59 protein-coding genes (2 of these 59 cut by a window edge) are annotated in these 56,034 nt (G+C 55.0%); 37 read left to right on the plus strand and 22 right to left on the minus strand.

Features of this window, described 5'->3' with window-relative positions; all coding sequences use genetic code 11:
* A protein-coding gene (locus HZU72_RS04315; RefSeq protein ID WP_180090696.1) for an ATP phosphoribosyltransferase regulatory subunit crosses the window boundary here: on the plus strand, positions 1-16 show its end. It extends 1,181 nt beyond the left edge of the window; only the last 16 of its 1,197 coding nucleotides appear in the window; the start codon falls outside the window, past its left edge; its stop codon occupies positions 14-16.
* On the plus strand, positions 16-1,311 hold the full coding sequence (locus HZU72_RS04320) for an adenylosuccinate synthase (RefSeq protein WP_133730418.1): 1,296 nt from the start codon (positions 16-18) through the stop codon (positions 1,309-1,311). The genes HZU72_RS04315 and HZU72_RS04320 overlap by 1 nt, the downstream gene beginning before the upstream one ends.
* 88 nt (positions 1,312-1,399) lie before the next feature.
* Here the strand turns inward: HZU72_RS04320 and cobO are convergent, their stop codons facing one another.
* On the minus strand, positions 1,400-1,999 hold the full coding sequence (gene cobO / locus HZU72_RS04325) for a cob(I)yrinic acid a,c-diamide adenosyltransferase (RefSeq protein ID WP_180090697.1): 600 nt from the start codon (positions 1,997-1,999) through the stop codon (positions 1,400-1,402).
* 250 nt (positions 2,000-2,249) lie between these two features.
* Between cobO and HZU72_RS04330 the strand changes: the two genes are divergently transcribed.
* From HZU72_RS04330 to HZU72_RS04345, 4 genes are all read left to right on the plus strand, one after another.
* On the plus strand, positions 2,250-2,735 hold the full coding sequence (locus tag HZU72_RS04330; RefSeq protein ID WP_007114656.1) for a YajQ family cyclic di-GMP-binding protein: 486 nt from the start codon (positions 2,250-2,252) through the stop codon (positions 2,733-2,735).
* Positions 2,736-2,802: 67 nt separating this feature from the next.
* Entirely contained in the window at positions 2,803-5,433 is a 2,631-nt protein-coding gene (gene pepN / locus HZU72_RS04335; protein ID WP_180090698.1) for an aminopeptidase N, read from the plus strand.
* Positions 5,434-5,488: 55 nt separating this feature from the next.
* Positions 5,489-6,448, plus strand: coding sequence for a lipid kinase YegS (gene yegS / locus HZU72_RS04340; RefSeq protein WP_180090699.1), 960 nt, complete (start codon positions 5,489-5,491; stop codon positions 6,446-6,448).
* A 43-nt stretch (positions 6,449-6,491) separates the two neighbouring features.
* Entirely contained in the window at positions 6,492-7,352 is an 861-nt protein-coding gene (locus tag HZU72_RS04345; RefSeq protein ID WP_180090700.1) for a hypothetical protein, read from the plus strand.
* Between the two features lie 58 nt (positions 7,353-7,410).
* Here the strand turns inward: HZU72_RS04345 and HZU72_RS04350 are convergent, their stop codons facing one another.
* Positions 7,411-7,614, minus strand: coding sequence for a cold-shock protein (locus tag HZU72_RS04350; protein ID WP_007114660.1), 204 nt, complete (start codon positions 7,612-7,614; stop codon positions 7,411-7,413).
* Positions 7,615-7,747: 133 nt separating this feature from the next.
* Here HZU72_RS04350 and HZU72_RS04355 point away from each other — a divergent pair, with 133 nt between their 5' ends.
* The gene (locus HZU72_RS04355; protein ID WP_180090701.1) at positions 7,748-8,404 is read left to right on the plus strand and encodes a LysE family translocator; all 657 of its coding nucleotides are present in this window, start codon (positions 7,748-7,750) and stop codon (positions 8,402-8,404) included.
* Positions 8,405-8,442: 38 nt separating this feature from the next.
* Here HZU72_RS04355 and HZU72_RS04360 read toward each other — a convergent pair whose 3' ends face one another.
* Positions 8,443-10,392, minus strand: coding sequence for a transglycosylase SLT domain-containing protein (locus tag HZU72_RS04360; RefSeq protein WP_180090702.1), 1,950 nt, complete (start codon positions 10,390-10,392; stop codon positions 8,443-8,445).
* Positions 10,393-10,529: 137 nt separating this feature from the next.
* Here HZU72_RS04360 and HZU72_RS04365 point away from each other — a divergent pair, with 137 nt between their 5' ends.
* From HZU72_RS04365 to sixA, 4 genes are all read left to right on the plus strand, one after another.
* Positions 10,530-10,862 (plus strand): YkvA family protein, encoded by a 333-nt coding sequence (locus tag HZU72_RS04365; RefSeq protein ID WP_180090703.1) that lies wholly within the window; start codon positions 10,530-10,532, stop codon positions 10,860-10,862.
* 134 nt (positions 10,863-10,996) lie between these two features.
* The gene (gene htpG, locus HZU72_RS04370) at positions 10,997-12,931 is read left to right on the plus strand and encodes a molecular chaperone HtpG (protein ID WP_180090704.1); all 1,935 of its coding nucleotides are present in this window, start codon (positions 10,997-10,999) and stop codon (positions 12,929-12,931) included.
* A gap of 129 nt (positions 12,932-13,060) precedes the next feature.
* Entirely contained in the window at positions 13,061-14,212 is a 1,152-nt protein-coding gene (locus tag HZU72_RS04375) for an NAD(P)H-dependent glycerol-3-phosphate dehydrogenase (RefSeq protein ID WP_180090705.1), read from the plus strand.
* Positions 14,205-14,687 carry a phosphohistidine phosphatase SixA gene (sixA, locus tag HZU72_RS04380; protein WP_180090706.1) on the plus strand — a complete coding sequence of 161 codons (483 nt, stop codon included), beginning with the start codon at positions 14,205-14,207 and terminating at the stop codon, positions 14,685-14,687. Before HZU72_RS04375 ends, sixA begins: the two co-directional genes overlap by 8 nt.
* A 224-nt stretch (positions 14,688-14,911) precedes the next feature.
* Here sixA and gatB read toward each other — a convergent pair whose 3' ends face one another.
* The 3 genes from gatB to gatC all read right to left on the minus strand — a co-directional run bounded on the left by gatB (position 14,912) and on the right by gatC (position 18,198).
* Positions 14,912-16,366 (minus strand): Asp-tRNA(Asn)/Glu-tRNA(Gln) amidotransferase subunit GatB, encoded by a 1,455-nt coding sequence (gene gatB, locus HZU72_RS04385; RefSeq protein WP_180090707.1) that lies wholly within the window; start codon positions 16,364-16,366, stop codon positions 14,912-14,914.
* Positions 16,366-17,826, minus strand: a complete 1,461-nt coding sequence (gatA, locus tag HZU72_RS04390) for an Asp-tRNA(Asn)/Glu-tRNA(Gln) amidotransferase subunit GatA (RefSeq protein ID WP_180090708.1) — start codon at positions 17,824-17,826, stop codon at positions 16,366-16,368. The genes gatB and gatA overlap by 1 nt, the downstream gene beginning before the upstream one ends.
* A gap of 84 nt (positions 17,827-17,910) precedes the next feature.
* Complete coding sequence (gene gatC / locus HZU72_RS04395) at positions 17,911-18,198, minus strand: Asp-tRNA(Asn)/Glu-tRNA(Gln) amidotransferase subunit GatC (protein ID WP_022523948.1); 288 nt, start codon at positions 18,196-18,198, stop codon at positions 17,911-17,913.
* 230 nt (positions 18,199-18,428) lie between these two features.
* On the opposite strand from gatC, the gene HZU72_RS04400 reads away from it, so the two are divergent.
* The 7 genes from HZU72_RS04400 (at position 18,429) to tldD (ending at position 28,355) form a co-directional block, all read left to right on the plus strand.
* Entirely contained in the window at positions 18,429-19,466 is a 1,038-nt protein-coding gene (locus tag HZU72_RS04400) for a rod shape-determining protein (protein ID WP_007114671.1), read from the plus strand.
* Positions 19,467-19,490: 24 nt separating this feature from the next.
* Positions 19,491-20,453 carry a rod shape-determining protein MreC gene (mreC, locus tag HZU72_RS04405; RefSeq protein WP_180090709.1) on the plus strand — a complete coding sequence of 321 codons (963 nt, stop codon included), beginning with the start codon at positions 19,491-19,493 and terminating at the stop codon, positions 20,451-20,453.
* On the plus strand, positions 20,453-20,941 hold the full coding sequence (gene mreD / locus HZU72_RS04410; RefSeq protein WP_180090710.1) for a rod shape-determining protein MreD: 489 nt from the start codon (positions 20,453-20,455) through the stop codon (positions 20,939-20,941). Before mreC ends, mreD begins: the two co-directional genes overlap by 1 nt.
* The gene (locus tag HZU72_RS04415) at positions 20,938-21,519 is read left to right on the plus strand and encodes a Maf family protein (protein ID WP_180090711.1); all 582 of its coding nucleotides are present in this window, start codon (positions 20,938-20,940) and stop codon (positions 21,517-21,519) included. Before mreD ends, HZU72_RS04415 begins: the two co-directional genes overlap by 4 nt.
* Before the next feature lie 70 nt (positions 21,520-21,589).
* The gene (gene rng, locus HZU72_RS04420) at positions 21,590-23,053 is read left to right on the plus strand and encodes a ribonuclease G (RefSeq protein WP_180090712.1); all 1,464 of its coding nucleotides are present in this window, start codon (positions 21,590-21,592) and stop codon (positions 23,051-23,053) included.
* Positions 23,054-23,055: 2 nt separating this feature from the next.
* Complete coding sequence (locus tag HZU72_RS04425; RefSeq protein WP_180090713.1) at positions 23,056-26,907, plus strand: YhdP family phospholipid transporter; 3,852 nt, start codon at positions 23,056-23,058, stop codon at positions 26,905-26,907.
* Positions 26,904-28,355 (plus strand): metalloprotease TldD, encoded by a 1,452-nt coding sequence (tldD, locus tag HZU72_RS04430; RefSeq protein ID WP_180090714.1) that lies wholly within the window; start codon positions 26,904-26,906, stop codon positions 28,353-28,355. The genes HZU72_RS04425 and tldD overlap by 4 nt, the downstream gene beginning before the upstream one ends.
* A gap of 37 nt (positions 28,356-28,392) precedes the next feature.
* On the opposite strand, the gene yjgA is transcribed toward tldD, so the two are convergent.
* A complete protein-coding gene (gene yjgA / locus HZU72_RS04435; RefSeq protein WP_180090715.1) occupies positions 28,393-28,926 on the minus strand; it encodes a ribosome biogenesis factor YjgA in 534 nt (177 codons plus the stop codon).
* A gap of 123 nt (positions 28,927-29,049) precedes the next feature.
* On the opposite strand from yjgA, the gene pmbA reads away from it, so the two are divergent.
* A complete protein-coding gene (pmbA, locus tag HZU72_RS04440; RefSeq protein WP_180090716.1) occupies positions 29,050-30,390 on the plus strand; it encodes a metalloprotease PmbA in 1,341 nt (446 codons plus the stop codon).
* Between the two features lie 17 nt (positions 30,391-30,407).
* Here the strand turns inward: pmbA and HZU72_RS04445 are convergent, their stop codons facing one another.
* The 10 genes from HZU72_RS04445 to HZU72_RS04490 all read right to left on the minus strand — a co-directional run bounded on the left by HZU72_RS04445 (position 30,408) and on the right by HZU72_RS04490 (position 37,608).
* A complete protein-coding gene (locus tag HZU72_RS04445) occupies positions 30,408-30,677 on the minus strand; it encodes an HPr family phosphocarrier protein (RefSeq protein ID WP_180090717.1) in 270 nt (89 codons plus the stop codon).
* Between the two features lie 45 nt (positions 30,678-30,722).
* On the minus strand, positions 30,723-31,655 hold the full coding sequence (gene rapZ, locus HZU72_RS04450) for an RNase adapter RapZ (RefSeq protein WP_180090718.1): 933 nt from the start codon (positions 31,653-31,655) through the stop codon (positions 30,723-30,725).
* Between the two features lie 87 nt (positions 31,656-31,742).
* A complete protein-coding gene (locus HZU72_RS04455) occupies positions 31,743-32,213 on the minus strand; it encodes a PTS sugar transporter subunit IIA (protein ID WP_180090719.1) in 471 nt (156 codons plus the stop codon).
* A gap of 4 nt (positions 32,214-32,217) precedes the next feature.
* On the minus strand, positions 32,218-32,526 hold the full coding sequence (gene hpf / locus HZU72_RS04460) for a ribosome hibernation-promoting factor, HPF/YfiA family (protein ID WP_007114683.1): 309 nt from the start codon (positions 32,524-32,526) through the stop codon (positions 32,218-32,220).
* 97 nt (positions 32,527-32,623) lie between these two features.
* On the minus strand, positions 32,624-34,036 hold the full coding sequence (locus HZU72_RS04465) for an RNA polymerase factor sigma-54 (protein ID WP_180090720.1): 1,413 nt from the start codon (positions 34,034-34,036) through the stop codon (positions 32,624-32,626).
* A gap of 129 nt (positions 34,037-34,165) precedes the next feature.
* Positions 34,166-34,915 carry an LPS export ABC transporter ATP-binding protein gene (gene lptB, locus HZU72_RS04470; RefSeq protein WP_180090721.1) on the minus strand — a complete coding sequence of 250 codons (750 nt, stop codon included), beginning with the start codon at positions 34,913-34,915 and terminating at the stop codon, positions 34,166-34,168.
* A gap of 11 nt (positions 34,916-34,926) precedes the next feature.
* Entirely contained in the window at positions 34,927-35,445 is a 519-nt protein-coding gene (lptA, locus tag HZU72_RS04475; RefSeq protein ID WP_180090722.1) for a lipopolysaccharide transport periplasmic protein LptA, read from the minus strand.
* Positions 35,446-35,456: 11 nt separating this feature from the next.
* Complete coding sequence (gene lptC / locus HZU72_RS04480; protein ID WP_180090723.1) at positions 35,457-36,026, minus strand: LPS export ABC transporter periplasmic protein LptC; 570 nt, start codon at positions 36,024-36,026, stop codon at positions 35,457-35,459.
* Entirely contained in the window at positions 36,027-36,569 is a 543-nt protein-coding gene (locus HZU72_RS04485; protein WP_180090724.1) for a KdsC family phosphatase, read from the minus strand.
* A gap of 52 nt (positions 36,570-36,621) precedes the next feature.
* On the minus strand, positions 36,622-37,608 hold the full coding sequence (locus tag HZU72_RS04490; RefSeq protein ID WP_180090725.1) for a KpsF/GutQ family sugar-phosphate isomerase: 987 nt from the start codon (positions 37,606-37,608) through the stop codon (positions 36,622-36,624).
* Between the two features lie 326 nt (positions 37,609-37,934).
* On the opposite strand from HZU72_RS04490, the gene HZU72_RS04495 reads away from it, so the two are divergent.
* The 9 genes from HZU72_RS04495 to hisD all read left to right on the plus strand — a co-directional run bounded on the left by HZU72_RS04495 (position 37,935) and on the right by hisD (position 44,822).
* Positions 37,935-38,747, plus strand: coding sequence for an ATP-binding cassette domain-containing protein (locus HZU72_RS04495; protein WP_180090726.1), 813 nt, complete (start codon positions 37,935-37,937; stop codon positions 38,745-38,747).
* Positions 38,748-38,814: 67 nt separating this feature from the next.
* Positions 38,815-39,615 (plus strand): lipid asymmetry maintenance ABC transporter permease subunit MlaE, encoded by an 801-nt coding sequence (gene mlaE, locus HZU72_RS04500; RefSeq protein ID WP_035539165.1) that lies wholly within the window; start codon positions 38,815-38,817, stop codon positions 39,613-39,615.
* A gap of 16 nt (positions 39,616-39,631) precedes the next feature.
* Entirely contained in the window at positions 39,632-40,096 is a 465-nt protein-coding gene (gene mlaD, locus HZU72_RS04505; RefSeq protein WP_022523930.1) for an outer membrane lipid asymmetry maintenance protein MlaD, read from the plus strand.
* Between the two features lie 90 nt (positions 40,097-40,186).
* Positions 40,187-40,828 (plus strand): MlaC/ttg2D family ABC transporter substrate-binding protein, encoded by a 642-nt coding sequence (locus HZU72_RS04510; RefSeq protein WP_371829534.1) that lies wholly within the window; start codon positions 40,187-40,189, stop codon positions 40,826-40,828.
* Positions 40,825-41,163 (plus strand): STAS domain-containing protein, encoded by a 339-nt coding sequence (locus HZU72_RS04515; protein ID WP_180090728.1) that lies wholly within the window; start codon positions 40,825-40,827, stop codon positions 41,161-41,163. Before HZU72_RS04510 ends, HZU72_RS04515 begins: the two co-directional genes overlap by 4 nt.
* A 91-nt stretch (positions 41,164-41,254) precedes the next feature.
* Complete coding sequence (locus tag HZU72_RS04520) at positions 41,255-41,506, plus strand: BolA family protein (protein ID WP_007114696.1); 252 nt, start codon at positions 41,255-41,257, stop codon at positions 41,504-41,506.
* A gap of 10 nt (positions 41,507-41,516) precedes the next feature.
* Entirely contained in the window at positions 41,517-42,779 is a 1,263-nt protein-coding gene (gene murA, locus HZU72_RS04525; protein ID WP_027959090.1) for a UDP-N-acetylglucosamine 1-carboxyvinyltransferase, read from the plus strand.
* A 47-nt stretch (positions 42,780-42,826) separates the two neighbouring features.
* Positions 42,827-43,480 (plus strand): ATP phosphoribosyltransferase, encoded by a 654-nt coding sequence (hisG, locus tag HZU72_RS04530; protein WP_180090729.1) that lies wholly within the window; start codon positions 42,827-42,829, stop codon positions 43,478-43,480.
* A 25-nt stretch (positions 43,481-43,505) separates the two neighbouring features.
* A complete protein-coding gene (gene hisD, locus HZU72_RS04535; protein WP_235975982.1) occupies positions 43,506-44,822 on the plus strand; it encodes a histidinol dehydrogenase in 1,317 nt (438 codons plus the stop codon).
* A 46-nt stretch (positions 44,823-44,868) separates the two neighbouring features.
* On the opposite strand, the gene HZU72_RS04540 is transcribed toward hisD, so the two are convergent.
* Positions 44,869-46,134 carry a Do family serine endopeptidase gene (locus tag HZU72_RS04540; RefSeq protein WP_180090731.1) on the minus strand — a complete coding sequence of 422 codons (1,266 nt, stop codon included), beginning with the start codon at positions 46,132-46,134 and terminating at the stop codon, positions 44,869-44,871.
* Positions 46,135-46,262: 128 nt separating this feature from the next.
* Here HZU72_RS04540 and HZU72_RS04545 point away from each other — a divergent pair, with 128 nt between their 5' ends.
* Complete coding sequence (locus tag HZU72_RS04545; protein ID WP_180090732.1) at positions 46,263-47,024, plus strand: Nif3-like dinuclear metal center hexameric protein; 762 nt, start codon at positions 46,263-46,265, stop codon at positions 47,022-47,024.
* A gap of 221 nt (positions 47,025-47,245) precedes the next feature.
* Here the strand turns inward: HZU72_RS04545 and HZU72_RS04550 are convergent, their stop codons facing one another.
* Entirely contained in the window at positions 47,246-47,704 is a 459-nt protein-coding gene (locus HZU72_RS04550) for a Z-ring associated ZapG family protein (protein WP_180090733.1), read from the minus strand.
* A 210-nt stretch (positions 47,705-47,914) separates the two neighbouring features.
* Between HZU72_RS04550 and zapE the strand changes: the two genes are divergently transcribed.
* The 8 genes from zapE (at position 47,915) to HZU72_RS04590 (ending at position 54,310) form a co-directional block, all read left to right on the plus strand.
* Positions 47,915-49,111: a cell division protein ZapE gene (gene zapE / locus HZU72_RS04555; RefSeq protein WP_180090734.1), complete on the plus strand. Its 1,197-nt coding sequence runs from the start codon at positions 47,915-47,917 to the stop codon at positions 49,109-49,111.
* A 184-nt stretch (positions 49,112-49,295) separates the two neighbouring features.
* Positions 49,296-49,724, plus strand: coding sequence for a 50S ribosomal protein L13 (gene rplM, locus HZU72_RS04560; protein ID WP_022523919.1), 429 nt, complete (start codon positions 49,296-49,298; stop codon positions 49,722-49,724).
* A gap of 13 nt (positions 49,725-49,737) precedes the next feature.
* Entirely contained in the window at positions 49,738-50,127 is a 390-nt protein-coding gene (rpsI, locus tag HZU72_RS04565; protein WP_022523918.1) for a 30S ribosomal protein S9, read from the plus strand.
* Positions 50,128-50,335: 208 nt separating this feature from the next.
* Positions 50,336-50,935 carry a ubiquinol-cytochrome c reductase iron-sulfur subunit gene (petA, locus tag HZU72_RS04570; protein WP_022523917.1) on the plus strand — a complete coding sequence of 200 codons (600 nt, stop codon included), beginning with the start codon at positions 50,336-50,338 and terminating at the stop codon, positions 50,933-50,935.
* A complete protein-coding gene (locus HZU72_RS04575) occupies positions 50,935-52,194 on the plus strand; it encodes a cytochrome b (RefSeq protein WP_180090735.1) in 1,260 nt (419 codons plus the stop codon). Before petA ends, HZU72_RS04575 begins: the two co-directional genes overlap by 1 nt.
* Positions 52,194-52,961 (plus strand): cytochrome c1, encoded by a 768-nt coding sequence (locus HZU72_RS04580; protein ID WP_180090736.1) that lies wholly within the window; start codon positions 52,194-52,196, stop codon positions 52,959-52,961. Before HZU72_RS04575 ends, HZU72_RS04580 begins: the two co-directional genes overlap by 1 nt.
* Before the next feature lie 149 nt (positions 52,962-53,110).
* Positions 53,111-53,737 carry a stringent starvation protein SspA gene (gene sspA / locus HZU72_RS04585; RefSeq protein ID WP_007114711.1) on the plus strand — a complete coding sequence of 209 codons (627 nt, stop codon included), beginning with the start codon at positions 53,111-53,113 and terminating at the stop codon, positions 53,735-53,737.
* A 66-nt stretch (positions 53,738-53,803) separates the two neighbouring features.
* Positions 53,804-54,310: a ClpXP protease specificity-enhancing factor gene (locus HZU72_RS04590; RefSeq protein WP_180090737.1), complete on the plus strand. Its 507-nt coding sequence runs from the start codon at positions 53,804-53,806 to the stop codon at positions 54,308-54,310.
* 88 nt (positions 54,311-54,398) lie between these two features.
* Here the strand turns inward: HZU72_RS04590 and HZU72_RS04595 are convergent, their stop codons facing one another.
* From HZU72_RS04595 to HZU72_RS04605, 3 genes are all read right to left on the minus strand, one after another.
* Positions 54,399-54,971: a BON domain-containing protein gene (locus HZU72_RS04595; protein ID WP_180090738.1), complete on the minus strand. Its 573-nt coding sequence runs from the start codon at positions 54,969-54,971 to the stop codon at positions 54,399-54,401.
* Positions 54,972-55,035: 64 nt separating this feature from the next.
* Positions 55,036-55,626, minus strand: a complete 591-nt coding sequence (locus HZU72_RS04600) for a phosphoheptose isomerase (protein ID WP_007114714.1) — start codon at positions 55,624-55,626, stop codon at positions 55,036-55,038.
* 87 nt (positions 55,627-55,713) lie between these two features.
* A protein-coding gene (locus tag HZU72_RS04605) for a YraN family protein (protein WP_180090739.1) crosses the window boundary here: on the minus strand, positions 55,714-56,034 show its 3' portion. Its footprint extends 51 nt past the window's final position; only the last 321 of its 372 coding nucleotides appear in the window; the start codon falls outside the window, past its right edge; its stop codon occupies positions 55,714-55,716.

The following is a 56,034-nucleotide window of genomic DNA, read 5'->3' on the forward strand; positions in this document are numbered from 1 at the left end:
GACGAGTGCATCATAATGGGTAAGAATGTCGTAGTGCTGGGCACCCAATGGGGTGACGAAGGCAAGGGTAAAATCGTTGACCTGCTGACTGAATCCGCATCCGCCGTGGTGCGTTTTCAAGGTGGCCATAACGCGGGTCATACGCTGGTCATCGACGGTGAAAAGACCGTTCTCCACCTGATTCCATCCGGCGTTTTGCGTCCAGGCAAAACCTGTGTGATTGGTAATGGTGTGGTGCTTTCGCCGGAAGCGCTGATCAAAGAGATCCGTGAGCTGGAAGCCAAAGGTGTGCCGGTACGCGAACGCCTGCGTCTGTCACCAGCTTGTCCGCTAATCCTGCCTTACCATGTGCGCCTGGATCAGGCCCGTGAAAAAGCCCGTGGCATTGCCAAAATTGGCACCACTGGCCGGGGCATTGGTCCCGCCTACGAAGACAAAGTCGCCCGTCGCGGCCTGCGCTTAGGCGATATGCTGCATCGCGAACGTTTTGCTTCCAAGTTGGGCGAAGTGCTCGACTACCACAACTTCGTGTTGGTGAATTACCACGGCGAACCAGCGGTCGACTTCCAGGAAGTGCTGGACACGGCGATGCAGATGGCCGAAGAACTACGCCCCATGGTTTGCGATACCGTCAGTATGGTGCATGACCTGCGAAAAGCCGGTGAGAATATCCTGTTCGAAGGGGCTCAGGGCTCTCTGTTGGATATCGACCACGGTACCTACCCCTATGTAACCAGCTCCAACACCACCGCAGGCGGCACGGCCACCGGCTCTGGCGTCGGCCCGCTCTATTTGGACTACGTGCTGGGTATCACCAAGGCGTATACCACCCGTGTTGGTTCAGGCCCGTTCCCCACTGAGCTGTTCGATGTCGATGGCCGCCACCTTGCCGAGCGTGGCCACGAGTTTGGTGCTACTACTGGCCGTGCCCGCCGCTGTGGCTGGTTTGACGCCGTGGCACTGCGTCACGCGGTGCAGATCAACTCGGTCTCGGGGATCTGCCTGACCAAGCTGGACGTACTGGATGGGCTGGAAAATATCCGAGTCTGCGTTGGTTATCGCAGCAAAGATGGTGATGTGCTGGAGACGCCAGTGGATTCAGAAGGCTATGAGGCGGTTGAGCCCCTCTACGAAGACCTGCCAGGCTGGAAAGAGTCGACTCTAGGCGCTAAAAAGGTAGAGGATTTACCTGCCAATGCCCGCGCTTATATCAGCTACCTTGAAGAGCAGGTAGGCACCAGTATCGATATTATCTCCACCGGTCCAGACCGCATGGAAACCATCGTGCTGCGTAACCCGTTCGATAGCTAAGCACGGTTTAAGCGGGTCATTAGTGAGCAGATGAGCAAAAGGGGCAACTTAGTTGCTCCTTTTGCATTGGTGGTATTGATGGTTAGAATTAAAAATCGATCCCCCGACGCGCCTGCAGGCCATTGTTGAAGGCATGACGCACTTCCTGCATTTCAGTCACCGTATCGGCCATGGCGACGAGTTCGCGGTGAGCGTTGCGGCCGGTAATAATGACTGTCTGTTCTGTAGGGCGATTCTCCAGTGCTTGTTTAACGGCTTCGATCTCCAGGTAGCCAAACTTGAGCATATAGGTAATTTCGTCGAGCACCACCAGATAGGTCTCTGGATCCGCGAGCATACGCTCAGCCTCTTTCCACACTGTTTGGCAGGCGTCGGTGTCCGCTTGGCGATTTTGCGTATCCCAGGTGAAACCGGTAGCCATTATCGCCACCTTTAGATTGGCATCCTCCTCCAATCGATTGCGTTCGCCGCACTCCCACAGTCCCTTGATAAACTGCACCACGCCCACTTTATAGCCATAACCCAAAGCGCGGGTAACCGTACCCCAGGCAGCGGTTGTTTTGCCTTTACCGTTACCGGTGTTAACAATGATTAGGCCGCGCTGCTCGTTAGCACTGGCTACTTTCTCCTCTACGCGCGCTTTAAGCTTCTCCATAGAGGCTTTGTGGCGGGTGTCGCGGTCACTCATGGTATCTCCTGGGTAAAAAAGAGTAGGCTGAACAATCGTCAATTTTATAAACCGCTAGCCTAAGCTATCCGCAGTGGGTTGAACATCACTATGGATTTACTTAAAGACAATTTTTGTACAAATATTTCTAAGCTGTTGTGAATATTTGTCTTAATAATGCACCTTAAAATCCAACAATAAAGAAGAGAATTGGCCCCTAGGGGTCTGGCTGCTCTAGAATAGGTGGTCATGTCTTGTCAGGAATTACATCATGCCCTCATTTGATATTGTCTCAGAGTTCGATAAACACGAAGGCGCTAACGCCGTTGACCAAGCCAACCGAGAAGTGCAGTCGCGGTTCGATTTTAAGGGGGTCGATGCCAGCTTCACCCTTGAAGGCGACAAAGTGCAGCTTGAGGCGGAAGTCGATTTCCAGCTCAAGCAGATGCTCGATGTGCTGCGCGCCCGCTTAATCGCCCGGGGTATCGATGCCCGCTGTATGGATGTTCAAGACCCGGTGCTCTCCGGCGTGAAAGCACGCCAGGAAGTCGCTCTCAAGGAGGGGCTCGACGCGGCGGAAGCCAAAGATGTGGTCAAGCGCATCAAGGCCAGCAAGCTTAAAGTGCAGGCGCAAATTCAGGGTGAGAAAGTGCGTGTGACGGGTAAAAAGCGCGACGATTTACAAGCTGTTATGGCGCTGTTGCGCGGTGAAGAGGGGCCGGATTTGCCGCTCCAGTTCGATAACTTCCGCGACTAGGTAGCGGTGTTAAGCTGTCGAACATTTTGAACTATGTAATATTCGTTTTATACAGGAGTCACGCACTATGTCTGATCCGCAGCCGGTTTATTTAAGCGACTACCAGCCACCCGCCTACCGGGTAACTCATACCGAGCTGACGTTTGATCTTGACCCCGCCGCGACCCGTGTGAAAGCGCGACTGTTGATTGAGCGACATCCAGAAGCTGACGCTAATGCACCGCTCGTCTTAAATGGCGAGCACCTAAAGCTTATCTCCCTGGCGATTGATGCAACGCCGCTGGATGCCGCTGCTTATGAACTAGATGATGAAGTCCTGCGCATTGCTCAGGTGCCCGAGCGTTTTGTCTTGGAGAGCGAGGTGGAGATCGCCCCGCGGGAGAATACGGCGTTAGAAGGGCTGTACCAATCCAACGGTATGTACTGCACCCAGTGCGAAGCCGAAGGCTTTCGGCGGATTACCTTTTACCCTGACCGTCCGGACGTCATGGCGACCTTTAAGGTCACCGTGATCGGCGATCAGCAGCAAGAGCCGATCTTGCTGGCTAACGGTAACCCGATTGAGCGTGGCGAGCTGGAGAGCGGTCGTCACTTTGTTACTTGGGAAGACCCGCACCCCAAGCCCTGTTACCTGTTTGCTTTGGTGGCAGGCAACCTGCATAGCGTAGAAGATCACTTCACCACCATGAGCGGGAGGGATGTCACGCTGCAAATTTGGGTAGAAAAAGAGAACCTGGATAAGACCAAGCATGCCATGGCCTCGTTAAAGCGTGCCATGGAGTGGGACGAGAAGGCGTATGGACGCGAATACGACCTGGATCTGTTTATGATCGTGGCCGTCAATGACTTCAATATGGGAGCGATGGAGAACAAAGGCCTCAATATCTTTAATTCCGCCGCAGTCTTGACCCACCCACAGACCGCCACCGATGCAGCGTTCCAAAACGTGGAAGGCATAGTTGCCCACGAATACTTCCACAACTGGTCGGGCAATCGCGTTACCTGCCGCGACTGGTTCCAGCTCTCGCTGAAAGAGGGCTTTACGGTCTTTCGTGACCAGTGCTTTTCGGCGGATACCAACTCTGCGCCGGTTAAGCGCATTCAGGATGTTTCCTTTTTCCGCACGGCCCAGTTTGCCGAAGATGCTGGCCCCACGGCTCATCCGATTCGTCCCGACCACTTTATCGAAATTACCAACTTCTATACCCTGACGATTTATGAGAAAGGGGCCGAAGTCGTACGCATGTTGCGTAATTTAGTGGGGGGGGAGAGCTTTCGTCGCGGTTCAGACCTTTACTTCGAGCGGTTCGACGGTCAAGCGGTGACCATTGAAGACTTTGTCGGCTGTATGGCTGAAGCCTCCGGTGAAGACTTCAGCCAGTTTATGCACTGGTATTCCCAGGCGGGAACGCCGGATATTGATGCCCACGGTGAGTATGATTATGTTCAGGGCGAGTACCACTTAACGCTGCGTCAGCGTACGCCTGCAACTCCCGGCCAGCCAGATAAGCTGCCGTTGCATATCCCGGTGCGTATGGGGCTGGTAGGTACCAAGTCGGGGCAGGATCTCACCCTGACGCTCAATGGCGAAAAGCTCGGCAAAGACGCGGTTATTCATCTACGTGACGATGAGCAGACGTTCATATTCACCGATGTTGCTGAAGCGCCGGTGCCCTCTTTACTACGCGAATTTTCTGCCCCGGTGAAGCTGCATTACCCCTATTCAAGGGAAGATCTCGCCTTCTTGCTGACCCACGACAGCGATGGTTTCAACCGCTGGGATGCGGGTCAGCGCCTGGCACTTTTGGCCTTGGATGACCTGATTGCTGCTCACCGGAATGGCGTCGAAAAGGTTATGGATAGCCGCGTGGTCGATGCCTTTAGAGCGCTGCTCGGTGGGCCAATGAGCGATAAGGCAGTATTGGCTGAGATGCTGACACTACCCTCTGAAGCGTATATCGCCGAGCAGCAACCCATTGTGGATGTTGATGCCATTCACGCGGCGCGTGAATTTGTCCGCCAGTCGTTGGCGGTTGCCCTGCGCGATGAGTTTTTGGCTATCTATGAGGCCAATGTGGCCGAAGAGCCATACGCGCCGACACCCGAGCAAATAGCTCAGCGTAGCCTGAAAAACGTGGCGCTCTCTTATCTCATGTCGATTGAAGATGAGCAGGGCTTGGCGCTGTGTGAAGCCCAATTTGCTGCCGACCACAATATGACCGATGTGCGTCAGGCGCTCACCCTGCTGGTGCACAGCGACCGCGACGACCTGGCCTCGCCAGCACTCAAAGCCTTCGGTGAGAAGTGGGCGCATGACCCGCTGGTGATGGATCAGTGGTTCACCGTCCAGGTATCTCGCCCTCAGCCAGATGTGCTTGAGCGGGTGAAGTACCTGATGCAGCATCCCGCCTTTTCACTCAAGAATCCCAATCGAGTCCGTGCGTTGGTCGGCGCCTTTGCTCAAAACCGGGTCAATTTTCACCGTTTGGATGGTCAAGGCTACCAACTGCTGGCTGATGTAGTCATCGAGCTCAACCGGCTTAACCCGGAAATTGCCGCGCGGCTAATCACCCCATTAACCCGCTGGCAGCGCTTTGATGAAACCCGCCAAGCACTAATGCGGTCTGAGCTTGAACGGATTAAGCAACAGCCGCTATCTTCAAATGTATACGAGGTGGTCGAGAAAGCACTGGCATAAGCTTTTGGCGCAGTAGTGAACAACCGCAGTTAAACCATGGAAAGGAATAACAATAGTGACAGACTCACAGCAACACTATTTACTGATTATCAATGGTAAATCCGCCGGTAATCCGGCATTGCGTGAAGCAGTCAATGAACAACGTCAGGCAGGGATGCTGATTACGGTTCGCGCTACCTGGGAAGGTGGCGACGCTGCGGATATTGCAGAGCAGTCTGATGCCATGGGCATAACCCACGTGATTGCTTGTGGCGGCGATGGCACTGTCAGCGAAGTCATGAACGGGCTGATGCGCTTGCCTCATGATCGGCGTCCTGTATTAGGCATTGTGCCATTAGGTAGTGCCAATGATTTTGCAACCTCCGTTGGTTTACCGCTGGAGCCAGGCGCCGCTTTGTCCACTGCACGGGAGTTAAACGCCTATCCCATTGATGTTGTGCGCGTGACCGCAGGCGCAGGTGGCGAATCGTCCACCAGCTACTATATCAACATGACCACCGGTGGGTTTGGCGCTGAAGTTACCTCGTCGACACCGAAAACGCTTAAGCGGCTGCTCGGGGGTGGGGCTTACTCAGTGATGGGCGCGCTGAAGGCTTGGCGTCACCGCAGCTATCGCGGCACACTCCATTGGGATGAAAAAGAGGAGAGTGCGTCTTTGTTGCTACTGGCGCTAGGTAATGGCCGCCAGTCGGGTGGTGGGCAGGTGCTGGGGCCGCGTGCCAAGCTGGATGATGGCCGACTGGACGTGCTGCTGGTCAAAGACTTTCGGTCGGTAACGGAACTGACCAAGCTCATTAGCGAGCTGCAGAGTTTCCCCTATGACGGTCGATTCGTGCGCTACTTCACCACGACCCAACTGACCGTGACCACCCAGGCAAATGGTTCGCCCTGGCCACTCACGTTAGACGGCGAGGCGCGTTACTATGACCAGTTCTGCGCGGAAGTAGTGCCCCTCGCTCTGCGTGTGTTACTGCCTGAGGAGTGCCCATTGCTCTCCTCGACCAGCCGGCCTTAGTTTTTTGGCTCAGATTGTTAACGTTATGAAGGAGACAAATTAAATGGCAAATCGCGTGTGGATACCCGCGCTCGCCGCCGTGGCACTTCTGCTGAGTGCCTGCGGTGACTCCCAGGAAGATCCCACCGTGACACCCGATGATAATGCTGCGGTGACGGATGAAGAAACGGCTCGCGATGAGGGGGCGGGCGAAGAATCGTCGGCCACGGCTGAAGACGCGACTGAGATGTCCAGTCCCGAAGAAGTAGAGGATGATATTGAGGAGCGCCAAGCCGCTGAGGAGCTTGAACGAGCGGAAGCGCTGCGCGAGGATAGCGACACTCAGGCTAGTGACCCCCAGTCCAGCGGTACTCAGTCCAGTGGCAGTGCGACGGCTGGCGGTGAAGAGGTTGAGGCTGGAGAAGACACCCTGGCGGCGGATCCTGAAGAGGTGCTCAATGAAGAGAGCGCTATGCCGGGTGAAGCTACACGTTCCGATGTAGATGACATCATTGCCGAAACTGAACGCCGTTTTGAAGAGGCCGAGCAGCGTTTGGAGGAGCAGTTTCAAGAGGTAGAGCAGCAGGCGCCGACCTTGGAGCCGATGGAGAACGAGGATGTGCCGCCTAGCTGGGACACCGAAAGCAGTCTGCCCGAGCGCACACCCTTGCAAGATGATAGCGATGTAACCGATGTTGACGCCTTGATTGAAGACACCGAGCGTCGCTTTGAAGAAGCGCAGCAACGGCTTGAGGAGCAATTCCAAGAGCTGGAGAATCGTGAGGCGGAGAGTGGTGCTGTGGTCGAGCCGTCAGGCGAGCTTGATAGCAATGACTTTGACAGCAATGACTCCGATAGCGCTGAAGATAGCCAGGAAACCGGTGCTAATGGGGAGTCGCGGAGTGAGGAAGGATCGCTTGAGTGATTGTCGTTAGGCAATAAAAAAGGCCCGCGTTTGCGGGCCTTTGTCCATCCGTTAGCAATTAAGCTGGGCGGATGTTGGAAGCCTGAAGGCCTTTTTTACCCTGAGTCACTTCAAAGCTGACTTTTTGACCGTCTTGCAGGGTCTTGAAGCCTTCAGCTTGAATTTCGGAGAAGTGGGCGAACAGATCGTCTCCGCCGTCATCAGGAGAGATGAAGCCGAAGCCTTTAGTGTCGTTGAACCACTTAACAGTGCCAGTTGCCATTTTCTATTTCCTTAACGTGCTTAGTAATCACGGGCAACTCTATTGTCCACCCGCTACAATTACTCTAGATGTAAACACGGCTGTCGTCCAGCGACATTCCTAAGATTTTTTATTTGGTTGCGAGCAAGCACAAATGATGCAGTTAGGTTTTATTGATGCGCAGTTTATTTCCTTTTTGGTAGCGATCACGTTGCTGACGATAAGCCCCGGTGTCGATACGCTGCTAGTGATACGTAACACGGCACGCGGAGGCATCCGTGATGGTATTACCACGAGTTTGGCTATCTGCTGCGGTCTGTTTGTACATGCCACGATTTCTGCATTGGGTATTTCGCTTATCCTGCTGCAATCGGCCTGGGCGTTTCATATGCTGAAACTGGTGGGGGCGGGCTATCTAATATGGCTAGGCATTACCAGCTTATTAGCGGCGCGGAAAGGCCAGCCACTGCCGGTTAATGGAATGTTAGAAGGCGTGCCTGCCGTTTCTCGCTGGCAGCCGGTCAAAGAGGGGTTTTTGTCCAATGTGTTGAATCCCAAAACCGTGGTGTTCTACATGGCCTTTTTGCCCCAGTTCATTGCTCCTGGGGACCCTGCGCTACTGAAGTCGCTATGGCTGGCGGGGGTGCACTTTATCATCGCCAATATTTGGCAAATCAGCGTGGTCATGATGGTGGGAAGCGCCGGCAAATGGTTGGCTAACGCACGCTTTGCACAAGTACTTAATGCCGCTACGGGCAGTGTATTGGTGGTGTTTGGTATTCGGCTGGCATTAACACAACGCCCGGCATAATAAACCGGGCGCTGGTAATGTGGTAGGTAGAGAAGGGCTTAGCGGCGGGCGAGAAGGGCTCGGTCGTAGCGTACCTGCTGCTCGTTATCGCTAAGCAGTGAAACGCCTTCGCTGCTGCCACCGTTAGCGAGGCTTTCAAAAATCACCCGATAGCTAAGCACCGCCTGCACGTAGTCGCGGGTTTCGCGGAACGGGATGCTCTCTACAAAGAGGTCAAAGGCCTCTACGCCATCGCCCAGCCACTGATCGACTCGGCTTGGGCCCGCATTATAAGCCGCTGCGGCGGCCAGTCGATTGCCCTGGTAGCGTTGCAGCTTGTCGCGCAGGTAGGTACTGCCCAGACGAATATTAAGCTCTGGGTCGAGAACGCCGTAGGGGCCAGGATCGCTAATACCCAATTCGCGGCTGACTTGGCTGGCGGTACCGGGCATTAGCTGCATTAACCCACGCGCCCCTGCCGGTGAAAGGGCGTTAGGGTTGTAAGCGCTTTCACGCCGGGTAATGGCCATCAATAGGTATGGATCCACACCGGTGAGACGGCCCCAATGTTGAAAGCTGTCGTGGTAGGCCTGGGGGAAGCGCCAATCCAAAGCGTCCCACATTTCAGCGGCAATGGTGGTTTGCACCAGGCGTGCATGCCACTGCTGCTGAGCGGCATAGTCGGCTAGCGCCCGTGCTTGTTGCGGCGAACCGCTCTGCACCGCGTGCAGCCACTCACTGTTGGCGAGACCATCCTCACCAATGCGTAGCAAGGCCTCGGTGCGCTGAACGGCCGGTAGTTGGGCAATACGTTGACGCGACGCTTCGTCAAAATGATTGCGTTCAAGATTCAATTGATAGGGTTGGCCGAGCTTTTCTGCTGCTGCAAAGCCGTAGAAACTGCGATCCTGCGCAGCCTGTTGGTAGCGTGCTTCGGCGGCCCCCTGATTGCCAAGCTGCTCATTGGCGCGGCCTAGCCAATACTGCCAACGGCTATTCTCCTGCTGGATAGCGGGCATTTCGGCAATCCAGTAGAGCACTCCGTTCCAGTCCCGGCTAGCCAACGCATGGCGGACACGCAGCTCTAATACGCGCTCGCTCTCCAGGCTTGGTAACACGCTGTCAACCCAGCTTAGCGTGCCCGGTACATTGCGCACCAGGGCGTAAAAAGCCAGTTCTTCTTCAATAGCTTGACGGTCACTGTGCAGTAGGTTTAAACGCGACGAGAGCGTCTGCCAAGCGGCAAAGGCTGCAGACGTATCTTCACGGGTGTAGCGCTGCATGGCGGCCCGGTAGAAGCTTGCCGTGGCGGCACACTCGGGGCCTAGGCAGGTGGGCGCCTGGGTGATGGCGCTGCTGCGCGCAGCGACACTATCCACTGTCTCTAGAGCGGTTTGCCACTGGCCGCTTAATAGCCCACCAAGATAGCTAGATAGGCGCGTTTCTCCCGCCAGCCAGGCGAGCATTTTACGCTCCCAAATGGCTGTGGCATCAATAGTGCCATTGGCCCGCAGGCGTTCAAATAGCGGGTCGCAAGCATTGGGCTGCGAGCTGCCTACGCGCCATAAGGCCAACCCCACTTCGCTCGCCTGCTGAGGCTGTTCATCCAGCAACGCCGTGTAGTAGTAGCACTGGCGAGCCGTGCCCGCAGGCTCGCCATCGGCCACTGTGAGCAGGTCGTTATAGCGGCCCGCGTGGCCATACTGTGCAATCGCTTGGCCACGCAGCCACCCTGCTAGAGGAGAGTCTGCGTGCTGGTCGATAAATTGATGCACCCGGTTAGGAGAAACGTTAGGCAATTGTCCTCTTAAGCGGTGGTACTCCACATAGCCACGCAGCGGGTGGTCTTCAATTGAGCGCTCATCGACCCGTGCCCACTGCTGCTCGCGGGCAGCGGCGAGGGCATCGCGTAACTCACTATCGGATGCGGCCCACGAAAGTGCAGGTAATCCCGCCAGAAGTGCTGTACACAGCACGCGGGCGGTATGGCGAAATGGCGAAACCAACATGGTGCTCTCTCTCTATAAATCGATGTCACTTAGTCTGGGTTCAAGTCAGCCCAGGTAGATTGCGGTGTGCCCGCTATACTGAACGAATAGTAGCAAGCATGTTCTGACGGCCCAGATACTCAAAGGATTTAATTTCAATGGCTCCATTATCCACTTGGTGGTTACTGCGTCGACTCAAATCCCGCGTTTGGGTGACAAAACGTATTGTGCGCGCATTAAAGCTGTTTATCCCTATGACTCGCGATGTTATCCGCGGCAATTTTCAGCCTATTCCCTGGTCGGCATTCGGCATGATGGCATTAGCGCTGGGCTATTTGGTACTGCCGTTCGATCTTATACCCGACTTTCTGATGCTAATCGGTGTGGTGGATGACGTGCTGATTGTCGGCTGGCTGCTCAATCGTATCGATCAGCGCCTGGAAGGCTATCGGGCCTGGAAATATACCGATCCCGATATAATGCCTTCTTAACCCCAGCGCCTTCTTAATCAAGGCTGCTTGAAAAATCGCTGCCTATCCCCATATCTACTCCACGAAACCATTTTATTCCGCTGCATGTACACGCAGAGGGATGCGACTCAACGTGATTGATAAGGGCTAAGCGCATGACTACAGCTACCCACGAACAAGCGACTGATAAATCGGCTAAACACGAAGAAACGCTAGGCTTTCAGACGGAAGTTAAGCAACTGCTGAATTTGATGATTCACTCCCTGTACTCTAACCGGGAGATTTTCTTACGCGAGCTTATCTCAAACGCCGCCGACGCCTGCGATAAGCTACGTTACGCGGCTCTCGATAACGATGCGCTCTACGAAGGCGACAGCGAACTACGCATTGAAATCGAACACGACCACGATGCCAACACCATCACCCTACGTGATAACGGCGTTGGCATGAACCGGGAAGACGTGATCGCCAACTTGGGTACCATTGCGCGCTCCGGTACCGCTGAGTTTCTCAAGCAGCTCTCTGGTGAGCAGCAGAAAGACGCCAAGCTAATCGGTCAGTTCGGGGTTGGTTTCTACTCGGGTTTTATCGTCGCTGATGAAATTTCGGTGCGCACCCGCAAGGCGGGTACAGACGCTTCAGAAGGCGTTGAGTGGCGTTCCAAAGGGGAGGGTGAATTTACCGTTGCCGATATTGAGCGTGCTCAGCACGGTACAGAAATCACTTTGCATCTGAAAGAGGACGCCAAAGAGTTTGCTGACGACTATCGGCTGCAGGGCTTGGTTCGTAAGTACTCGGATCATATCGAAGTCCCAGTGCGTATGCCGAAAACAGAAACGGCGAAGGACGACGAGGGCAATCCTATCGAGGGTAGTGAAGTGACTACCTGGGAAACCGTTAACGAGGCGACGGCGTTGTGGTCGCGTCCCAAGAGCGAAGTTTCCGATGATGAGTACAAGGCGTTCTACAAGCACGTTGCCCACGATTTCTCTGACCCGCTGACCTGGAGCCACAACAAGGTCGAAGGCAAGCTCGAATACACCAGCCTGCTCTATGTACCAGGTCGGGCACCTTTTGACCTGTTTGAGCGCGACGGTGCCCGGGGCGTTAAACTCTACGTTCAGCGTGTCTTTATTATGGACGACGCCGAACAGTTCCTGCCGCTCTACCTGCGCTTTATCAAAGGCGTACTGGATACCCGCGAGCTGTCGCTAAACGTATCCCGTGAGCTGCTCCAGCAGGATCCCAATGTAGATAAGATCAAATCGGCGCTTACTAAGCGCGGTTTGGATATGTTGAAAAAGCTGACCAAAGATAAAGAGCAGTACCAGACCTTTTGGAATACCTTTGGTAGCGTGTTGAAGGAAGGGCCGGGCGAAGACCCCTCTAACCGGGAAAAAATCGCTGGTCTGTTGCGCTTTGCCTCAACCCATACCGATACGGCTGCCCAGGAACACGGGCTGGCGGACTATGTCGAGCGCATGAAAGAGGGGCAGCAGAAGATTTATTACGTCGTAGCTGAAAGTTTCAATGCGGCGAAAAACAGTCCTCATCTGGAGATCTTCCGCAAAAAAGGCATCGAAGTCCTGCTGCTGTCTGACCGTATCGATGACTGGCTGATGAGCCATCTCACCGAGTTTGACGGCAAAACCTTTGCCGATGTGGCCAAAGGCGAGCTTGATCTTGGCGATGTGGAAGACGAAGCAGAGAAAAAAGCTCAAGAGGAGACCGCTAAAGCCAAAGAGGAGCTGGTGAAGCGCGTAAAAGAAGCGCTGGGCGATGGTGTGCAAGAGGTAAAAGTGACTCACCGCCTCACCGATTCACCGGCCTGCGTCGTGCTACCCGAGCATGAAATGGGCTACCAGATGCGCCGCATTATGGAAGCCGCTGGTCAACCGTTGCCCGAGGTGAAGCCGATTCTTGAGCTTAATCCTAGCCACGCGCTGGTAACGCGTTTGGAAGGGGCTGAAGGTGATCAATTTGGACAGCTAGCCCACATCCTGCTCGATCAGGCAATTATTGCTGAGGGTGGCCATTTGGATGACCCGGCGGCCTATGTGAAGCGTCTGAATAGCGTCTTGACGGCTTAATGAGCCAATAGCGTCAGACACGCGGCCCGCTTGGATTTCCAAGCGGGCCGCATCTGTTAGTGAAGATGCTATGGGTGAAGATGCTAAAGTACCCAGTAAATATAAGAGACCAACGATCAGGATATCGTCATGGCTGAGCAGCAAACCAATGTCCCAGTGACAACCAACGTAGCGGTACTGGGAGGCGGTAGTTTTGGTACGGCGCTAGCAAGTATTGCCGCCGATAATGGTGCCCGCGTTCGTCAGTGGATGCGTGATGAAACGCTGGTCACGCAAATCAACCAAGAGCACCGTAACGGACGCTATCTGCCGCATTACGCAATGAATCCGGCCGTGGAGGCCTCAACCGACCTTCAAGGCGTGCTGGCTGACGCGGAGCTAGTACTCATCGCTATTCCATCAAAGGCCTTTCGCAGCGTTGTGCAGGCGGCGAAAGCGTGGCTGAGACCCGAGCAGATACTGGTCAGTACCACCAAGGGAATCGAGCAAGAAGGCTTTCTGCTGATGAGTCAAGTACTCGAGCAGGAAACGGGCTTTAGTCATATTGGTGTGATTGCGGGCCCGAATCTAGCCTCTGAAATTGCCGATAAGCAGTTAACCGCTACCGTGATTGCCAGTGCTGACCCGCTTACCCGCACCCGCGTACAGCAAGTATTGGGCTGCCGTTACTTTCGTGTTTACGCTAGCGATGACCGTCATGGTGTTGAACTGGGTGGTGCACTGAAAAATATCTATGCGATTGCCGCCGGTATGGCGGCGGCGCTGGGCATGGGCGAAAACACCCGCAGCATGCTGATGACTCGCGCCTTAGCCGAAATGAGTCGCTTTGCCGTTGCCCAGGGGGCCAACCCGATGACTTTTTTAGGGTTGGCGGGGGTGGGGGATTTGATCGTTACCTGCTCGTCTAACCTATCGCGCAATTACCGTGTTGGCTACGCCATGGGCGAAGGGCGCACGTTAGAAGAGGCGGTTGATGCCCTTGGCCAGGTCGCAGAAGGGGTGAATACCGTTAAGCTGGTATGCGCTAAAGCGAGTGAAATGGGCGTTTATATGCCGTTGGCGGAAGGTCTCAATCATGTGCTGTTTGACGGCGTGCCTGCCCAGGAGATGGCGCGCACCCTTATGATGGGTGAGCAGAGTAGCGATGTAGAGTTTATTCTACCCCGTGAAGCCGTACAGCAGGCCCATCGAGACCAAGCTCAAGCTCCTCACAACCAAGCTCCTGACAACCACGCTTCTAAGAGCCAGGTTTCTAAGGACAATGGAGGCAGGAATGCCTGATGTGCTGATTATGCGCCACGGTGAGGCCGCGCCGGGGTATCCCGACCAAGCGCGTCAATTAACGCCTCATGGTGAGCAGGAGGCCGCAAAAATGGCCCGTTGGCTGACTGAGCGTGTGGCTGAAGGAGAGCTGTTTATGCCGAGAATTTATGCCAGCCCCTATGCGCGCGCGCAGCAAACCGGGCAAACGATATGTGATGCGCTGGGAGCTTCACTGGAGACGCTGGATTTTATCACTCCGGATGACTCGCCCCATGCAGTAAGCGACTGGTTGCTGGAACAGCCTGAAGGTGCGCCGATTATGCTGGTCAGTCATATGCCGCTGGTAGGTGATCTGGCGGGGTTGTTAGTAGAGGGCAGCCCTGCCCAGGGTATTGGCTTTCCTACCGCCGCTATCGCCGAGCTCGAGGCCGACGTATGGGCAGCAGGCTGCGCGCAGTTGAAGCGCTTTACCCAGCCCAGTCAGTTGGCCTAGTTCAAATTTGTGCCATTAAAAACGGCTGCCAGGGCAGCCGCTAGGATCTAGTAAGTTTTAGATCCGAATCGACTCGTAGCGGGGGGCTTTCGCCATGGCCGGAAAATGTTCCCAACAATTCCGGCATTTCCGCCATCCATGGCGGTCAGATGGCGAAAGTAGCGCCCAGGGAGGGGGTCACAGTCACAGCGCCCCCGCGAAGAGTTGTTCGGATCGTCTCCCTGTTACAACAGCGCGTCGAGCTTCTCTTTTAACAAGCCGTTCACCTGCTGTGGGTTGGCGGTGCCGCGTGAGGCCTTCATCACCTGACCAACAAAGTAACCGATCATTTTGCCGCGTTTTTCCGGCTCCGAGTCGCAGTACTGGGCGACCTGAGCGGGGCTGTCGGCAATCACTTGATCGATCATTGCTTCAATGGCGCCGGTGTCGGTCACCTGCTTGAGGCCTTTTGCGTCAATCACCTCGTCGGCGGACTCACCCTGACCGTTCCACAACGCCTGGAAAACCTCTTTAGCGGCTTTGCCGTTAATGGTGTCGTCTAGTACACGGCTTATCAGCTCGCCTAGCTGGCGCGCTGAAATCGGGCTATTGGCAATGCTCAGGTTTTCGCGGTTAAGCGCCCCGGAAAGTTCACCCTGTACCCAGTTAGCTGCCTGCTTGGCATCGCCGCACTCGCTATGCACCGCTTCAAAGAATTCAGCCATATCGCGACTGGCGGAGATGACGTTGGCATCATAAGCAGACAGGCCTAGCTCGTTCTGGAAGCGCTCGCGCTTATCCGCAGGCAGTTCGGGCAGCTGGCCACGCAGGTGATCCAGGTAGGCTTGGTCAAGCACCACCGGCAGCAGGTCGGGGCAGGGGAAGTAACGGTAGTCGTTGGCCTCCTCCTTGGTGCGCATGCTGCGGGTTTCATCACGGTCTGGGTCAAATAGGCGGGTTTCTTGAACTACTGTGCCGCCATCTTCGATCAGCTCAATCTGCCGCTCAACCTCAAAGGCAATCGCACGCTCGACAAACCGGAAGGAGTTAACGTTTTTAATCTCTGCACGGGTGCCAAAGGCTTCCTGACCTTTGGGGCGTACCGACACGTTAACGTCGCAACGCATGGAGCCTTCCGCCATATTGCCGTCGGAAATGCCCAGATAAGTGACGATGGAGTGAATCGCCTTGAGATACGCCGCGGCCTCTTTGGCACTACGCATATCAGGCTCGGAGACGATCTCCAGTAGCGGTGTGCCAGCCCGGTTCAAGTCGATACCGGTCATGCCGTGAAAATCTTCATGCAGCGATTTACCGGCATCTTCCTCAAGGTGGGCATGGTGAATGCGGATACGCTTGGTGCTGCCATCTTCCAGCGTAATCTCAACGTCGCCAGGGCCGACGATGGGGTGGTACATCTGGCTGGTTTGATAGCCCTTGGGCAAGTCCGGGTAGAAGTAGTTTTTTCGGTCAAACACCGAGACTTCGGCGATATCCGCATGCACCGCTAGGCCAAACTGCACGGCCATAGCTACGGCCTGCTCATTGAGCACTGGCAGCACCCCGGGTAGGCCTAAATCCACCGCGCAGGCCTGAGTGTTTGGCTCAGCGCCAAATGCCGTTGAGGCACCGGAGAAGATTTTTGAACGTGTTGCGAGCTGAACGTGGACTTCAAGCCCAATCACGGTTTCCCATTGCATTAGGCGTACTCCTCGGCAAAGGCAGGACGTTGTAAGTGCCAGTCGGTCGCTTGCTGAAACTGATGAGCGACGTTAAGCAGCTGCGCTTCGGCAAAGTGGGTGCCCAGAATCTGGAGACCAACGGGACGACCACCGGCAAAACCCGCTGGCACGCTGATGCCGGGAATGCCCGCCAGGTTCACCGCGATGGTGTAGATATCCTGCAGGTACATCGACACCGGATCTTTTTTGGCCCCCAGGTCAAACGCCGGGGTAGGCGAGGCGGGGCCCATCAGCACGTCTACGTCTTCAAACGCGTCCAGGAAGTCCTGACGGATCAAACGGCGCACCTGCTGGGCTTTGGTGTAGTAGGCGTCAAAGAAGCCTTCAGAGAGCGTGTGAGTGCCGATCAGGATGCGCCGTTTAACTTCTTCGCCGAAGCCTTCAGCCCGTGAACGTGTGTAGAGGTCAATCAAATCGCTGGGATTGTCACAGCGGTGACCAAATCGTACACCGTCGTAACGGGACAGATTGGAAGAGGCTTCCGCTGGGGCGATCACGTAGTAGGCCGGAATTGCATAGTGGGTATGCGGGAGGCTGACCTCACGAACCGTCGCGCCTAGGGATTCGTAAACTTTTACCGCCTCACGGACGGCTTTTTCGACATCAGGGGCTAAACCATCGCCGAAATACTCTTTGGGAAGCCCGATCTTGAGGCCCGATAGGGGGGCGTTAAGGCCTTCCACATAGTCGGGTACGCCGCGGGAAACGCTGGTGGAATCGCGGCCGTCATGGCCCGCAATAACCCCCAGCAGGTGGGCGCAATCTTCGGCGCTACGCGCCATGGGGCCAGCCTGGTCAAGGCTTGAGGCGTAAGCAATAATGCCAAAGCGTGACACGCGACCATAGGTGGGTTTTAAACCGGTGATGCCACAAAATGCCGCTGGCTGGCGAATTGAGCCGCCGGTGTCGGTCCCCATGGCGGCGGGCACCAAACCAGCCGCGACCGCTGCTGCGCTGCCGCCGGAGCTGCCGCCGGGCACCGCCGTCAGATCCCAGGGGTTTTTGACCGGGCCGTAGTAGCTGTTTTCGTTGGAGGAGCCCATGGCGAACTCGTCCATATTGGTTTTGCCCAGGCTGATCGTGCCCGCCGCGTTCAGTTTTTCCACTACGGTGGCGCTGTAGGGGGCAATGAAATTATCCAGCATTTTTGAACCGCAGCTGGTTTTCACGCCCTGGGTGCAAAAAATATCTTTTAGCGCTAAGGGAATACCCGCCAGCGGCCCGGCGTTGCCCGCCGCTCGGGCGTTGTCGGCTACTTCAGCCTGTTTCAGCGCTTGCTCGGCGGTCACGCTGATAAAACTGTTCAGCTTGCCGTCAGCCTGTTCGATACGCTGCAAATAGTGAGCAGTCAGCTCGCGGCTTGAGAACTCACCGCTTTTTAGCGCGGCGGCGAGTTGCGTTAAGGTTTTCTCGTACATGACCCAGAAGCTCCGTTCAGGGGAGAAAAAAAGAGGCAATAGTGGTGGCTTGATTAAATATTCGTTCGTCGTTACTCAGCGTACTTATTCAACGACGCGGGGCACGAGATATAGGCCATTTTCCACTGCCGGAGCACAGCGCTGAAACGTGTCGCGCTGGTTGGTTTCTGTCACTTCATCGGCGCGCAGTCGCTGGGTCGCATCTAGCGGATGGGCGAGCGGCGTAACGCCTTCAGTATCGAGGCTTTGTAGCTGGTCGACCATGTCCAGAATCCGGCTTAGGTCGTCTACAAAGCCGCTGGCTTGGTCATCGCTGACAGCGAGTCGGGCCAAGTGAGCGGCCCGGCGCACATGAGATTCTTCAAGCGCCATGATCGATATTTCCTCATAAACGTGATGGAACATAATCGGCTTTAAGCGGTATACATACCGATATCAAAACAAACGTCTTGTGTTGCAGACGTGGAAAATAGCCGCAAAAGGTACCACATCTTGGCCTTAACGGGCAGTGTTAAGCGCGACTCGTGCTTGCTGCCAGGGGGTTGCGGTGATACCGTTTGCATCCGCACAGGGTTCCCGGTCTGCACTAGGTAACAACATCCATGTTTAAACGTTTGAGGGGGCTGTTTTCCAGCGATCTATCGATCGATTTGGGTACGGCCAACACACTGATTTATGTTCGCGGTCGCGGTATCGTGCTCGATGAGCCTTCCGTGGTTGCTATCCGTCAGTCTGGCAATATGCGCAGCGTCGCGGCAGTTGGTACCGATGCCAAGCGAATGCTGGGGCGTACGCCCGGCAATATTACCGCGATTCGGCCGATGAAAGATGGCGTTATTGCCGACTTCACCGTCACCGAGCAGATGCTTCAGCACTTTATCCGTAAAGTTCACCAAAGCACCTTCCTAACCCCCAGCCCACGCGTTCTGGTATGCGTTCCTTGCATGTCAACACAAGTAGAGCGTCGGGCGATTCGTGAGTCTGCCGAAGGGGCCGGTGCCCGCGAGGTGTTCTTGATCGAAGAACCCATGGCAGCGGCAATTGGCGCTGGCCTTCCGGTTGATGAAGCGCAGGGGTCGATGGTGGTGGATATCGGTGGTGGTACCACTGAAATCGCGATTATTTCACTCAACGGCGTGGTCTACTCCGAATCGATTCGGGTGGGCGGCGACCGCTTTGATGAAGCCATTACCGCCTATGTGCGTCGTCACTACGGCAGCCTGATAGGCGAAGCGACAGCCGAGCGCATCAAGGAAGAGATTGGTTGCGCCTACCCCGGTGGCGAACTGCGCGAAATCGACGTGCGCGGTCGTAATCTGGCCGAAGGCATCCCACGCAGCTTCACGCTTAATTCCCACGAAACCCTGGAAGCATTGCAAGAAACCCTGGGTTCTATCGTGGCCGCGATTAAGAGCGCCCTTGAGCAGTCACCGCCTGAGTTGGCATCCGACATCGCTGAGCGAGGCTTGGTGCTAACGGGCGGCGGGGCGCTGTTGCGCGACCTGGACAAGCTGATCGCTGAAGAGACAGGGTTGCCGGTAATTGTTGCCGAAGACCCGTTGACCTGCGTTGCTCGCGGCGGTGGTAAGGCGCTGGAGATGATTGATCAGCACACCTTTGAGTTGCTGTCGAGCGACTAATCGCAGCGGTTAATTGCGGGGGGATTGCCTATTAAACCGCTGTTTTCGCACGGGCCACTGCCGGGCTACCGGCTGTTTTTTTGCGTCTTGGCCGCCAGTGCATTGATGTTTGTCGACCAGCATTTCACGCGTATGGAGAAAGTGCGCGCGCAAATGTCGATGGTCGTTGCTCCTATTCAATGGGTCGTCAGTGTGCCTAGCGACCTGTTGAACTGGGGATCGCTTGCGCTCTCCGATCAGCAGGCGTTGGTGGATGAAAACCGTCGCCTGCGTGAGCAGATTCTCACCCTTTCCCATCGTGGTCAGCGAATGGCGAATTTGACTGCGGAAAACAGCGAGCTACGCGACTTGCTAAAAGCCGCTAAGCGGCGTGATATTCCTTATATCACCGCCGAGCTGCTGTCGCTTGACAACGACCCCTTTAGTCATCAAATGGTGATTAATCGCGGCCATCGCAATGGCACATACGTGGGGCAGCCGGTGATTGATGCCTCGGGCTTGGTGGGGCAAATTACCGCGGTCTCTGCCTACTCAAGTCGGGTACTGCTGTTAGCTGATGCCAGTCATGCGTTGCCGGTTCAGTTAAACCGCAATGGCTTACGCTTTATCGTTCAAGGGGCGGGGCGTTACAGCAGCGTTAATGTGATGCACGTACCTGATACGGCGGATATCCGTGAAGGTGATTTACTGACCACATCGGGCTTGGCTGGACGTTTTCCTCCGGGTTACCCCGTGGCGCGAGTCACCGAGGTGTTTCACGATCCGGGGCAGCCTTTTGCTCGCGTGACGGCCGAACCGATGGCCCAACTGCAGCGCTCACGTCATTTTTTGCTACTTTTTCCGCCTCCGCGAGAGGAGGTAGAAGAGCATGCCTGGGATGAGTCGCTGGATATCTCCGCAGAGGCCTTGCGCTCTTCGCTCCAGCTATCAACAAGCCCCAACAATGCGTTGCGCGACTCAAACGCATCATCTCAAGAGGTGCCCTGATGCCACGTGCACCGATTGTTCCGCTAGTGATTATTTGGTTTAGTTTGGTCTTGGCTCTTTGCTTGCAGGTGATGCCGCTGGCCGATGGCTGGCAGGTATATCGCCCCGAGTGGTTAGGGCTGATGCTGATCTACTGGTGTATGCGCACACCCGACAGAGTTGGCGTTTTTCATGGCTTTGTGCTGGGGATTTTGATGGATTTAATTGAAGGCACCGTGCTGGGCCAGCATGCGCTTATTTATGCACTGCTGGCCTTCCTGTGTGCGCTGGTCTATGCCCGCTTCCGTGCTTATTCACTGGTACAGCAATCAGCGTTGGTGCTGGTGCTGTTGGGCTTGATGCAGCTAGTCGCTCAATGGCTACGCACTATCGTGGGTGATTTTTCGATTCATTTAGCCTTTTTGATTCCCGCGCTGATCAGCGCGTTGCTATGGCCATGGCTAGCGACGATGTTTCAAGCTTTAGAACGTCGGTTGGCCGCTTCATGACTGCGCCTGTTTTGTGTTTAGCGTCTGCCTCTCCACGCCGTCGAGCTTTGCTGGCATCCATTGGTGTGCCGGTCACGGTTCACCCTTGTGATATTGATGAGACTCCGCTGGTGAGTGAGTCGGCTCAAGCGTATGTGCAGCGCTTAGCAGTTGCCAAAGCCGAGGCAGCAGCCCCTTTTACCCACTTGCCTATCCTAGGTTCAGATACCGCTGTGGTGGTTGATGGGCGTATCCTAGGTAAACCAGCGAATGCTGAGGAGGGCGCCGAGATGCTGCGGCTGCTTTCGGGGCGGTGCCACGAGGTGCTTACCGCTGTGGCGGTAAGTGGGCCAGAAGGTATGCTCTCCTCCTGCGTGACTACTCAGGTAACAATGCGTGAGATAAGCGCTGATGAAGTCGTTGCCTATTGGCGCACGGGTGAACCTGCTGATAAGGCTGGTGGCTACGCAATACAGGGATTAGCCGCCATATTTGTAAAACAGATTCAAGGCAGTCACTCAGCAGTGGTAGGGCTACCGCTGTATGAGACGACGCACTTGCTATGCCGACAGGGAGTTCCTATCTGGCAGCGCGTTTAATTCTCTAGAATAGAGGGCAGCGCCGCCTGTATCGCTGGCAAGGAATACGTCAACCAACAAGGAATTTTGCATGAGCGGTGAAGTTCTCATCAATTTAACGCCAATGGAAACCCGCGTCGCGCTGGTTGAAAATGGCGTTTTGCAAGAGGCACTGATCGAGCGTTCCCGTCGGCGTGGTATCGTGGGCAATATCTACAAAGGCAAAGTAGTGCGTGTGTTGCCTGGTATGCAGGCTGCCTTTGTTGATATTGGCTTAGAGCGGGCGGCATTTATTCATGCCCACGAAGTGATGCCACCCGGCACACCGCTCGATGAGCAGCAGACCATCGGCCAGTTGCTTCATGAAGGCCAGGCGTTGGTGGTGCAGGCCACCAAAGACCCTATTGGAAGTAAAGGTGCGCGTTTAACCACTCACCTCTCGATCCCTTCCCGCTATTTGGTGTATATGCCCGATTCGCCGCATCACGGCGTTTCGCAACGCATCGAGGATGAGCGTGAACGCGAGCGTTTAAAAGCCCTGCTGGATAGCAGCGTGGCGGAGCAGACGCTGGAAGTGACGGGTGGCTTTATTGTCCGAACTGCCGCGGAAGGCGTAGGTGACGAAGAGCTAAAAGGCGATATGCACTTTCTGCTGCGGCTGTGGCGTAAGGTGAGCGAGCGTAAAGTCATCGCGACGCCACAAAGCGTAATTTATGATGATTTGCCGCTCTTTATGCGCACTCTACGCGACGTAATGCGCGACGATATTGAAAAAGTGCGTATCGATTCGCGGGAAAACTTCGTCAAGCTGGTCGAGTTTGCCGAAGAGTTTATGCCCGATGCCGTTGAGCGGATTGAGTACTACCCTGGCGAGCGGCCCATCTTCGATCTCTACAGTGTCGAGGATGAGATCCAGAAAGCCTTGGGGCGCAAGGTGCAGCTGAAATCCGGTGGCTATCTGGTGATTGACCCTACCGAGGCAATGACCACCATTGATGTTAATACCGGCGGCTATGTGGGTCACCGCAACCTTGAAGAGACCATTTTCAAAACCAACCTTGAGGCGGCCACGGCGATTGCCCGCCAACTTCGTTTGCGCAACCTGGGCGGTATCATCATTATCGACTTTATCGATATGAACGATGTTGAGCATCAGCGGCAAGTGTTGCGAGTATTGGAAAAAGCCTTAGAGCGCGACCACGCTAAAACCAAGTGTACCGGTGTCACCGAGCTTGGCTTGGTTCAGCTTACCCGCAAGCGCACCCGGGAGAGCCTGGAGCAAACGATGTGTGAAGCATGCCCCACCTGCAGTGGGCGCGGCACACTTAAAACGCCTGAGACTGTCTGCTACGAAATTTTCCGTGAGATTCTGCGCGAAGAGCGTGCCTACAGTGCTGAAACTTATATGGTGCTTGCATCGCAGCCCGTTGTTGACCGCTTACTAGATGAAGAGTCAGCGGCAGTGGCTGACCTGGAGACGTTTATCAATAAAACGATCCGTTTTCAGGTTGAGCAACACTACTCCCAAGAGCAGTACGATATTGTGCTGATGTAACTATGCTGACTCGTTCGCTGGTGCGTTGGAGTTTGCTGATAGCGGCCTGGCTTTTGGGCAGCGCGGCTGTGCTGCTGTTGCTGCTGCGTGTAGCGATCAGCCAATCCGATGCCCTTACCCCCCACATTGAAGCGTTACTCGAGGCGCGCATTGGCGTGCCGGTGACCATCGAGCGCTTATCGCTATCGCTAGCGCGTAGCGATCTACTGCTACGGCTTGACGGGGTGAACGCGGAAACCCCCGATGGCCAAGCACTCTTTTCCCTTGAGCATGCGGGGCTGCGCTTAGATACCTGGGCGTCGTTTGCCAATCTGGCACCGATTTTTAGTGATGCGCGTATCAGTGGTACACAGTTTCACCTCTATCAAGGTTCGGGGAGGTCTTTACAGTGGCCTGAGCCTGCGGAGTTACCGCTATTGATGGCGGCAGAACCCGATGTGGATCTGGCCACAATTGATAGCTGGGCGGGCTTGATTCTACGCCAACGCCTGTGGGTGGATGACACGCGGGTTGTACTGCACGGCAAAGACGACACCGTGCTGCTGCATGCTCAGACACTGCTGCTGACCGGTGATGAGCGGCGCACAAGGTTAGAGGGCGCCATCAATATTGCCCCATCGTTAGAGCAGGCTCGCGATATAGACCTTCCTGCGGCGGAAATGAAGGTCGAAATGCAGCCCGGCCGACGAGGTTTTAGCGATTTTTCGGCAGCACTGCAGTTGGATATTCAGCTTGATCAGTTAGTGGTTCTGGCGGATATGTTTCGGCCTGATCATGCCGCCTATTTAGAGCAAGCCGGGGGCAGTGCGCGGCTATGGGGGCGTTGGACCGCCGGGCGCCTTGAGGAAGCTCGTGTTGCCGTCGACGTTCCACAGTTGACGCTTCGCCACCAGGTTCAGTACGCGGTGTTAAGAGATATTAAGGCTAATGGCCTGTGGCAGCGCGACGGCGAAGGTGGTGAGGCGTGGCTAAGCGGCGACGCGGAGAGCGTTGAGTGGGCCCAGCCCCCTGGAGGTAACGTTGGGCCAGCGTTGCCACGCCACTGGCATGCCACCCACCAACCAGGACAGTGGGAAGTGCGCACCAGCGCCTTTGAGCTTGCCTCGCTGACTGCTTGGCGTGACTACGTATTGCTCCCTGAATCCGTCACCCGGGTATTGCAAACCCTTGCTCCCCGTGGGCAAGTCGAGGGGTTGCACGTGGGGCAGCAGGATGGCCACTGGGGAGTGGATGCGGCGCTAACCGGCGTGGAGGTCTCACCGTGGCAGCAGGCACCGGGCGGAGGCCCGCTGGATGCCTGGGTACAGGCGCGGGATTTACGCGGCCGCGTGCTGTTTAGCAGCAACGGTGAAAGCACCCTCTACTTTCCTGAGTTTTTTGCCGCTCCCATGCAACTGCGACGTGCTGAAGGGGAAGTGGAGTGGGTATACGACGGCCCCAATACCATGGTGAGTGGCAAGCGTCTAAGCGTCGACTGGGACGGCGCCCAGATAGCGGGCGGCTTTGGTTTGGTGACGGGTAATCAGCGCGGGCATTTTGGTTTAGACCTTACTTTCAGTGACGTGGATGCTGTTGAGCGTCCGCTGGCCCAGTGGTTGCCGCTCAGTGTCATGGATGACGAGCTTCGCGAATGGCTGCTTAATGATATTGGTGGTTACGTGAGCAAGGGTTCTCTGCAGCTTAGCCAACCGTTGGGTGAAGGGGCGACCGCCAACGACTTTACTGCAACGCTCGCCCTGGCGGTGACCCAAGGACATTTGCCGATCGCGCCAGGCTGGCCGCGCCTTGACGACGTCGAGGGGCGCTTAAAATGGCAAAACAGAGTGTTAGAAGCTGAAATTGATAATGCTCAGAGCCATGGCGTCACTGCTTCAGAGGGTGAGGTAATGATGGAGGATGATACGCTTAACCTTTCGGGGCAGTTAACATCGGATGGGCCAGCGCTGATATCATTTTTACAGGCAATGCCCGAGATTGATCTTTCCCCACTAAATGATTTGCGCGTAACGGGTGGCGTTAACGGCGACATTGCGTTGTCGTTGCCGTTGGCAAACCCTGAAGCGCTGCAACTGGAAATCAATGCTCGGCCAAGCTTTCCGGAAGTGGTGTATCAACCGCTCGATCTAAGTCTTCAATCGGTTGAGGGGGATCTCGCTTGGCTTCAAGACGGGGAGAGTTCAGGTCTCGTCGGCGAGGCTAGTGGGCAGTTGCTTGGAGGCTCTATCAACGCTGATATTGATACTCAACGCAACAACATACAGCTGCAGGGGAGTGTCGCCACCAAGGCGCTTTTTGGACTTACAGGGTTGGGTAGTCAAGGGCGTATGCCGCTAGAAGGACCGCTAGAGTGGCAGGGCAGTGTCGCTCTGACGCCAACGCCCACCCTACGCTTGGAGAGTCGTTTAGTCGGCCTCACCAGCCACCTTCCCGAGCCCTTTGCAAAATCGCCACAGCAGGTCTGGCCTTGGACATTAACCGCCGATATGGACACAAAACGTATCGAAAGCCGCCTAGCCGATATCGCTTCTGCACGACTGCAACAGCTTAACGGCTCGCTTGCCGGGACGCTAAATTTAGGCAGCCAGGCGGAGCGCCTACCTGGCTGGCCCTCCCAGCCAGGGGTTAGTATCGAAGCTGCCCTACCTCGAGTTGACCCGCTAGCGTGGCAGCAGGCGATTTCACCGCTAATGGCAGACGGGACACCCGGCACATCGGGTGGGGGCACTCAAATACCGTTGGCGGTCTCGTTAGCCACACCCTGTGTAGTTTACCAAAGGGAGTGTTTAGGCAGCCTTAACGCGTCGGGAGGCGTGAACGATGGCCGGATCGATTTGGGGCTAAGTGGTAATCTGGTCACTGGACATTTGCAGTACGATGCTCAATCACCGCAACCGTTAGATGTGGCCATTGAAGCATTGGCGCTTGATCGCCTGCTGGCGTTAGCCAATGTTGAACACGACAGCGATGCTCCGCTGCCAGACTCCTGGATGGAATCGGTCGACACCCAGCGCAAGGGGCCTGTGGCCATTCCCGATTGGCTAGCCGATGTGCCTAATGGACGATTACGTTTAGCCGAAATTGCTATGGGGCCGCGCCGCTTCGGCCCTTTGACTGCCTACTGGAAAACCGACGGCGAGCGTTTTTCGCTTACCCCCGTTGGCTTAACCCTTGGCCAGCTCTCTGCGCGAGGCGAGCTATACTGGGAGGGGGACGCTGTTTCCAGTCATACTCGTGCGGACATTACGATTCAGGGTGGCGACATTGGCACCGCCCTTGAGCGTCTTGACCAACCGGTGGCCATGCGCAGCCGTAGCACCGATGTGGCTGCTTCACTTGACTGGCCGGGGGCGCCCTGGCAGTTGGAGTTAAGCCGCTCAGATGGCTATATCAGTACCGACATTCGTGATGGCCGCTTTGTCACTCTGGAATCGGCACCTGCGCGCTTAATTGGCTTGCTCAATTTCGATAATATTTTACGTCGTCTACGCTTGGATTTTTCCGACGTTACCGGTCGGGGTACCGCGTTTGACCGTGTCAAGGGTACGGCTGATGTAACCGGTGGTTTGCTGACGCTGCGCGGGCCATTGCAAATTGATGCCCCGGCCACCACCCTAACGCTTACCGGCAGTGTCGACCTGGTGACGCGTGAACTTGACCAGCGGCTTGGCGTCACACTACCAGTGACGCAAAGTTTACCGATTGCAGCGATTGCCGTTGGCGCACCCATCGTGGGTGGCGCGCTGTTCCTTGCTGACCAGCTGTTTGGCGACGCCTTAGATCGCGCCACGACACTCCATTATCGCGTGCGAGGCCCTTGGACCTCGCCGCAGGTTACTTTAGAAGGCCCCCAATGACCGCATATAAAAGTGATGTAGATACGGCCGCCGCCATTCTGTTGACCCCTGGAGGGCTCGATTTAGAGGCTCTGGAAACGGGTTTGGGCTACGCCATGGGCGCGGGCATTGACTATGCAGATCTCTATTTCCAGCGTACCTGGCAAGAGGGCTGGGTACTGGAAGATGGAGAGGTAAAAGAGGCCAGCTACAATATCGACGGTGGCGTCGGCGTACGCTCACTGGCTGGTGAAAAGACTGGCTTTGCCTACTCCAATCAAATAACGGCCGATGCGCTAATGGACACCGGCCGCACGGCGGCAGGCATCGTCCGCAGTGGTCAGCGTCTGCCTGGGCAGTTGGTGCGCCCGGTATCCGCCAAGTCGCGCTATGCGGGGATTGACCCCCTGGCCGGGCTAAGCGCGGAAGACAAAGTTGCCATGCTAAAACAGGCTGACAAAATCGCTCGTGCTGCAGACCCGAGCATCAGTCAAGTGAGTGCTTCTCTTTCAGGTACCTACGAAGTAGTGCTGGTGCGGGCAAGCGATGGCACCTTGGCGGCGGATATTCGCCCGCTGGTGCGCTTTAACGTCAGCGTTATCGCGGTTAAAAATGGTCGTCGTGAACGCGGCAGTGCGGGCGGCGGTGGCCGTTACTCCATGGCCAAATTGCGCGATGACCAAGTGGCCGAGCAGTATGCCAAAGAGGCGGTGCGTCAGGCATTGGTCAACCTGGAAGCCGTCGATGCGCCTGCGGGGCAAATGCCTGTGGTGCTGGCGTCGGGGTGGCCGGGAATTTTGCTTCATGAAGCCGTCGGACACGGTCTGGAAGGAGACTTCAATCGTAAGGGCAGTTCCGCCTTTGCTGGCAAGATGGGCGAGCGCGTGGCTGCAAAAGGCGTGACGATTGTCGATGACGCGACACTATCGGATTGCCGCGGCTCAATGAGCGTGGATGACGAGGGCACGCCGGGCCAATACACGCCGCTTATCGAAGACGGTATTTTGACTGGCTATATGCAGGACAAACTCAATGCCCGCTTAATGGGTATGGCCCCCACAGGCAATGCGCGACGCGAATCCTTTGCCCACCTGCCGATGCCGCGCATGACGAATACGGTCATGCTTGCGGGCCAAGATGAGCCCAGCGATATTATCAAAAGCGTTAAGCGCGGTATTTACGCGGTGAGCTTTGGGGGCGGGCAGGTAGATATCACCTCTGGCAAATTTGTGTTCTCTGCCAGCGAAGCCTACTTGATTGAAGACGGTAAGGTGACGGCGCCGGTGAAAGGCGCCACCTTGATTGGTAACGGGCCTGAAGCGATGCAGCGTGTTTCCATGATTGGCCATGATATGGCGTTGGATACCGGTATTGGCGTATGCGGTAAAGAGGGGCAGGGCGTGCCGGTGGGGGTGGGACAGCCCACCCTGAAATTGGATGAGCTGACCGTCGGTGGCACGCAGTCTTGACAGGCGGTCTTGAAAAACGGTCTTAAAGAGGCTGTTTTTAAAGTGCGAGGGTTTCGCGCAGGTGTTTGAAGAGCTTGCGCGAGCTGGTCGGCGGTTTGCCCTGTTCGCGTTCCCGCTGGGCGTTGCGAATCAATTGACGCAGTGTCTGGCGATCAGCGTCGGGGTGCTCCGCCATAAACAGGTCAACTGCCGCATCGCCCTCGTCAATTAAGCGTTCCCGCCATTTTTCCAGTCGGTGGAACGCGTGGTCGCGCTGCTCCTGCTCCTGATCGATGGAGTCGAAAACGGCTTGAATGGCGGTGAGATCCTCTTTGCGGATGAGCTTACCGACATACTGCATATGGCGGCGGCGACCTTCATGGGAGCGAATACGCGAGGTTTCCTCGATAGCGCGTAGCATATCGTCAGAGAGGGGGAAACGGGCGCGTTCCGTCGGTCGCATGGCGATTAAGGTTTCCCCAAGTGCCTGTAAGGCATGCATTTCGCGTTTGAGTTGCGACTTGCTAGGGCGTTCTTCCTGCTCTTCTACTTCATTAGTACGTGGGACGGTATCGGGACGTTGCTTACGCATAGTGTGACTCACAGACAAGATTCGTGGCGGCATTATACCAGCTGCGAGTACAACATTGATTCGCCGATGACACTCTCTTGAAAGACTTTGGTTGAGAGACATTCGGTTGAAATAGGAGGCCATATGGCACAGGCATTTGATGCATCCACGCAGCAGTCGCTATTGACCGCGCGCGCTGAAGAGGCGCTAGCGCTGGCGAAGCGCTTGGGCGCAGATGCTGCCGAAGTAGGCGCAAGCGTCGATCAGGGTATAGGCGTTAGCGTACGCCTGGGCGAAGTTGAAACGGTTGAGTTATCCCGTGACCAAGGCATTGCCGTCACGCTATATGTGGGCCAACGTAAAGGCAGCGCTTCATCCACTGATGCCAGCAGTGCCTCGATCCAGGCAGCCGTAGAGAAAGCGCTGGCGATTGCCCGCTATACTGGCGAAGACCCGGCCGCAGGGTTGGCCGATGCCTCTCTTATGGCCACTGAGTTGCCCGATCTAAAAGTGCACTACCCCTGGGCGCTCACAACGGATGAAGCGATTGAGTTAGCGCTTGCCTGCGAGCAGGCGGGGCGAGACGTTGACGGCATCTCACAGTCAGATGGCGTGTCTCTCTCCAGTGGTGAAGGGGTGCGCGTTTACGCCAATAGCCACGGCTTTTTAGGTACCCAAAAGGGCAGTAGTCACTCTCTTTCTTGCATGCTGATTGCCCAAGACGCGAGCGGTATGCAACGTGATTATGACTACACCTCTGCCCGCGATCCTAAGGCGCTGCGTGCCCCCGCTGAGGTGGGGCGCGAAGCTGCGGTGCGTACGCTGCGCAGGCTAGGCGCTAAACGGCCACCAACGGGCACCTTTCCGGTGCTGTTTGACCCGTCGTTGGCCAGTGGCTTGATTGGTCACCTGCTCGGTGGGTTAGCCGGTGGTGCGCTTTACCGGCAGGCCTCGTTTTTGTGTGACCGGCTCGGTACACCATTGTTTCCCGACTGGTTTAGTCTCGAGGAGCGGCCAATGGAGATTGGCGCCACGGCAAGCTCACCGTTTGATGGCGAGGGCGTGCAAACGCGCAATAATCGCTTTATCGATCAGGGACGCATTTCCAGCTATATGCTCTCTTCTTACAGCGCTCGTCGTCTCGATATGCAAACCACGGGCAATGCCGGTGGGGCACGTAACGTGCGTTTAGCAACGCCACTGCAATCACGCGAAAGCCTGCTGCAAGAGATGGGGCGGGGTATTTGGGTGACTGAGTTGATGGGCCAAGGTGTCAACGGTGTGACCGGTGACTATTCCCGCGGTGCAGCAGGTTTTTGGGTCGAAAATGGAAAGGTGCAGTACCCTGTCGAAGAGTTCACCATTGCCGGAAACTTGGAGCGGATGTTTGCTGGCTTAGTAGGTATTGGCGATGACACCGATACCCGTGGCAGTGTTCACACGGGTAGCTGGTTGATTGATGCCATGACCGTGGCGGGGGACTAACAAGCACAAGCGGTGGCTTACTGATCCTCCTCAAAACGGGCGTCGAACAGCGCTTGAATGGCTTCAAGAGCCTGTTCGGCGTCATCGCCTTCGGCGGTGATCTTAAGCTCGGTGCCACAAGGTGCGGCAAGCATCAGCAGTGACATGATGTTGGCGGCGTCGGCAGCCTGTTGCTGTTTGTAGACACGTATTTTTGCCGTGAACTGTTGGCCGCATTTGACCAGTTTTGTCGCCGCGCGAGCGTGTAGCCCGCGTTGATTGGTAAGTGTAAGTATGCGTTCTGGCACCCTGGTTCCTTTTCGCCGAGTGGTGTCATTAATGGATAGACGCGCTTAAGAGGTCTCTCGCCGCTCGTTAGGTGTGGAAGCGCTGACGAGGGGGGCGGCCAACTGTTCGCTTAAGGTGTAGTGCAGGCCCAGCTCGCGGTGGCGAAGTTGAACTTCACCCATGCTAGGAGCCAATTTTTCCGCTAATTTCTCGGCCATATAGACCGAGCGGTGCTGGCCACCAGTACAGCCTATCGCGATAGTCATGTAGCTACGTTGGCTATTCTGGTAAGCGGGTAGCCAACGCTCTAGCCAGGCCAAAATGTCGTCGCTCATGGCATCAACAATCGGATAGCTGCTCAAAAAGGCCACGATGTCCGCGTCGCGGCCAGTGAACTGGCGCAGCGTGGGGTCCCAGTACGGATTTGGCAGGCAGCGCACATCGAAGACCAGGTCGGCGTCTAACGGTACGCCGCGTTTATACCCAAACGATTCCAGCGTTAGCGTTAGCTTGTCGCGCCGCTGATGCGCCACCTGGTCGGTAATGCGACGGCGTAAATCGTGCACCGATAATCGTGATGTATCGATCAATAGGTCGGCAAGATCTCGAATATCCTCCAGCGTCGTCTCTTCTTTATTGATCGCCTCTTCCAGCGTCATTTCGCTATCGCGGGTCAGCGGATGACGGCGACGCGTTGCTGAGTAACGCTCAAGCAGTATGCGCGCATCGGTGGTCAGGTAAATAACTTGAAAGTCGATTTTACGCTGGCGCAACTCGTCTAATAAAGAGGGCAGACGCTCCAGAGCACTTGGCAAATTGCGGGCATCGATACTCACCGCTAAATGTGCCCGGTCGCCCTGGTCACGTAGTTCATCCACCAACGACCCCAGCAACATAGCGGGGAGGTTATCAATCGCGTAATAGCCAAGGTCTTCCAGCGCTTGCAAGGCGATAGATTTACCTGACCCGGAGCGGCCGCTAATGATCACCAGTTGCATAGAGTCTCTCTTTGCTTTGATCAAGCTGCGTTAAGGGTGGTGAGCGAATAACCTGCTGTGATCTTCCCTGAACAGGGTTTCAGACCTTTAGGCCGCTGATTGCTCGCGTATTTTGGCGGTAATCAGCTCAAGCAGTTCGCGCTGGCTGGCTGCTTTACGCAGTTGCTGGCGCGTGTCCGCATCATTCATGATGGTCGCTACCTGCCCCAGTAGTGAGAGATGCGTGTCATCTGCCTCTTCGGGTACCAACAGGACAAACACCAGATCTACCGGGTCGCCGTCGATAGCGTCAAAATCGATCGCTTCAGCCAGTTTTAAAAAACCAGCGATAGGGGCGGTGCAGTGGGGGCTACGCGCATGGGGAATAGCCACGCCGTTACCAATACCCGTACTACCTAAGCGCTCACGGCCGATTAAACGGCTAAACACTTCTTGGCTGTCCAGGCTGGGAATATTTTGGGCGATAAAGGTGCTGTAAAACTCCAGCACCCTTTTTTTGCTGCCCCCGGGGACGTCGAACAGAACGCGTTCCGGGGGGAGTATGGTTTCCAACGTCATTGAATTAACGCACACCGGCGCCTTGGGCGCGAGCTTGTGCTTTTTCCTTGTGTTTAACGAGTTGACGGTCGATTTTGTCCGCTAGCGCGTCGATAGCGGCGTACATATCACTGTCTAGGGCTTCCGCATGTAAGTCAGCACCTGCGGCGTGCAGCGTACACGCGGCCTGCTGGCGCTCTTTCTCCACTGATAAGGTGACTTGCACCGTAGTTATGTTGTCGTAATGGCGCTCTACACGCTCAAGCTTTTCGTTGACATAGTCACGCAAGGCGTCAGTCAGTTCTACGTGATGACCAGTGATATTTACTTGCATTGACGTGCTCCTTATCCATCGGACTGTACTTCGATTGTAACCCTTTTTGCCGCGTTGCAAAGCCCTTGTCGAGAGTTTCCCTGAAACGTTAACGCGGTTAGCGCAAACGACGCCGTTCACTCGAAGAGGGAATGCCCATGGCTTCACGGTATTTCGCCACCGTACGACGCGCCACTTGAATCCCTCCTTCGCCTAATAGTGTTACTAAGCGGCTGTCTGAAAGCGGCTTGCCGGGCGGCTCCTCTTGAATCAGTTTCTTGAGTCGTGCACGGATAGCGGTACTGGAGTGGCTGTCGCCATCTTGACCGCTCACCTGGCTTGAGAAAAAGTATTTGAGTTCAAACACACCGCGGGGTGTATGGATATATTTTTGCGTCGTTACCCGTGAAATAGTCGACTCGTGCATCTCCACGGCTTCGGCAATGTCGGCCAATATCAGTGGTTTCATGGCTTCTTCGCCGTGCTCTAAAAAGCCAATCTGACGGGTAATGATTTCGCGACCAACACGCAGCAGCGTATCGTTTCGGCTAGAGAGGCTCTTGATCAGCCAGCGCGCTTCCTGGAGGTGCTCTTTGAGAAACTGATTATCCTGACTTTTGTCCGCACGCTTAATCAGGCTGGCATAGTCGGGCTGAATGCGCAGTCGTGGCAGGGCCTCGGGGTTGAGCTCTAAATGCCAGCCTTCATTGTCGTGGCGGACGACTAGATCGGGGGTGACATAGCTGTCGTCGGTGTCGCCGTAAGCGCTGCCTGGCCTTGGGTCTAGGCTGCGAATAAGCAGGATGACATCGGCCAGCTGTTCATCGTCGAGCCCTAGGCGGCGTTTCAGCAGGCGCATATCGTCTTTGCCAAGCGCTTCGAGAAACTGCCTCACCAAGCGGCGGGCGGGAACCAGCAGTGGCGTATCATCGGGGAGAGCAGCGAGTTGCAGCATCAAGCATTCACGCAGGTCACGGGCAAATATGCCGGTCGGCTCAAACTGCTGGAGCTTGAGTAGAATGGTTTCCACCTCGCGCTGGCTAAGCCCGTCAATGCCCTGGGCACGAAGCCCTTCGCGGATGTCGTTGAGCGGCTGGGTCAGGTAGCCGTTGGCGTCTAGTGCGTCGATTAAACTTTCCGCGACAAGCTGCTCACGCGCGCTAAAATCGGTCATGGCGAGTTGCCACAGCAGGTGGCCATGAAGACTCTGCCCGGCTGCCTGACGCTCAAAGTCGGGGCCTTCGCTGCTGCCCCCCTGGCTACCCATATCTTGATAGGTATCTGACCAGTCGCTATCTACCGAGAGCTCAGTAGGGATGCTCTCTGACCACTCTTCTTCCTTAGGCTCGCTGACAGCCTGTTCACTAAACTCATCTTCCTGCTCCAGCATGGGATTGGCATCAAGGGCCTGCTGAATTTCTTGACGAAGATCCAGCGTAGAGAGTTGCAACAGCGCAATGGCTTGCTGCAACTGGGGCGTCATGGTCAGCTGTGTGCCGATACGCAGTTGGAGAGAAGCTTTCATGACCATCTGAGAACCACTCGTTAATCAGAATGCTCCACCCTAGTGCGAGTGAGTGCTTGGCGCAAGTGCAATAAGCATGCCATTGGTAGTAAAGTTGTTTTAAAGCGCTATTTAGGGGCTATTAAGGCAAAAACATTACAGGCGAAAATCGGCGCCCAAATAAACATCCCTTACTTTTTGGTTGGTGAGAATCGAGGTGGGTGAGCCACTGGCGATGATTTGCCCATCGCCGACGATATAGGCGATGTCGCAAATGTCTAGTGTTTCACGCACGTTGTGATCGGTGATCAGCACGCCGATATGGCGCTGTTTCAGTGCACGAATGATGGTTTTAATCTCACCTACCGAGATGGGGTCAACACCCGCAAAAGGCTCGTCGAGTAGAATAAAAGCGGGTTCTGTGGCTAGCGAGCGGGCTATTTCTACCCGCCTGCGCTCGCCGCCCGAAAGGCTCATGCCCAGGTTGTCGCGAATATGGGTGATATGGAAGTCTTCGAGTAGCGCTTCCAAACGCTGTTCGCGGTCGCTGCGGTTAAGCTCTTTGCGGGTCTCGAGTATCGCCATAATATTCTCGGCAACCGAGAGTTTGCGGAAAATAGACGCCTCTTGAGGTAGATAGCCAATCCCCGCGGCTGCACGCTCGTGCATGGGGGCACGCGTTAAATCCACATCGTCGATACCCACCTTGCCAGCGTCGGATTTGACCAGCCCAACAATCATATAAAATGAGGTGGTTTTGCCCGCGCCGTTGGGGCCCAAAAGGCCAACGACACTGCCTTGGGATATTTCCAAATTGATGTCTTTGACCACTCGGCGGCGTTTGTAGCTTTTAGCCAGGTGGTGAGCATAAAGGGTTTTGATCGGCGCAGTGTCAGCAGTTACCACAGCTAGGCTCCCTATTGTTCAGGCTGAAGGGTCATGCGTATGCGCTGGGGCTCGCTGCCGTCAACGTCAGAGCGCGCTTGAATCACTTCTCGGTCAATAAAATACTCAAGACGACCGCCGCTAAAGGTGTCCTCTTGCTGGGTCAGTTCGGCTTGGTCGATCAGCTCTACGCGACGCTCGGCGACGTGATAAATAATCCGCCGCGCCCAGCCTTCCGTGGGCCCTTCTTGATCTTCGCCTTGATGGCGCAAGTAGGCGCGCTCACCGGTGGCGGTGGCTGTCGAGAGCTCGCCCGCGTCGTTACGTTCGATCTCTACCCGCTCGCCGCGTAATTGCATTTCGCCTTGGCGAATGTCTACATCCCCAGTGTAAACAGCTGTGCCTGCCCGCTGATCAAGATCTAAACGGTCGGCTTCCACTTCCACTGGGGCTTGTTGGGAAGATGAGTTGGTTTGGGCTAACACTGATAAAGGTATCGCTAAACCGAACAGTGCAGTGTAGAGCAGGGCTGGGGAAATCATGGCTTTCATGGCGTTTCCTATTAGCGTTGTGTGGCCGGGGGGTGCGTGCCGCGCACATTATCCGTTAAGCGAACCTGGCTGGTGTTAAGCCAAACGTCCATACGTGAAGCGCTCATTTGCTGTGGTGGTTGCTGCATCAATACCGGTGTGTCACTCCAGGCATGCTGCTCAAGGCCATCGTAGTGCAGTAGCTCGGTATCTAGCTGCCAGCCTTCATCTGGTGCAAATAGCCGAGCCGAACCTGACAGCAGCAGGGCTTGGGTAGCGGTATTGAGCGTGCCTACATCGGCGCTGGCCAGCCACTGACGGTTTTCGCTGTCATACAGTACTGCCTCGGGCTCTTCTGTCCAGGTTTCGCTTCGCTGCGGGGTATGTATAAGACGCGGTGTTTTTAGCGACTGCATGACACTGCCGTTATCACCGAATAGGGTAATCTCAGCATTTTCCAGCACGTGGCCAGGTTCCTGAGCCTGTGCGTCGGGATCGATGCTGGTGTCTTGAGGCCCGCGGGGGTCAAGCCATACCAGCAGAATCCCTAGCGCGATGACTAGCCCGGCTAACCAAAGGCGTACTTTAAAGCGTTTAAACATTTACGTGCGGCCGTGCAAATAGGTGTCGAGCACCGCGCCCCAGTGTCCTTGAGATTCAAGCAGCGTATCGCAGATCTCACGCACGGCACCATGGCCACCCAGGCGTTCGGTAGTCCAGTCGGCGTGGGTGTGCATATAATCCGGTGCGTTAGGTACGGTAATGCCGACGCCGCATCGTTTGATCGCCGCTAGGTCGGGTAGGTCGTCGCCACAATAAGCCACTTGGTCTAGTTCAATATCGAGGCGCTGGCAGAGCCCGCGCAGTGTGACCAGCTTGTCTTCACAGCCTTGGTGAACATGGTCAATGCCGAGTGCTGCCGCGCGTTGGCTAACCATGGGAGAGTCGCGCCCGGTAATCAACGCTACATGTACGCCCACGCGTTTGAGAAGCTTTAGCCCGTGGCCATCCTGGGTGTGGAATGCTTTGATTTCGATACCATCGGCCTGAAAGTAGAGGCGTCCATCGGTGAGGACACCGTCAACATCCAGTGCTAGCAGGCGTACACGGCGGAGTCGGTCGAGTAGCGAGGCAGGTAGGGTCATAGAACCTCCATATCAATCAGTTCGTAAAGCAGGTCGTGTTGGCGCCGCTGGGTTAAATAACGCCGCTGGCGAGCAGGTCGTGCATATGTAGAGCCCCAATAGGGCGCTGTTGTTCATCAACCACCGCTAGCGCGGTAATACGGCTTTCTTCCATGATGCGTACCGCTTCGGCCGCCAGGATGTCGGGGCCTATGCGTTTGCCCGGCCGGGTCATGACATCATCAACGCACACGTCGCGCAGATTATGGAATTGATCCAGCGTGCGGCGTAGGTCGCCATCGGTGTAGACCCCCGCTAATCGTCCCTCACTATCCACTACGCAGGTAAAGCCAAGCCCTTGCCGGGTAATTTCGAGTAATGCGTCGCGCAGCGGGCTGCCCAATGCGACTTGGGGCAGGCGTGCGCCGTCGTGCATTAGGTCTCTAACGCGTAGCAGTAAGCGCTTGCCCAAACTGCCACCAGGGTGGGAGAGGGCAAAATCTTCAGCGGTAAAGCCGCGTGCTTCCAGTAACGCAACCGCCAGTGCATCACCCAGGGCGAGGGCAGCGGTGGTGGAACTGGTAGGGGCGAGATCTAGCGGGCAAGCCTCACGCTCAACGCCACTGTTTAGGTGCGCATCAGCGTGCTTGGCAAGCGTGGAGTGGGGTCGCCCCGTCATGCTGACCAGCGGTGTACCCAGGCGTTTAAGTAGTGGTAGCAGAGCAGTGACTTCGGCAGTTTCGCCCGAGTTAGACAGCGCCAGCACTACATCTGCGCGGGTAATCATGCCTAGATCGCCATGGCTGGCTTCGCCGGGGTGAACGAAAAAAGCCGGCGTGCCGGTACTGGCAAGTGTCGCCGCTAGCTTTCCAGCAATATGTCCCGACTTGCCCATACCGGTCACCACTACACGACCTTGGCAGGCGAGAATTAGCTCACAGGCGCGATCAAAGCTTTCGTCTAGCTTAGCCTGAAGGCCTCCAATCGCTGCCTGCTCGATTTGTAGCGTACGCAGTGCGCTTTCACGTAGCAGGCTGGAGGGGGCGATAGGCTGGCGCATAGCGTTTTCTCTTAACAAATGAAAATATAAAAGTAGTAACCGGTAAGAATAACATCTCGACACCTCTAATAGGCAGTAATTGAGGTGACTACCCAGGGCTATACCCGCATCACCAGTGCCGAAGAGCAGGTTTAGGCGAGGATAAGCAAGCCTTTGTAACTTTGATAACCCTAAACAATAGCAAAGCCCATTCGTGCAGTAATGGCTTGTAGCGTTATAGTACAATGTTCGATAATGTTTTAGAAACGCTGTTTTCTAACTGCGATAGCCGCAAGTAGGGTATGCTATGCAGCTTTAGTCGCGCCTCGTTAAGAGTCAACTGATCCATGACAGATGCACCCTTTATAGAAATTGAAGAGCTTTACTTTTCGCGTGGTGATCACGAAATTTTCCGTGGCGTGAATATGACCATACCGCGGGGTAAAGTAACCGCGATCATGGGGCCAAGCGGTACTGGTAAGACCACGCTACTGAAGCTGATCGGCGGCCAGCTAACCCCGGAAAGTGGTCGAATACTCATTGATGGACAGGATGTTCATCAACTGTCCCGCAAGGCGCTATTCACGCTACGCAAGCGGATGGGAATGCTGTTTCAGAGCGGTGCGCTGTTTTCTGATTTAGATGTGTTTGAAAACGTTGCCTTTCCGCTGCGGGTGCATACGAACTTGCCCGATACCATGGTGCGTGACCTGGTGTTGCTCAAGCTACAGGCGGTCGGCCTGCGCGGAGCGCGACACTTAACACCTGCGGAGCTGTCCGGAGGGATGGCGCGCCGGGTCGCGTTGGCTCGTGCGGTGGCGCTGGATCCAGAGCTGATTCTGTATGACGAGCCGTTTGTTGGTCAGGATCCCATCTCTATGGGCGTGTTGGTACAGCTAATCAAGCGCCTTAACCAAGCGCTGCAGCTAACCTCGGTAGTGGTTTCCCATGATATCAAGGAGACCTTGAGTATTGCGGACTATCTCTACCTGATCGCCGATGGCCAGGTGGTGGCTCATGGCACGCCGCAAACCTTGGACACAAATCAAGACCCCCGAGTTAGCCAGTTTATTCATGGCGAACCCGATGGTCCGGTGCCATTTCACTACCCCGCTGAGGCGTTTTATCGCGATATTCTGGGTGAGGCTCCGGTTAAATAGAACCGCTAGGGTGGGTGGCACAATGCGCTTAAATGCACCAATGCAGGGTAAATAAAGGGCAGAGTTAATGCAGTCAAAGTTCTCTAACAGCGCCGCACGTGTTACACGGCTGGGGCGCCGAGGGTGCGACTTAATGGAAGCATTGGGTCGAGCTGGTGTGTTTCTATTCCAGTCGGTGGTTGGCGTGCCTTCCCGGGAAGGCTGGCGATTATGGTTGCACCAAATGCACTTTGTTGGCGTGCTTTCGTTAGCCATTGTCTTGGTGTCGGGGCTGTTTATTGGCATGGTGCTGGCACTGCAGGGCTATACCATTTTGGTCGATTTCGGGGCTGAGCAGGCGCTGGGACAAATGGTGGCACTGTCGCTATTGCGGGAGTTAGCCCCAGTGGTGGCTGCACTACTATTCGCTGGCCGGGCGGGATCTGCGCTTACTGCTGAGATCGGTTTAATGAAAGCGACAGAGCAGCTCACCAGCATGGAGATGATCGGCGTTGACCCACTGCGCCGCGTGGTGGCGCCACGACTATGGGCGGGCTTTGTGTCACTGCCTATTTTAACGGTTGGGTTTAGTGTAGTGGGCATCTGGGGTGGCTACTTGGTGGGCGTGGAGTGGCTAGGCGTCTTTGAGGGCTCTTACTGGAGCAACATGCAGGCCAATGTGGCCTTTATCAGTGATATCGGTAACGGCATGATCAAAAGTGCCGTATTTGCTTTGGTGGTGACCTGGATCGCGGTATTTCAAGGTTATGATTTGGTGCCCACTTCTGAAGGCATTTCCCGCGCTACTACGCGCACGGTGGTGTATTCGTCGCTTGCAGTATTGGGGCTTGATTTTGTGTTGACCGCCATTATGTTTGGCGGCCTTTAATGGCTGGAGCAGTTTCATGAAACGCAGTAAAACCATGGAGTTCGGTGTGGGTCTGTTTATGGTGGCGGGCATTCTGGGACTGGTGTTCCTCGGCCTACGTGTGAGTGGACTGACGCTCTCAGCGCCCACGCAGTCGTTTCAGCTAGAGGCCAACTTCGCCAATATTGGCAGTTTAAAACCCCGTGCCCGGGTCACCATGGCAGGTGTGACGGTGGGGCGGGTCGAAGCCATTGAACTGGATACGCAGTGGTTCGATGCGCGGGTCGTTCTTAGTCTGGATAGCGAGCTTGAAGGGCAACTCTCCAAAGACTCGATTGCCTCGATCCTGACCGCAGGCTTATTAGGTGAGCAGTACATTGGCCTTAGCGTGGGCGGCGATCCTGAAATGCTGGAGGATGGCGATACGATTCGCGACACCCAGTCGGCACTGGTGCTGGAAGAACTTATCCAGCAGTTTGTGTCCAATATGGCAACTAACTAGTGTTTCAAACGGCAGACACTAATCCAGTGTAATAACGGGCCCAGTGCAATACCGGGTGGGGAGATGATGGTTATGAATGGAGTGAACTTGATGATGGGTCGTTGGTTATTGGTGGTAATGATGCTGGCAGCGTTAATGGTGCCACTGCAGTCACAGGCGCAGTCTCAGACACCTGAAGCGATGATTCGCGATAACGTTGAATCGTTAATGAGAGATCTTGAAGGCCGTAAAGATTATTACGCCAACAACCTTGGCGAACTCGAAGAGCTGGTGGATAGTAATCTCGATCAAGTGGCTGACTTCCGCTACATCGGTGCTAGCGTGATGGGCAGCTATTTTCGCAACGCTTCGCCGGAACAACGTAGCCGTTTTGTTGATGTATTTCGTCAAACGTTGATCGATACCTATACCCGTGGGCTGGTGACGTTTGATTATGATGAGCTACGGGTGTTGGATGCCCAGCAGGCTCAGCGCTATGACGACCAGGCCAGCGTTGCCATGGAAGTAGTGGCCAATAACGGTGAGGTGTACCCCGTAAGCTATAGCTTGAGACTCTCCGATGGCGAATGGCGGGTGGTTAACGTGATCGTTAACGGTATTAACCTGGGTTTGACGTTCCGTAATCAGTTTGACCAAGCCATGCGCGATAACAACCGTGATTATGACGCGGTTATTGACGGGTGGTCGCCTGAAGTGGGCGTTGAAGAGCTTGAGCAGGGAGGAGATGCGTGACAGTGCTGTTTTCACGCCCCGGTGTAACGGTTAGTGTAGAAAACACTACCTTGCTGGTGGAAGGTGATGTGGAGGTATCATTGGCGGCCGATTTGGCAGCCAGTGGTGTTAAATGGCTCAAACACACTGAGCTAACTTCGCTCGGCTTAGACTTTAGTCGCGTTGAAAAAGCCAGCAGTGCTGCCATTAGCGTGCTGTTTGAATGGCTACGAATTTGTCGGCAACGCGGTATCCATATCCAAGCCATTCTTTTTTCAGCGCCGCTACGTCGACTTGCCTCCTTGGCTGAATTGGATGCTTTGATCGATCAGCCTGCGGCTACTTTGGCCGTTTAACGCCCCGGCATCGCCAAGCGCACTGCTTTTCTTTATTATGTCGACCCAATTGTTCATTAATAACGATGACCCCAAAGGAGTTTTCTGCGCCATGCAACCCAATGAGGTAAAAGCACTGCTTGAATCCCGTATCGACGGATGCCAGTTCCATATCCAGGGTGAAGGCTGTAACTTTCAGGTGATTGCGGTTGGCGATGCCTTTGAAGGTCTCTCTCCGGTCAAACGTCAGCAGCTTGTCTACGCTGCGCTGAGTGATGAGATCGCCTCGGGTGCGCTCCACGCTATTAGCATCAAAACGTTTACTCCGGCGCAGTGGCAAACTGCACCGGAAAACGTTCAATAACGGTCGCCCCATGGATAAATTAATCATTACCGGCAATGGATCGGTAGACGGTGAAGTGTGGGTGAGTGGCGCTAAAAATGCGGCATTGCCTATTCTGTGTGCCAGCCTGTTGGCCGATGGCCCCGTGGTGATTGGTAACTTGCCGCACTTGCAGGATATTACCACCACCTTAGAACTGCTCGGTCGCATGGGCGTTGAGCCGGTGATGGGCGAAAAGCTGAGTATTCAGTTGGATGGCTCCCAAGTCACTCAGTGTCACGCACCGTATGAGCTGGTTAAGAAAATGCGTGCCTCGATCCTGGTGTTGGGTCCTCTGCTTGCCCACTTCGGTAAAGCCGATGTATCGCTACCCGGTGGTTGTGCCATTGGCTCGCGCCCAGTGGATTTGCATATTCGCGGTTTAGAAGCCATGGGGGCGGAAATTCGCGTTGAGGCTGGCTATATCCGCGCGCGGGTGGACGGTCGTCTAAAAGGGGCAACTATCTACTTTGATACCGTGACAGTGACCGGTACCGAAAACCTGCTGATGGCGGCGACCCTAGCCGATGGCAAAACCGTTCTGGAAAACGCTGCCCGCGAGCCTGAAATTGTCGACTTGGCTGAGTGCTTGATCAAAATGGGCGCTAAAATCAGCGGCCAAGGCACTGACACCATTACTATCGAAGGCGTCGAAAAGCTGCACGGTTGCGAACATGATGTCATGCCCGACCGTATCGAGACAGGCACCTTTCTGGTTGCCGCCGCCATGACTGGCGGACGGGTGAAGGTTAAGCGCACCCGGGCCGATATCCTGGACGCGGTCATTGCCAAGCTGGAAGAGGCGGGTGCGGAAGTTACCAGTGGTGACGACTGGATCGCTCTGGATATGCACGGCAAGCGTCCTAAGGCGGTGAATATTCGTACTGCGCCTTATCCAGCGTTCCCTACCGATATGCAGGCGCAGTTCGTGGCCATGAACGCTGTGGCCGTGGGGCACTCTCGGGTGGTCGAGACGATCTTCGAAAACCGCTTTATGCATGTTCAAGAGCTTAACCGCATGGGCGCCAATATCGTGCTGGAAGGCAACACCGCCTTGATTGAGGGGGTCGAGAAGCTTTCCGGTGCGCCAGTAATGGCAACCGATCTGCGCGCGTCGGCTTCGCTGGTGATTGCGGCCATGATGGCTGAGGGAGAAACCCTAGTAGACCGCATCTATCACATCGACCGCGGCTACGAGTGTATCGAAGAGAAATTGCAGCTGCTGGGTGCGCGCATTCGCCGTATTCCTGGCTAGACCATTTCTACTGAGCCCCTGCACGCTAATAACTACTGGGCAACACGATGAGTAAGCAACTGATTTTAGCCCTCTCGAAGGGCCGTATTCTGGAAGAGACGCTGCCACTGCTGGCCGATGCGGGTATCACGCCCGTAGAAGATTTAAGCAAAAGTCGTAAGCTGCTATTTGATACCAACTTGCCCGACGTAAAACTGGTCATTATCCGTGCCACCGACGTGCCCACCTACGTCCAGCTGGGGGCGGCCGATGTCGGTATCGCAGGTAAAGATGTGCTGCTTGAGCACGGTGCCGAAGGGCTTTATGAGCCGCTGGATTTGGAAATTGCCCGCTGTAAGTTGATGACCGCGGGTGTGACCGGCCAGTTGCCAGCCCGTGCCCGGCGTCGGGTGGCAACGAAATTTGTTAACGTGGCGCGACGCTACTACGCCGAGCAGGGAATTCAGGCCGAGGTGATCAAACTTTATGGCGCTATGGAACTGGCGCCGTTAATGAACCTCGCCGATGAAATTGTCGATATCGTCGATACTGGCAATACCCTGCGGGCGAATGGTATGGAGCCGCGTGAGCTTATTGCCCATATCAGCACCCGGCTGGTGGTGAATAAGGCCGCCATGACCATGAAGCATGAGCGTATTAAGCCGTTACTAGAGCGCTTGAACAGTGCGGTCAAAAAGCGTCAGACCCAGCTTGCCGAATGATGTGAGGTGACCCATGAGTGAACCCATGAGCAAACAGACGACTGCGACGATTTCACGCCTATCAACAAGCGATGATGCCTTTAACCATCGACTTGATGCGCTGTTAGATTGGGAAGGGGTGTCTGATAAAGCGGTGCAGGCGCGGGTCGAAGAAATTCTTGCCAGTGTAAAGCAGCGCGGCGATGTGGCGGTAGTGGAAGCTACGAATCGCTTTGACCGGCTTTCGGCTACCTCAATGGACGAATTGCAGCTAACGCCCGAGCAGTTGAAAAGAGCGTTTGATAACTTGCCTGCTGAGCAGCGCGAGGCGCTTTCCAGCGCCGCCGAGCGGATTAAGCACTACCACGAGCGTCAGAAGCCCAGCTCCTGGCAATACGAAGAAGCAGACGGCACCGTGCTGGGTCAGAAAGTTACCCCGCTGGAGCGCGCCGGTATTTATGTCCCTGGCGGCAAAGCTGCCTATCCCTCGTCGGTGCTGATGAATGCGATTCCTGCCCATGTGGCCGGCGTGCGCGAAATCGTTATGGTCGTGCCTACGCCGGATGGCGTGCTCAATGAGTTGGTGTTGGCAGCGGCCCACCTTGCGGGAGTCGACTATGTGTTTACCATTGGTGGCGCTCAGGCCGTAGCAGCACTTGCTTACGGCACTGAAAGTGTTCCTCGAGTCGATAAAATAGTTGGGCCGGGCAATATTTATGTGGCCACGGCGAAGCGTGCAGTATTTGGTCAAGTGGGAATTGATATGATTGCCGGGCCCTCGGAGATTATGGTGGTTTCCGATGGTCAGACTGATCCCGATTGGCTGGCAATGGATCTATTTTCTCAAGCCGAGCACGACGAAGATGCCCAGGCGATCTTGGTGAGCTGGGATGCCGGGCACTTAGATGCTGTGGAGTCGTCAATTGAGCGGCTGCTGCCGACCTTGGAGCGCGAACAGATCGTGCGTGAGTCGCTGCGTAAGCGAGGAGCGTTAGTGCTCTGCCAGGGCGCCCAAGAAGCGATTGCGTTGATTAATCGGATTGCTCCTGAGCACCTGGAACTTTCGGTGGCTGCCCCCGAGACATGGTTAGACGATATTCGTCATGCCGGTGCAATCTTTATGGGGCGTTACACCGCCGAGGCGCTGGGTGATTACTGTGCTGGGCCAAATCATGTGCTGCCTACCTCTGGCACGGCGCGCTTCTCTTCACCGTTGGGGGTTTACGATTTCCAAAAACGCTCTTCGATTATTCACTGCTCCGCAGACGGTGCTTCTGAGCTGGGCAAAATCGCCTCGGTATTAGCGCGGGGTGAATCACTCACCGCCCATGCCCGCTCTGCGGAGTACCGGATTCGCGATTGATACTGCCAATACGCTTTGCGCTACGCCAGCGCGTTTTGTAAACAGGCTACGAGTCGCGTGGGCCAGGAGTCTCCTCATTAATTGGGATGGTAGGGAGTGGGCGTTCGCCCACTTCGAGGGTCATCTCCATGCGTTCGCCGCTACGGACGATGGTGAGCGGTAGCGAGGTGCCGGGTTCGATAGAGGCGATTTCACTCATCGTGGTGCGGGCATCCAGAATAGGCTGGCCATTGACAGAGAGAAGTACATCGCCTGGCTCTAGCCCCGCGTCCGCTGCGGGCCCTCCGCTGACAACCCCCGCGACGATCACCCCTTGAGGTGTTTGCAGTCCAAAAGAGGCTGCCAGTTCCCGTGATAGCGCCTGCGCTTCAATGCCTAACCAGCCACGAATGACCCGTCCTTGAGTGACCAGTTCATCCAGAATGCTGTGGGCAAGGTTGGCGGGAATGGCAAAACCAATGCCTTGGGAGCCACCTGAGCGCGAGAAAATAGCCGTATTAATGCCGACCATGGCGCCCTCAGGATTGACCAGCGCGCCACCTGAGTTGCCCGGATTGATAGCCGCATCTGTTTGAATAAAGTCTTCATAGGCGTTTAGCCCTAAATGATTGCGCCCCGTGGCACTAATAATGCCCATGGTGACCGTCTGACCGACACCAAAAGGGTTGCCAATAGCGAGCGCTACGTCGCCTACCGCTACGTCGGCGGAGTCTGTGAGTTCAATAACTGGCAAATCGTCCAGGTTAATTCTTAGCACGGCTAAATCACTTTCAGGATCTGTGCCGATCACCTCCGCCAGGGTTTCGCGTCCGTCACGCAGAGCGACCTGGATTTCATCGGCGCCGTTGATGACGTGATGATTGGTCAGTACGTAACCGTCCTCGCTGACAATAACGCCAGAGCCCAAACTTGAGAGCATGCGTTGATGGGTCGTCGCGTCATCGCCCTGGCTGTCAAAAAATTGCTGGAAAAAAGGGTCTGACATCAGCGGGTGTTGGTCGCGTTCAACGATGCGTGAAGAGTAAATATTAACCACCGCAGGTGCGGCTTGCTCCACTGCCTGAGCATAGCTGACGGGCCCTTCGTTACGAGACAAGGGGGCTGCCTGATGAATTTCAGGAGCAGGGCGGCTAGGGTTGGGCTCTACGACTGTTGGCGTCGTCGAGATAACCGGCGCAGAGATTTGAGGGACTTGAGGCGAGGAGTCACGAAACGGGTTGGGCAACTGCTCGGGGAGTGCAAAGAGAATAACCACAGCGAGCAGTACGCCAGTGATAACAGGCCAGAGGTAAGGCAGCACGTAGCGTCGCATGCAATCAATTCCTTAACGGGTCGGTCTCGCTGTTCGCGATAAAAAGCAGCGAGTTTTACAATGGTTTTATGGTAACACTTTCTAAGCAAGTACCTCACGGGTGCAGTTAAATCAATAAAGGACTCAATATGATTCATCGTGATCAACTAGTCGCGGCCTGTGACCATCAGTTACGTGCATCTGAATTTAAGGATTTTACCATTAATGGCTTGCAGGTGGCGGGCGGCGAGCAAGTCAAGCGCATTATGACGGGGGTTACTGCCTGCCAAGCGCTGCTGGACGAAGCCGTTGCTTGGCAGGCAGATATGGTATTGGTGCATCACGGCTACTTTTGGAAAAACGAGCCCGTGGCGATTACCGGTATGAAGCAGAGACGGATTAAAACCCTGCTTGATCATGACATTAGTCTGTTAGCGTATCATCTGCCTCTGGATGCGCATGCCGAGATGGGCAATAACGCGGAGTTAGCCCGTCACTTGGGGTGGAAAGTAGAGGGGTGCATTGATGGTGCGCTGGGGCAGGGGCTTTTGTGGTCAGGCCGTTTACCTCAGCCGCATTCGGTTAGCGCCTTGGCCGCGCAGATAGCGCAAACCTTACAGCGCGAACCGTTGGTCATAGAGGCCCCGCAGGTGGGTGATATTGAGCGCATCGCTTGGTGTACCGGTGGTGCGCAGGATATGATCACCGACGCCTATGAGGCGGGCGCGCAGGCATTTGTATCGGGTGAGATATCCGAGCGAACCACTCACCTGGCAAGGGAAATGGGTATCCATTATATCGCCGCCGGGCATCATGCCACTGAGCGCTATGGTGTTCAGGCACTTGGTGAATGGTTAAGCGATGAGTATGACGTTGAGCACCGCTTTGTGGATATTGATAATCCTGCTTAACACATTAAACGCCCCGGATTGCCGATAATGGAAGCCGGGGCTGATCAATCATTATTAGGCTTTGTCTGAAAAGTCGGCGAGCGAAGGCCAGACAAGGCAAAAAAATCGGCGAAAAGACGGATCGGACTCGCGCACGAGCCGATTTTTAACGCCGTATGGTCGAGCGGCAGCCAGTTTTCAGGCAAATCCTAGTAGCGCNGCAGCCAGTTTTCAGGCAAATCCTAGTAGCGCGGCGGCTGGGGTGTCGCCGCCTCGTTGCCCTTCAAGCCAAAGTCTTCTGACAGCGTGCCGCCTTTACCATCCGCGTAGTCACGTGGCGTCGAAGGGGTGCTGGCGTCTGCCCTTGTCTGCTGCTCGCGCGCTGGATCAATACCCGATAGATCAAGGCTAGGCTGAATTGCAGCGTCGCGAATATCCCACTCCGCGGCGTCCTCTTTCAGTTGAAGTTCAAGCTGGTTGGCTTCATCGCGGATATTGCTTAGGCGTTGATAAATGCCCGTTAAATGGCTGCCCACGCTGCTCTTCATCTCGGCAATCTGGTGCTCGCGTTCGAGGAGCTTTTGGCGCATGGAAGCCGCTTCACGTTGGCTTTTGCTGAAGAGGCGATAAGCAACCGCTCCAATGATCAGGCCGACGATAAAACCGATTATGGCAAACGTTAATGGTGAGCTCGCGTCCACAGTGTTCTCCCTGGCGCCTTGAATATAATGATTTAGAGGCTGCATAAGCCAGCAGCTTAAGAATCAAACAGGCTGCCATTATAGGCGTCACTCAGCCGGTTGGGTCAATCCGCTCATGCGCTTAGATGTCTCTACGGGTATAATCACAGCCTTCTCAAGGTTGCCAGTAATGTACTGGCGGCTGCCTTACATGCTGTGGGAGGCGAGTGCATGTCATCAACAACTGCGAGTAGGGCATCGTCAAAAACGCGCCCTGCATCGCCTATAGAGCGCTATCGGGCGGACTTAGAGCGTGATGATTTTCAATATGATGCAGCGCAGGAGTTGGCAGTAAAACATTTACAGCGGCTCTATGATGAGCTTATCGCTGCACCAACAACCGTTCCCAAAGCTCTGGTTGCGAATAAAGGGCTCCATAAAGGGTTAAAAGCCAAGATGGCGGGTTTGATGGGCAAGAAATCCTCATCGGCTGACAAGCCTGTCTTGCCCAATATCCAAGGGCTCTATTTTTGGGGTGGGGTAGGGCGGGGCAAAACCTACTTGGTCGATACCTTTTATGAAGCCTTGCCCTTTCCCGACAAAATGCGTACCCATTTTCACCGCTTTATGCAGCGCGTCCATAACGAGCTGACCCACTACAAAGGCGAAAAGAATCCACTGACCCTAATCGCGGGTAAGTTTGCCACTGAGGCGAGGGTTATTTGCTTTGATGAGTTTTTCGTCAAAGATATTACCGATGCGATGATTCTTGCCAACTTGCTAGAGGCGTTGTTTGAGCGCGGAGTAGTATTGGTGGCGACCTCTAATATCGTACCTGATGATTTATATAAAGATGGCCTGCAGCGGGCGCGCTTTTTGCCGGCCATTGAGCTTGTGAATCGTCATTGTGAGGTGGTTAATGTCGATTCTGGGGTGGATTATCGACTGCGCGCATTAGAGCGTGCGGCCATCTTCTACTCGCCGCTGGATGAAGCCGCTGAGCGCGAGCTATCGCGCAGCTTTAGGGAAATAGCCGGGCACGAAGGCGAGTCACAGGCGTCGCTAGAGGTAAATCACCGCGTGTTGAAAACACGTCGGCTGCATGATGATGTCGCTTGGTTTGAGTTTCTTGAGCTGTGTGACGGGCCGCGCAGTCAAAATGACTATATTGAACTGGCCAGGGAGTTTCATACGGTGCTGGTTTCCAATGTGAGGCGTATGAATGCCAAGCAGGATGATCAGGCGCGCCGCTTCATCAATATGGTCGATGAGTTTTATGATCGTGGCGTCAAACTACTGATGTCCGCGGAAGCGCCGATTGAAGAGCTGTATAGCGATGGCAAGCTGACGTTCGAGTTCCAGCGGACTTTGTCGCGTCTGCAGGAGATGCAGTCCAAAGAGTACTTGGCGCTGGCACATAAGCCTTAAAGCCTGACGGGGTGTCGGCTTAGTAAAAAAGTCACGATACGGCTTAACTTGTCAGTGGCCTTACTGTAGAATGCCGCCTCGCTGCATGTTGCTGGGTTAAACCAGCAACCAAAAAGAATAGGGATGGTGCTTCGCCGTACAACGGTGTAAGTCACCCAATACATTTAATCTGGTGATTTCATCCATGAAGACGTTCAGTGCTAAGCCGCAGTCCGTCCAGCGCGACTGGTATGTAGTCGACGCTACGGACAAAACGCTCGGTCGTCTGGCAACCGAGATTGCTCGCCGCCTACGTGGCAAGCATAAGCCCGAATTTACCCCTCACGTTGATACTGGCGACTACATCGTCGTGATCAACGCAGAGAAAGTCCACGTAACTGGTAATAAGGCGAAGGCTAAAACCTATTACCGCCACACTGGTTACCCGGGCGGTCTGCGCTCTATGACATTCGACAAAATGCTTGATCATGCGCCCGAGCGTATTATTGAGTCTGCCGTTAAAGGTATGTTGCCGAAAGGTCCCTTGGGCCGTGCCATGTACACTAAGTTGAAAGTGTACGCTGGCGACGAGCATCCGCATGCTGCCCAACAGCCGCTTGAACTGAACCTCTGAGGAAATCTTCGCCATGACACAGCAGTATTACGGTACCGGGCGCCGCAAGACTTCCACCGCTCGCGTGTTTATGAAGCCGGGCTCTGGCAAAATTACTGTCAATAACCAAGACCTTGACCTCTATTTTGGTCGTGTTACCGGTCGCATGGTTGTTCGCCAGCCGCTTGAATTGACTGAAACCCTGAACCAGTTTGACATCTTCGTGACTGTCGCTGGTGGTGGTGGTTCTTCTCAAGCTGGCGCAATCCGTCACGGCATTACACGTGCCCTGATGAACTACAATGAAGACCTGCGTCCTTCGCTACGTGCCGCTGGCTACGTAACGCGTGATGCGCGTCAAGTTGAACGTAAGAAAGTCGGTCTGCGCAAAGCACGTCGTCGTCCGCAGTTCTCGAAGCGTTAATTTTTACGCTATGCGGCAAAACGCCCAGGTCATCGACCTGGGCGTTTTTTATTGGAATATCAAAAAATTATATTGCTCGTACCACTATGGTCACGAGCGGTTGTTCTTGTGCACAGCGCTTTGTTTTTTTACCATAGAGCGTAATTAATATTCGTCGCCGCAAGACGCCTTTGCGGCGGAACGGGTAAGCTGATGGGAGAAACCTGAAATGGCAGATAACGGCGTAAACAAAGGCCGACGCCGTTTCCTCGTAGGCGCCACCTCCGTTGTGGGTGCGGTAGGTGCTGTCGGGGTAGCGGTCCCCTTTGTGGCTTCTTGGCAGCCTAGTGCCAAAGCAAGAGCGGCGGGTGCTCCCGTTCAAGCAGATATTTCCAAGCTTGAGCCTGGGCAGCGTATGACCGTTGAGTGGCGTGGTCGGCCAATATGGATCATTAATCGCACGCCGGAAATGATCGAGCGCACTGAGTCGCTGAGCGGTGAGCAATTGGCCGATCCGGATTCGGAAGAGCCACAGCAGCCCGCTTATATTGAGGGTGGATTGCGCTCTATCAAGCCCGAGATTGGGGTGCTGATCGGTATTTGCACTCACCTAGGCTGTTCGCCGTTATTCCGGCCTGAACCCGACGCAGAGGGCGTAGGCGTTGATAACTGGCCGGGTGGTTTCTTCTGTCCATGCCACGGTTCTCGCTTTGATTTGGCAGGTCGCGTATTTAACAACGTTCCCGCGCCGACCAATCTTGAGGTTCCACCCTACCGCTTTGAGAATGACGATATCATCATCGTCGGCGAAGATGAGGAGACTGCCTAATGGGTAATCCGAATAAAGCCAAGGCGGAAAAAGGCCTCATGCGTTGGGTGGATGATCGCTTCCCTGCTACTCAGATGTGGCAAGAGCACCTCTCCAAATATTACGCGCCGAAAAACTTCAATTTCTGGTACTTCTTTGGCTCATTAGCGCTGCTGGCGCTGGTCAACCAAATCCTCACCGGGGTTTGGTTGACCATGAGTTTTAATCCCTCAGCTGAAGGTGCCTTCGATTCCGTCGAATACATCATGCGTGATGTGGAGTGGGGGTGGTTGATTCGCTATATGCACACCACTGGGGCCTCCGCCTTCTTCCTCGTTGTCTATCTGCATATGTTCCGTGGCCTTTTGTACGGTTCCTATAAAGCCCCGCGCGAGTTAGTGTGGGTCTTCGGCATGACTATTTACCTGGTGCTAATGGCGGAAGCCTTTATGGGGTATCTGCTGCCGTGGGGGCAAATGTCCTACTGGGGCGCGCAGGTGATTATCTCGCTGTTCTCAGCGATTCCGGCGATCGGCCCTGACCTGGCACAGTGGGTGCGTGGTGACTTCCTGATTTCAGGCATTACCCTAAACCGCTTCTTTGCGCTGCATGTGGTTGCGCTGCCAATCGTTATTCTGGCACTGGTTGTGCTGCACATCATTGCTTTGCATGAAGTGGGTTCGAACAACCCGGACGGCATTGACATCAAGCAGAAGAAGGATGAGGCCGGTGTGCCGCTGGATGGGATTCCGTTCCACCCCTACTACACGGTGAAAGACCTTGTCGGTGTGGCGGTGTTCCTGTTCGTTTTCTGCGTAGTGGTGTTCTACTTCCCCGAAGGCGGTGGCTACTTCATTGAGCGGCCTAACTTTGATCAGGCGAACCCGCTGCAGACACCCGATCACATTGCCCCCGTTTGGTATATGACACCGTTCTACGCCATTCTCCGTGCCATAACTTTCTCGGTATTTGGTTTAGACGCCAAGTTCCTAGGGGTTATATTTATGGGCGCGGCGATTGCAATACTATTTGTTCTGCCCTGGCTGGATCGTAGCCCCGTGCGCTCTATGCGTTACAAAGGCTGGATGTCGAAAGTCATGCTGACACTGTTTGCTATCAGTTTTGTCATCCTGGGTGTTTTAGGTGTGTTGCCATCGACAGAGGGCAGAACGCTGCTAGCCCAGGCGTGCACCGTGATCTATTTCGCCTTCTTTGTCTTGATGCCGTTCTACACCAAGCTGGAGAAGACTAAACCCGTTCCGGAAAGGGTGACTGGCTAATGAAAAAGTATCTATTTGGACTCCTTTTCGCCTTAGTGCCAGTAACCGCGATGGCTGCAGGGGGTACAAGTGTGCCTCACTCGATGGATCCTGATCTGCACGATCAGGCCTCATTGCAAAATGGCATGAAGCTCTATGTTAACTACTGCATGGGCTGTCACTCGCTTAACTATCAACGCTTTTCGCGAGCGGCAGATGACTTGGGGATGCCTCAGGATTTGGTTGAAGAGAATCTGATTTTCTCGTCAGATTTGGCTTACAACGATCAAATGCATAACGCCATGAACAGCGGTGATGCGGAGGGTTGGTTTGGTGCGCCGCCGCCCGACCTGTCGCTCAAGACGCGTGTGCGTGGAACCGATTGGATTTACTCTTATTTGCTCGGTTTCTACAAAGATCCTAGCCGTCCCACGGGCGTTAACAATACGGTGTTTGACCTAGTGGCAATGCCGAACGTGTTAGAGCCTCTGCAGGGCGTGCAAGAGCTGGTATGTGCTGAAACTGATCACCCGGTAGAAGGGCAGGAACCGGATGCGTTATCGGGCAAGTATCAGTCTTGTGACGTGCTGCAAGTGACTGAGCCGGGGGAGCTCGAGCCTGCGGAATTTGAGGAGGCGATGTATGATCTTACTAACTTCCTGGCTTATGTAGGTGAGCCCTCCAAGCTTCAAGCACAGGCGCTGGGGCCCAAAGTACTGATCTTTATTTTTATTTTTGGTGTGATTGCTTACCTGCTCAAGCGCGAGTACTGGCGAGATATCCACTAATTAGCAGTAGCTGATGGTCAGTGGGGCGCACGGCGTAAGTCGTGCGCCTTTTGCTTGTCAGCATGGCAGTAAAGCAAAGCAAGCTGGCTTCCCCTAAGGTAGCGCTGGCGTGTTATTATCCAAGATTGTTTTGATGTGAGGATGCTTTCATGGGTGTTGTGGCCAAGCGGTCGTCGATGATCTTTTACTCAGGCAGTGATGATCATTTCAGTCATCGTGTGCGCATTGTGCTGGCCGAGAAGGGGGTTGCCGTCGATATCGTCGATGTGCTCGACGAAAAACCACCGGAAGAGCTGGCAGACCTCAATCCGTACAACAGCGTACCGACGCTGTTAGATCGTGACTTGGTGCTGTATGAGTCCAAAGTCATGATGGAGTACCTGGATGAGCGTTTCCCGCATCCTCCGCTATTGCCTGTTTATCCAGTAGCGCGTGCGCAAAGCCGCCTATGGATGCACCGCATTGAGCGCGAGTGGTGCCCAATGGTCGACCTGATTCGCAGTGGTGGAAAGAAAGAGGCAGATAAAGCGCGTAAAGAGTTGCGTGAAAGCCTGATTGGCATATCGCCAATTTTCGAGGATATGCCTTACTTCATGAGCGAAGAGTTTACGCTGGTGGATTGTTGTTTAGCGCCTGTATTGTGGCGTTTGCCGGAACTCAATATCGAATTGCCCGAGAAGCAGGTTAAGCCGCTGCTGTCCTACATGTCGCGAGTATTCGAGCGTGAAGCGTTTAAGGCATCTTTAAGTGAGCGTGAAAAAGAGATGCGCGCTTGAATTCATTTGGCTCCTTTGTGCTTGATAAGGGCAGGGAGCCTTTCTTGTAAGGAGGAGGGAGTCTAGATGAAATCGAGTCGCCCCTATCTCGCCCGAGCACTCTATGAGTGGTTGTTGGATAATGAGCTAACGCCTTACCTGGTGGTTGATGCTACCTTGCCTGGCGTTGAGGTGCCCCGCCAGTTTGTTCAAAACGGTCAGATCGTTTTGAACGTGGCGCCGACTGCAGTGCGTGATCTTTTTATGGAGAATCAGGCGATAGGCTTTAATGCGCGCTTTGGCGGGCAGCCTATGCAGGTAATGATCCCGACTCCGGCCTTAATCGCTATTTACGCCCGTGAGAACGGTGCAGGTATGGTCTTTGGTCATGAGCCTGAGCTAGGCGATGGAACCGACTCTTTTGGACCTAGTGAGGACGAAGAGAAGCCCTCTAGTAAGCCTGAGCTGTCGATCACAGAGCCCGTTTCTGAAAAGAGTGACAGTGACTCAACGGCGTCAGCGGATACGTCTGAAAAAGAGTCTCAAGCTAAGAGTAAGGCGAAGAAAAAACCAACCCTGCGGGTTGTTAAATAACATCCTGGGGTGTGCCGTCCACAAAAAAGCCTCGCTTAATAAGCGAGGCTTTTTTGTGGCTGCTAAAACGCAATGGGAAAATAGCGGCTTAGTCTAGGTAATCAAATACTTTTACGATTCGTTGTACACCACCAACCGAGGAAGCGGCATTGACGATACGGTCAGCCTCTTCCCGGGTCACGCGGCCCATCAGATATACGCTGGCATTTTCGGTGGTGACTTTGATTTTTGAAGAGTCGATGCGGTCGTTGGTTGCCAGGTGGCTGACAACATTCGTGGTGAGCCATGTGTCGGTCAGGCGCTGGCTGGCCGGTAGGCGAGCGGCGATGGTGAGTTCGTTGTGGACGTCAGTAACGCCGCGTAGATTGCTGGTAACTTCACCCGCCATATCGCGAAGCTCTTCACTGGGGACTTGGCCCACCAGAAGCACAACGCCGTTATAACTGTGGGCACGAATGCGGGCATCGCCTAGCCGGGCGTCGGCACGCTTTAACGCGTCATCAACTTCACGCTCAATGGTGGTATCGATGGCTTCAACATCGTCGCTACGCTGAGCATAGTTGGACTGATTGGAGGCTGAGTTATTAGCACAGCCGGTAATGAAGAGTGTCGCGCAAAGCGCAACGGCCATGAAGCCGCGGGGGGAGAGGCGTTGGGTCATCGTATGACTCCTTTGATGCTAGCAGTTAAAGACATCGTGGTTGTTAACACAGTATAAATGGCGACTAAGCGCTGCCAAACAGCTGTTCATCGATAAGATCGCATAAACAGTGAATCACCAGCAGGTGAACTTCCTGGATGCGCGCCGTCGATGTCGCCGGGACGCGAATCTCGCAGTCATCCTGGCCTAACAGTGATGCCATATCGCCACCGTCGCGGCCGGTAAGGGCAACCACGGTCATGTCGCGATCATGGGCGGCTTGAATGGCCTGCACAATATTGCCCGAATTGCCACTGGTGGAGATAGCTAAGAGTACATCGCCGGGCTGCCCGAGGGCGCGAATCTGCTTTGAAAACACCTCATTGTAGCTATAGTCGTTTGCGATTGAAGTGAGTGTGGATGTATCAGTAGTGAGTGCCAGGGCAGGGAGGCTAGGGCGTTCTCGCTCAAAGCGGTTGAGCAGTTCAGAGGAGAAGTGTTGGCTGTCGCCAGCGCTGCCGCCATTGCCGCAGGCGAGGATTTTTCCTTCGCTGACAAGGCACTGCACCATCATTTGGCTAGCCACTTCAATGAACGGCGGAAGTACTTCGCTGGCGTACGTCTTGGTATCGATGCTAGCGTTGAAGTGGCCGAGTATCCGAGATTGAAAGTCCATCAGGGCTTCCTGGTTGAATAGTGATAAAGAGTGTTTTTTTAAAGACCGTTTTTAAAGCCAGTTTATAAAAACAGCTTAAAAAAGCAGTCAAAAGGCATCAAAGGCAGCTTTTACCCAGTGAAACTCAAGGTTGGGCGGCTTGCCCGTTATGGCCAGGATATCAAAGCGGCAGGGTGAAGAAAGCCCGCCGCGGGCGATATAGAGCCGTGCCGCACGCACTAGGCGTTGCTGCTTCTGGTAAGTGATCGTTTCCAGCGGATGCCCGTAGCGCGTCGTCGTGCGGTGTTTGACCTCGATAAAAACGAGAATATCGCCATCGCGCATTACCAAGTCAAGCTCACCTCCTTTCACGTAATGATTCTGCGTGACAAGGGTGAGCCCCTGTTGGCGCAGCCATTGAGCGGCAAG

Source organism: Vreelandella sedimenti, assembly GCF_013416325.1.
In the GTDB taxonomy this organism is placed as follows: domain Bacteria; phylum Pseudomonadota; class Gammaproteobacteria; order Pseudomonadales; family Halomonadaceae; genus Vreelandella; species Vreelandella sedimenti.

Bases quoted from the DNA above. Each gene is read 5' to 3' on its own strand.
- HZU72_RS04485 (WP_180090724.1), bottom strand. From the start codon at position 36,569: ATGACCCTACCTGCCTCGCTACTCGACCGACTCCGCCGTGTACGCCTG.
- gatA (WP_180090708.1), bottom strand. From the start codon at position 17,826: ATGTACGAGAAAACCTTAACGCAACTCGCCGCCGCGCTAAAAAGCGGT.
- petA (WP_022523917.1), top strand. From the start codon at position 50,336: ATGGCAGATAACGGCGTAAACAAAGGCCGACGCCGTTTCCTCGTAGGC.
- HZU72_RS04575 (WP_180090735.1), top strand. From the start codon at position 50,935: ATGGGTAATCCGAATAAAGCCAAGGCGGAAAAAGGCCTCATGCGTTGG.
- mreD (WP_180090710.1), top strand. From the start codon at position 20,453: ATGCCACGTGCACCGATTGTTCCGCTAGTGATTATTTGGTTTAGTTTG.
- HZU72_RS04365 (WP_180090703.1), top strand. From the start codon at position 10,530: ATGGCTCCATTATCCACTTGGTGGTTACTGCGTCGACTCAAATCCCGC.
- HZU72_RS04400 (WP_007114671.1), top strand. From the start codon at position 18,429: ATGTTTAAACGTTTGAGGGGGCTGTTTTCCAGCGATCTATCGATCGAT.
- cobO (WP_180090697.1), bottom strand. From the start codon at position 1,999: ATGAGTGACCGCGACACCCGCCACAAAGCCTCTATGGAGAAGCTTAAA.
- rpsI (WP_022523918.1), top strand. From the start codon at position 49,738: ATGACACAGCAGTATTACGGTACCGGGCGCCGCAAGACTTCCACCGCT.
- HZU72_RS04595 (WP_180090738.1), bottom strand. From the start codon at position 54,971: ATGACCCAACGCCTCTCCCCCCGCGGCTTCATGGCCGTTGCGCTTTGC.
- pepN (WP_180090698.1), top strand. From the start codon at position 2,803: ATGTCTGATCCGCAGCCGGTTTATTTAAGCGACTACCAGCCACCCGCC.
- HZU72_RS04520 (WP_007114696.1), top strand. From the start codon at position 41,255: ATGCAACCCAATGAGGTAAAAGCACTGCTTGAATCCCGTATCGACGGA.
- yjgA (WP_180090715.1), bottom strand. From the start codon at position 28,926: ATGCGTAAGCAACGTCCCGATACCGTCCCACGTACTAATGAAGTAGAA.
- sixA (WP_180090706.1), top strand. From the start codon at position 14,205: ATGCCTGATGTGCTGATTATGCGCCACGGTGAGGCCGCGCCGGGGTAT.
- HZU72_RS04545 (WP_180090732.1), top strand. From the start codon at position 46,263: ATGATTCATCGTGATCAACTAGTCGCGGCCTGTGACCATCAGTTACGT.
- HZU72_RS04350 (WP_007114660.1), bottom strand. From the start codon at position 7,614: ATGGCAACTGGCACTGTTAAGTGGTTCAACGACACTAAAGGCTTCGGC.
- rplM (WP_022523919.1), top strand. From the start codon at position 49,296: ATGAAGACGTTCAGTGCTAAGCCGCAGTCCGTCCAGCGCGACTGGTAT.
- gatC (WP_022523948.1), bottom strand. From the start codon at position 18,198: ATGGCGCTTGAAGAATCTCATGTGCGCCGGGCCGCTCACTTGGCCCGA.
- HZU72_RS04590 (WP_180090737.1), top strand. From the start codon at position 53,804: ATGAAATCGAGTCGCCCCTATCTCGCCCGAGCACTCTATGAGTGGTTG.
- HZU72_RS04490 (WP_180090725.1), bottom strand. From the start codon at position 37,608: ATGCGCCAGCCTATCGCCCCCTCCAGCCTGCTACGTGAAAGCGCACTG.
- hisD (WP_235975982.1), top strand. From the start codon at position 43,506: ATGAGCAAACAGACGACTGCGACGATTTCACGCCTATCAACAAGCGAT.
- gatB (WP_180090707.1), bottom strand. From the start codon at position 16,366: ATGCAATGGGAAACCGTGATTGGGCTTGAAGTCCACGTTCAGCTCGCA.
- sspA (WP_007114711.1), top strand. From the start codon at position 53,111: ATGGGTGTTGTGGCCAAGCGGTCGTCGATGATCTTTTACTCAGGCAGT.
- murA (WP_027959090.1), top strand. From the start codon at position 41,517: ATGGATAAATTAATCATTACCGGCAATGGATCGGTAGACGGTGAAGTG.
- rng (WP_180090712.1), top strand. From the start codon at position 21,590: ATGAGCGGTGAAGTTCTCATCAATTTAACGCCAATGGAAACCCGCGTC.
- hisG (WP_180090729.1), top strand. From the start codon at position 42,827: ATGAGTAAGCAACTGATTTTAGCCCTCTCGAAGGGCCGTATTCTGGAA.
- HZU72_RS04330 (WP_007114656.1), top strand. From the start codon at position 2,250: ATGCCCTCATTTGATATTGTCTCAGAGTTCGATAAACACGAAGGCGCT.
- rapZ (WP_180090718.1), bottom strand. From the start codon at position 31,655: ATGCAACTGGTGATCATTAGCGGCCGCTCCGGGTCAGGTAAATCTATC.
- lptA (WP_180090722.1), bottom strand. From the start codon at position 35,445: ATGAAAGCCATGATTTCCCCAGCCCTGCTCTACACTGCACTGTTCGGT.
- HZU72_RS04540 (WP_180090731.1), bottom strand. From the start codon at position 46,134: ATGCGACGCTACGTGCTGCCTTACCTCTGGCCTGTTATCACTGGCGTA.
- zapE (WP_180090734.1), top strand. From the start codon at position 47,915: ATGTCATCAACAACTGCGAGTAGGGCATCGTCAAAAACGCGCCCTGCA.
- HZU72_RS04465 (WP_180090720.1), bottom strand. From the start codon at position 34,036: ATGGTCATGAAAGCTTCTCTCCAACTGCGTATCGGCACACAGCTGACC.
- pmbA (WP_180090716.1), top strand. From the start codon at position 29,050: ATGGCACAGGCATTTGATGCATCCACGCAGCAGTCGCTATTGACCGCG.
- hpf (WP_007114683.1), bottom strand. From the start codon at position 32,526: ATGCAAGTAAATATCACTGGTCATCACGTAGAACTGACTGACGCCTTG.
- HZU72_RS04580 (WP_180090736.1), top strand. From the start codon at position 52,194: ATGAAAAAGTATCTATTTGGACTCCTTTTCGCCTTAGTGCCAGTAACC.
- HZU72_RS04360 (WP_180090702.1), bottom strand. From the start codon at position 10,392: ATGTTGGTTTCGCCATTTCGCCATACCGCCCGCGTGCTGTGTACAGCA.
- lptC (WP_180090723.1), bottom strand. From the start codon at position 36,026: ATGTTTAAACGCTTTAAAGTACGCCTTTGGTTAGCCGGGCTAGTCATC.
- mlaD (WP_022523930.1), top strand. From the start codon at position 39,632: ATGAAACGCAGTAAAACCATGGAGTTCGGTGTGGGTCTGTTTATGGTG.
- HZU72_RS04510 (WP_371829534.1), top strand. From the start codon at position 40,187: ATGATGGGTCGTTGGTTATTGGTGGTAATGATGCTGGCAGCGTTAATG.
- HZU72_RS04375 (WP_180090705.1), top strand. From the start codon at position 13,061: ATGGCTGAGCAGCAAACCAATGTCCCAGTGACAACCAACGTAGCGGTA.
- HZU72_RS04345 (WP_180090700.1), top strand. From the start codon at position 6,492: ATGGCAAATCGCGTGTGGATACCCGCGCTCGCCGCCGTGGCACTTCTG.
- HZU72_RS04415 (WP_180090711.1), top strand. From the start codon at position 20,938: ATGACTGCGCCTGTTTTGTGTTTAGCGTCTGCCTCTCCACGCCGTCGA.
- HZU72_RS04320 (WP_133730418.1), top strand. From the start codon at position 16: ATGGGTAAGAATGTCGTAGTGCTGGGCACCCAATGGGGTGACGAAGGC.
- HZU72_RS04455 (WP_180090719.1), bottom strand. From the start codon at position 32,213: ATGACGTTGGAAACCATACTCCCCCCGGAACGCGTTCTGTTCGACGTC.
- HZU72_RS04355 (WP_180090701.1), top strand. From the start codon at position 7,748: ATGATGCAGTTAGGTTTTATTGATGCGCAGTTTATTTCCTTTTTGGTA.
- tldD (WP_180090714.1), top strand. From the start codon at position 26,904: ATGACCGCATATAAAAGTGATGTAGATACGGCCGCCGCCATTCTGTTG.
- HZU72_RS04425 (WP_180090713.1), top strand. From the start codon at position 23,056: ATGCTGACTCGTTCGCTGGTGCGTTGGAGTTTGCTGATAGCGGCCTGG.
- HZU72_RS04600 (WP_007114714.1), bottom strand. From the start codon at position 55,626: ATGGACTTTCAATCTCGGATACTCGGCCACTTCAACGCTAGCATCGAT.
- HZU72_RS04495 (WP_180090726.1), top strand. From the start codon at position 37,935: ATGACAGATGCACCCTTTATAGAAATTGAAGAGCTTTACTTTTCGCGT.
- mlaE (WP_035539165.1), top strand. From the start codon at position 38,815: ATGCAGTCAAAGTTCTCTAACAGCGCCGCACGTGTTACACGGCTGGGG.
- htpG (WP_180090704.1), top strand. From the start codon at position 10,997: ATGACTACAGCTACCCACGAACAAGCGACTGATAAATCGGCTAAACAC.